The following is a 56578-nucleotide window of genomic DNA, read 5'->3' on the forward strand; positions in this document are numbered from 1 at the left end:
TCCGCCTTGCTCTCGGGGCGCTCGCGACGGCTTCTTCAAGGGTTTCGATAATGCAGAGCTGGAACGCCACCTGGCGTGAAACCGCGCTGCCGGAACTGGCGGCGCGCGACTGGGACCTGATCGTGGTCGGCGGCGGCATCACCGGCGCCGGCATACTGCGCGAGGCGGCCCGGCGTGGCTGGAGCTGCCTGCTGCTGGAGCAGCGCGACTTCGCCTGGGGCACCTCCAGTCGCTCGTCGAAGATGGTCCATGGCGGCCTGCGCTACATCGCCAAGGGCCAATTGGGCCTGACCCGTGATTCGGTGCGCGAGCGCCAGCGTCTGCTCGGCGAGGCGCCGGGTCTGGTCGATCCGTTGCCATTCCTGTTCCCGCATTATCGTGGTCGCTTCCCCGGCCCCAAGGTGTTTGGTGGTCTGCTCGGCGTGTACGACGCCCTGGCCGGTCAGCGCCTGCATCGTTATCACCCGTTGGCCGAGCTGCGCTATCTGGCGCCGGGCCTGCAGGAGCAGACGCTACTTGGCGCCACCCGCTTTACCGATGCGGTCACCGACGATGCGCGGCTGGTCATGCGGGTTCTGGGGGAGGCGCGCGCCGATGGCGGCGAGGCGCTCAATGGTGTGCGCGTGGTCGAGCTGAGCCGCGACAACGGCCGGGTGGTCGGGCTGATGGCCGAGGACGTGGAAAGTAACCAGCGCGTTGCCTTCCGTGCCCGCGCCGTGGCTCAGGCCACCGGTGCCTGGGCCGACGAGCTGCGGCAGAAGACCGGCCTGGAACATATCCGCCCGCTGCGCGGCAGCCATCTGCTGCTGCCGGCCTGGCGCCTGCCGGTAGCCCAGGCCATCAGCTTTATGCACGCGGAAGATGGCAGGCCCGTCTTTGTATTTCCCTGGGAAGGCGCCACGGTGGTCGGCACCACCGACCTGGATCACGACACGTCGCTGGGCCAGGACGCACGCATCACCGCCGAAGAAGTGGATTACCTGCTGGCCGCCTGCGCCAGCGTATTCCCGCATGCCGGTATTGGGCGTGGGGATGTGCTGTCCACCTGGGCCGGCGTGCGCCCGGTGGTCAGCGAAGGGGAGAGCGCCGGGCGCAAGCCCTCGGACGAGAAGCGCGAGCACGCGCTGTGGAGCGAGCCCGGCTGCGTGACCCTGGCCGGCGGCAAGCTGACCACCTTCCGCCTGCTGGCCCTGGAAGTGCTGCGCGCCTGTGCGCCCATGGTCGGCCGTGAGGTGACGGATGCCGGCCAGCAGGTGTTCCGTGGCGCCGCGCCGCAGGTGCTGCCTGGACTGGGTATGGCCCAACAGCGCCGCCTGGCCGGTCGTCACGGTGCGGCTTTGCCGCGTCTGGCGCGGCTGATCGACGAACTGGGCAACGCCTGCATCGGCGCCAGCAACACCCTGTGGGCCGAGTTGGCCCTGGCCTGCGACGAGGAGCTGGTGCTGCATCTGGACGACCTGCTGCTGCGCCGCACCCGCATCGCCCTGCTGCTGGCCGATGGTGCTGCGGCCGAGCTGCCACGCATCCGCGCGCTGTGCCAGCCGCGCCTGGGCTGGAGCGATGCGCGCTGGGACGAAGAACAACAACGCTATCTGGCGCTGTGGCATCGCTGCTACAGCCTGCCTTGAACTGCCTGGAAACCGACGTGACCGAACAACGCTACCTGCTGGCCATCGACAACGGTACCCAAAGCGTGCGCGCGCTGCTCTTCGACCTGGCCGGCAACCTGGTTGGCAAGGGCAAGGTGGAGCTCGAACCCTACTACTCCGAGCACCCCGGCTGGGCCGAGCAGGACCCGGAGTACTACTGGGCCAGCCTGGGCGAGGCCTGCCGCCGGCTGTGGGCCAGCGTCGAGATCGACAAACGCCAGATCGCCGGCGTCTCGGTCACCACCCAGCGCGGCACCCTGATCAATGTGGACGAGGCCGGCAAACCGCTGCGCCCGGCCATTCTCTGGCTGGACCAGCGCCGCGCCGAGGTGGAAGGCAGCATCACCGGGCCCTGGGGCTGGCTGTTCAAGCTGATCCGCGAAGAGGCGACTGTGGATTACTTCCGCGCCCAGGCCGAGGCCAACTGGGTCGCCCAGCAGCAGCCGGATATCTGGGCCCGTACCCACAAGTTCCTGCTGCTTTCGGGCTTCCTCACCCACCGCCTGAGCGGCCGCTTCGTCGACTCGGTGGGCAGTTGCGTGGCCTACCTGCCGTTCGACTACAAGCGCCTGTGCTGGGCCAAGCCCAGCGACTGGAAGTGGCAGGCCATCCCGGTGCGCCCGGACATGCTGCCGGAGCTGGTCAAGCCGGGCGAGCGCATCGGCAGCATCACCGCCGAGGCCAGCGCCCACACTGGCATCCCTGAAGGGCTGCCGCTGATTGCCGCGGCCTCGGACAAGGCCTGCGAAGTGATCGGCGCCGGTGGCGTGGAGCCGAGCACGGCGTGCCTGTCCTATGGCACCACGGCGACCATCAATACCACCCGTGCCAAGTACCTGGAGACCATTCCGCTGATCCCGCCGTACCCGGCGGCGATTCCCGATCACTTCAATACCGAGGTCATGATCTTCCGTGGCTTCTGGATGGTCAGTTGGTTCAAGGAACAGTTCGGCCATGCCGAACGCCAGCGCGGTCTGGAGCTGGGCGTGGAGGCCGAAACCCTGTTCGACGAGCTGGTCAACGCCGTGCCGCCGGGCTCCATGGGCCTGACTCTGCAGCCGTTCTGGTCGCCGGGTATCCGCGAGCCGGGGCTGGAGGCCAAGGGCTCGATCATCGGCTTCGGCGACGTGCACACCCGCGCGCACCTGTACCGGGCGATCCTCGAAGGCCTGGCCTACGCCCTGCGCCAGGGCCGCGAGCGCATCGAGAAGCGCTCCGGCACCCGTATCGAGCGCCTGCGCATCTCCGGTGGCGGCTCGCAGAGCGATGCGGCCATGCAGCTGACCGCCGATATCTTCAACCTGCCGGCCGAGCGCCCGCACCTGTACGAGACCTCCGGCCTGGGCGCGGCCATCGACTGCGCCGTCGGTCTTGGCCTGCACCCGGACTTCCCCACGGCCATCGCCGCCATGACCCGCGTCGGCAAGGTGTTCCAGCCCAACCCGCAGGCGGTGGCGGTGTACGAGCGCCTGTACCGCGAGGTCTACCTGCGCATGTACAAGCAGCTCAAGCCGCTGTACGGCAGCATTCGCGAGATCACCGGGTATCCCGCCTAGCCCTTTCCAAGCGCAGCGGTAGTCGGCACTTTCCCGTCTACGCCGAGGTCTGCTGTACTCGGATAAACCACAAGGGAGGGGGCATGGCATGGGTGAGCGCAAGGCGCTGCTGATCCTGCATGGCAAGCAGGCGCAGAACGAGGAAGTGCGGGCCGCGGTGATGGCGCTGCGAGAGAACGGCTGGGAGCTGGCCGTGCGCCTGACCTGGGAAGGCGGCGATGCGGCGCGTCTGGTGGACAGGGCGCTGGCCGCCGGCTATCCAACCCTGATCGCCGGGGGCGGCGATGGCACCCTGCGCGAGGTGGCCGAGGCCATGGCGCTGGCGGGCAGCGACGCTTCCCTGGCCTTGCTGCCACTGGGCACCGCCAATGACTTCTGCCGCGCCGCCGGCATTCCGCTGCCGCCGGCGGAAGCCTTGTCCCTGCTGGAGTTCGAGCCGCGCTCGATCGACCTGGGCGAGGTGGACGGCCAGTTGTTCCTCAATATGGCCACCGGGGGCTTCGGCTCCAAGGTCACCGCCAATACCTCGGAAGAGCTGAAGAAGATGCTCGGCGGCGCCGCCTATTTCCTCACCGGGCTGACCCGCTTTCCCGAAGTGCATTCCGCGTTTGGCCGTTTCAGTGGGCCGGGCTTCACCTGGGAGGGGGATTTCCTAGCCCTTGGCATCGGCAACGGGCGCCAGGCCGGCGGTGGTCATGTGATGTGCCCGCAGGCGCAGATCAATGATGGTTTGCTGGATATCTGTATCGTGCCGGCGCCCCAGGACGTGGTCGGTACCCTGGGCACGCTGCTGTCCGGCGGCATCCTCGGCCTGGAGGCGGTGTCGATCAGCGCGCGTCTGCCGTGGCTGGAAGTGGAGGCGCCGGAAGGGCTGGACATCAACCTGGACGGTGAGCCTATGGAAGGCCAGCGTCTGCGCTTCGCCGCGCGTCCCGGGGCGCTGCGCCTGCACCTGCCGAACATCTCGCCGCTGCTCGGCTGAGGCATGCTGGCGCCGACCCGTGCCCTGCGGCATGATGGCGTCAGGCCATATCCTGCAGTTCCCGTGCAATCGGCCGATAGAAGCTAGACTCGATTCAAGCACCTGAGGAACATCACATGGCCGGCATTCTCGATACAGTGGATCAACGCACCCAGCTGGTGGGCGAGAACCGTCTGGAAATCCTCATGTTCCGCCTGGCCGGGCGCCAATTGTTCGCGATCAACGTGTTCAAGGTGCAGGAAGTCCTGCAACTGCCCAAGCTGACCCTGATGCCGCACCGCCATCCCTATGTCTGCGGGGTGGTCAACCTGCGCGGCCAGACCCTGCCGGTGATCGACCTGTCCCAGGCCATCGGCATGCGCCCGCTGACCCCGAGCGAGAACAGCACCATCATCGTCACCGAGTACAACCGCTCGGTGCAGGCCTTCCTGGTCGGTGGCGTGGACCGCATCCTCAACCTCAACTGGGAATCCATCCTGCCGCCGCCGGGCGGGGCGGGGCGCCAGCACTACCTGACCGCGATCACCAAGGTGGACGACCAGATCGTCGAGATCATCGACGTGGAGAAGGTGCTGGCCGAAATCGCGCCGATGAGCACCAAGGTCTCCGACGAGAAGCTTGCCGATCCGCTGCTGGCCAAGGCCGTCGGCCGCGAGGTGCTGCTGGTGGATGACTCCACGGTGGCACTCAACCAGCTGCGCGAGACCATGTCGCAGCTGGGCTTGCGTACGCACTCGGCCAGCGACGGCCTCAAGGCTCTGCAGCTGCTGAAGAAGTGGGCGGATACCGGCGAGGTGATGACCGACAAGCTGCTGATGATCTTCACCGACGCCGAAATGCCGGAGATGGATGGCTACCGCCTGACCACCGAGATCCGCAACGACCCGCGCCTCAAGGACCTTTACGTGGTGCTGCACACCTCGTTGTCCGGCAGCTTCAACGAGGCGATGGTGAAGAAGGTCGGCTGCGACAACTTCCTCTCCAAGTTCCAGCCCGACAAGCTGGTCGACGTGATCCGTCAGCGTCTGGAACTCGACACCTGACTCGCTCCGGCAGGGCGCGCCCGGCGCCCTGGCCGCCTCTTACACGCCAATCGCCGCCGGCAACACGCCCGCGCTCATGGTGCCCCAGCGGCGCCCGCCGACCATGAGGGGCACGTACATCACGAAGATCACCGTCGTGGTGCCCGGCAGCACGAAGGTTCCCATGCTCACATGGCTGCACTTGCGCATGTTCTCGTGCTCCACCGCCGAGCCGAAGAAGCGCAGGTGCGTGCTCTTCGCCGCGTCGATGGCCGGATCGCCGCAGGGTTCCTGCGACGCCGCGCTGCGGGCGGCTGCCAGGTAGCCACGGTCGTTGACCGGGGCGACGTAAAGCACGCCGTCCTTGCCGCCGGTATCCCACTGGTCCAGCAGAGGCTGGATCTGCCGGCGATAGGGCTCCGCCCAGCTCACGTTGTGCTTGGGCGGGTTGCTGTTGGCGATGGCCTGGTAGTTGTGATCGAACAGGTCGATGCCGGAGGCCTGCAGGGCGTCCAGCCGAGTCTCGATATCGGCGCGCCTCAGCATGAGCATGTCGATGATCGCCTCCAGGCGACCGTGGCCCAGGCGGAAGCCACTGAGGTCCTGCAGCAGCAGGTTGGCGCTGTCGCGGGTGCGGTCGGCCTGGGTGAAGCTCTGCTGCATGCAGGCGCTGATGGTCAGGCTGAAGTCGCGAATGCGGCTGCTGTGCTGGTGCGTCTCGGCATTGGTCGCGGTCAGCTCCTCGAGGGCACTGCTGACCATCAGCAGGTCGTCGTTGGCGCGCTGGAAGTCCTCGACCATGGTGGCGAACTGGTCGGCGGCAACGCCTACCGCCGCGCCTGCCGTGGTGCTCTGTTCGTGCATGTCCCGGGTCTGACGTTCGGCGCCGGACATGGCGCTGGCCATCTGTTCCATCAGCTGCCCGATCTGCTGCGCCGCGCTGCCGACCTTGAGCGAGAGATTGCGTACCTCGTCGGCGACCACGGCGAAGCCACGGCCCTGCTCGCCGGCCCGCGCTGCCTCGATGGCGGCGTTGAGGGCGAGCATGTTGGTCTGCGCGGAAAAGTCCTGCACCGTGGTGAGGATCTCCCGCACCCGCGCGGAGGTACTCTCCAACGCCGCGATATTGTGCTGGAAGCCGTCCATGGTCTGGCTGATCGCCTGCATGTGCCGGCAGGCGTCGCCGAGCTGGCTTTGTGACTGACGCGCCAGGTCCAGATTGCGGCTGTTCATTTCGGTGATGCCGCCGGTGCGCGCGGAAATGTCCTGCAGGGCGCCGGTGGTTTGCTCGCTGGCCTGGAAGATCAGTTCGGAGAGATTCTGCTGCTGAAGCGCGTCCTGCGCCGCGCGTTCCGATTGCAGGCGGCTGCCGGCCGAGGTGGCGGCGACCTGCAGGCTGTTCTGCTGCAGGCGCGCGATGTTGTCGCGCAGGCGTGCGGTCAGGCTCTGCAGGACCTGTGTGCTGCCATCCGGCGAATCCGTGGCGGCAGGCCCGGTGAGGTCGACCAGGCTGCCATTGATTGCAGCAAGGCGCTCGCTCAGTATGTTCACTCGTTGCGCCTTGTGCAGGCGCCAGCCGAGGATGAAGATCGGCAGCGCCATGGCCAGCGCGACCAGGCGCAGGCCGTTGTCCGCCTGGGTCAGCACCGCGGCGATCAGGAACAGCTGGCAGAACACCAGCAGCGGGTAGGCACCGGGAAGGGTTGAGCGGGCCGGCTCGGCCGGGACGGCAGCAATCTGATGGGCGGGCATGAGTACACCTGCAGCACTGTTATTGGTTTTATGTGGCTTGAACTCGCGCGGGCATGGTTACAAATAGTGTGACGCCGAGCACATCGCTCCTTCGGTTGAACGAGCGATTAATCCTTTTTTCCTACGCGAGGCTTTCATGCAGCTGTCCGCCCTGTATCGCTATCCCCTCAAGTCCGCCCGCGGCGAAAGTCTGAGCAGTTCGCCGCTGGAGGTGCTTGGCCTGCGCGGCGACCGCCGCTGGATGCTGGTGGAGCCGGAGAGCGGGCGCTTCCTCACCCAGCGCCTGTTGCCGCAGATGAGCCAACTGAGCGCGCTGTACAACGCCGAGGGCGGCCTGAGCCTGAGTGCGCCGGGCTTTGACGGCATCGAGGTGGCGCTGCCCGACCCGGAAGCCGATCTGCGTGGCGTCACCGTGTGGCGCGACAGCCTGCGCGTGCCGGATGCAGGCGATGCGGCGGCCGAATGGCTGAGCGCCTTTATCGGCCGGCCCTGCCGACTGGTGCAGGTGCCCGAGGCGCGGGCGCGGCAGGTCGACACCGGCTACGCCCAGCCCGGTGACAGGGTGGCGTTTTCCGACGGTTTCCCGTTGCTGCTGATCGGCCAGGCGTCCCTGGATGATCTGTCCGCGCGGGTCGGGCGGCCGCTGGAGATGCTGCGTTTCCGTCCCAATCTGGTGATCGAGGGCAGTGCGCCCTACGCCGAAGACAGCTGGAAGCGCATCCGCATCGGCGAGCTGGAGTTCGAGGTGGCCAAGGGCTGCAGCCGCTGCATCCTCACCACCATCGACCCGCAGACCGGTGAGCGCAACGCCGACCGCGAGCCGCTGACCACCCTGAAGACCTACCGCGAGCGTAACGGCGAGGTGTACTTCGGGCAGAACCTACTGCCGCGTGGGGTGGGTGAGCTGCGCGTGGGCATGCCGGTGGCAGTGCTGGAGTAGCTGGCGTAGCCCGGAGGTAATCCGGGAAGTCGTGAGGAGATTATTCCCGGATTGCATCCGGGCTACAGCAAACGGGCGCCCGAGGCGCCCGTTTGCATTTTCACTGGTCGTCGAAGAAACGTTCGTGCCAGTCCACCAGCGGCTGCGGCGCGCCGAGCTTCTGGCCGTAGATCACCGAGTAGGACAGCACGTTCTGCACGTACTGGCGGGTCTCGTCGAACGGGATGTTCTCCACCCATACGTCGAAGGCCAGGTGGTCGGCACCTTTCAGCCACTGGCGCACGCGACCGGGGCCGGCGTTGTAAGCGGCGGAGGCGAGCACCCGGTTGCCGTTGAACTGGCCGTGCACCTGGCTCAGGTAGGCGGCGCCGAGCTGGATGTTCTTCTCTGGCACCAGGGCCTGCTGCGGGTTGGCCAGGGGGATGCCGAACTTGCGCGCGGTTTCCTTGGCGGTGCCCGGCATCAGCTGCATCAGGCCCATGGCGCCGACCGGCGAGCGGGCGTCGGCCATGAATGCGCTCTCCTGGCGGGTGATGGCGAACACCCAGCTGGAGTGCAGGCCGCGCAGCTTGGCCTGCTGGGTCAGGCTGCTCTTGTGCGCCATGGGGAAGCGGATATCCAGGTCGTCCCAGTACTTGGCCTGGCTGATGGTGCGAATGGCCGGGAAGTACCACTGCTTGTCGTAGGCCAGCTTGGCCTGGGCCACCAGCTCCTCGCGGCTGAACAGGCGGCTGACGTGGTACCACTCGCGGCGGCCGTCGACGATCTGGCCGCGGTCGTGGAATTCCAGGGCGCGACGGATGCCGGCGGTGTTGCGCACCTTCTGCACCAGTTGCGGATCGAGGGCCATCGGCTTGTTGTTCAGGCTGTAGGGTGCCTGGATGCGGTCGGCGGCGAGGAAGCCGTAGAAATCGCGCTCCTTGGCCAGCGGCTGGTACAGGGCGAGGGCCTGTTGGTCCTGGGGCTGGGCCAGTTGCAGGCTGCGCGCGTGCCAGTAGCGCCAGCGGCTGGTGGTGGCCAGGTCCGCCGGCAGGCGGCTGGTCAACTGGTAGGCCTCGTCCCAGCGGCCATGGCGCAGCAGCAGGCGGGCGCGCCATTCGGACACGGTGTTGTCGCGCAGTTCCGGATCGTACTGGGCCATGATCTGCAGGGCGCGCACGTCGAAACGCTTGGCCAGGGTCAGGCCGATCTCGCGGGCGATGGCGACCTTCTCTTCGGCGGAGAACGGCAGCTTGCCGGCGTAGACCTCGAGCAGGCTCAGGGCCTTCTCCGGATCCTGGCGGGCCAGGCGGCGCAGGCCGAGGCCGGCGGCGTCGGCCATGTGGCGGTCGGCGGGGGCGAAGCGGGCGGTCTGGCTCATCATCTGCGGCTTCTGCGCCGCTTCGATCATCAGCTGGCCCTGCTTACCGTAGGTCGGCAGGCCCTTCACCAGATAGCTGGCCAGGCCATAGTTACGAGCCTCGGCGGCCAGCTTGGCGCGCTTCCAGCGATTCTCCTCGGTGAGCTGGCCATCGGCGCGCCACAGGCTGAACAGGGTGTCGCAGGCCTCGGGCTGGGACTTGCCCATCAGCCACAGCTTTTCCGCGGCGGCGCGCGCCTCGGCCTTCATGCCCTGCTTGTACAGGTACTGGCCGTACAGGCAGTCCAGTTCGGTGAAGTTGAGCTTGGGGTCGTAGTAGTTGGCGAAGGTCTGCCACTCGCCGCGCTCGGTCAGCCAGCGCAGCCAGCGCAGTTTCATCCAGCCGGCCTGGGGCAGGTCGCCATGCTCGGTGAGGAAGGCTTCGATCTCGTCGTTGCTGGCCCACTTCAGGCGAGCGGTCAGCTCGTCATAGGCCAGGTAGGGCGTCAGCGGATAGTCGCGCAGGGCATTGGCATAGCGCAGGTATGGTCCCTTGTCGCCCTTGGCCAGGGCGCGCTTGGCCTCGTCGTACATCTGCCGCTGCTGGGCCAGGCTGGCGGCCTGGACGCTGGACAGGCCGAGGGCGCAGGAAAGGATCGTGGAAAGCAGGCAGAACAGAGGGCGGCGCATGACACATCCGGGCAGAAGTAACGAGATGGAGCGGGGTGCTTCCAAAAATGCGCCTAGCTTAGCTTGTTGCGCGTGGCACGAGAATGCCGCGGGCGCGTGCGACAAATGCGCCGGCATTGGGCCAGCGCAACTCGGTTAGAATGCGCGCCTGTTTTCCAAGGTGGTAGCCATGACCCTGCTCAAGTTTTCCGACGTTTCCCTGGCCTACGGCGCCATGCCCCTGCTGGACAAGGTGTCCTGGCAGATCGCCCGGGGGGAGCGGGTGTGCATCATCGGCCGCAACGGCACCGGCAAGTCGAGCATGCTGCGCCTGGTCAAGGGCGACCAGATGCCCGACGACGGCGAGATTTGGCGCGCCCCGGCGCTGAAGATCGGTGAACTGCCGCAGGAGCTGCCGCGTGCCGACGAACGGACCGTGTTCGACGTGGTCGCCGAGGGTCTGGCCGGCGTCGGCGAGCTGCTCGCGCGCTATCACCACCTGAGCCAGAACATCCACAACGACGAAGACCTCAACCAGCTGATGCATGTGCAGCAGGAGCTGGAGGCGAAGGATGGCTGGCGCCTGCAGCAGCTGGTGGACAGCACCCTGAGCCGCCTGCAGCTGCCGGCGGACAAGACCCTGGCCGAGCTGTCCGGTGGCTGGCGTCGTCGCGTGCTGCTGGCCCAGGCCCTGGTCTCCGAGCCGGACCTGCTGCTGCTGGACGAGCCGACCAACCACCTGGACATCGGCGCCATCGCCTGGCTGGAAGAGGCGCTGAAGGACTTCGGCGGCGCCGTGCTGTTCATCACCCACGACCGTTCCTTCCTGCAGAACCTGGCCACGCGCATCCTCGAACTGGACCGCGGCGGGCTGATCGACTGGAACGGCGACTACGCCAGCTTCCTGGTGCACAAGGAGCAGCAGCTGGCCGCCGAGGAAACCGCCAACGCGCTGTTCGACAAGCGTCTGGCCCAGGAGGAAGTGTGGATTCGCCAGGGCATCAAGGCCCGGCGTACCCGCAACGAAGGTCGCGTGCGTGCGCTCAAGGCCATGCGCATGGAGCGCAGCGAGCGGCGCGAGCGCCAGGGCAAGGCCAACATCCAGCTGGAGTCGGCGGAGAAGTCCGGCAAGCAGGTGATAGTGGCGGAAAATGTCAGTTTTGCGCACGCAGGGGGACCTGCGCTGATCAGCGACTGCTCGCTGGTGCTGCAGCGCGGCGACCGCATCGGCCTGCTCGGGGCCAATGGCACCGGCAAGACCACCCTGCTCAAACTGCTGCTTGGCGACCTGCAGCCAAATAGTGGCACGATAGTGGCAGGTACCAAGTTGGAAGTGGCGTATTTCGATCAGCTGCGCCATCAGCTGGAACCGGAAAAGACGGTGATCGACAACGTCGCAGAGGGGCGCGACTTCATCATTATCGATGGCCAGAGTCGCCACGTGCTGAGCTATCTCGGGGATTTCCTGTTCAGTCCGCAGCGTGCACGCACGCCGGTCAAGGCATTGTCCGGAGGGGAGAGGGCGCGCCTGTTGCTGGCTAAGCTGTTCAGCAAGCCGGCCAACCTGCTGGTGCTGGACGAACCGACCAACGATCTGGACGTGGAAACCCTTGAGCTGCTCGAAGAGGTCCTGCTGAATTTCCCCGGCACCGTGCTGATGGTCAGCCACGACCGGGCCTTCCTCGACAACGTGGTGACCAGCACGCTGGTCTTCGAAGGCGCGGGCAGGGTGCGTGAGTACGTGGGCGGCTACCAGGACTGGTTGCGCCAGGGCGGCTCGCCACGCCTGCTGGGTGTTGGCGAGAGCAAATCGGGTAAAGCGGAACTGAGCGCAGTGGCACCCGCTGCGCCGGTGAAGGAAACAGTGAAAGAGGCGGCTCCGGCCGCCGCGAAGAAGCTCAGCTACAAGCTGCAGCGTGAGCTGGAGGCCATCCCCGGGCAGATCGACGCCCTGGAGGTCCAGCTGGCACAACTGCAGGCGCAGATCGCCGATCCGGCCTTCTACCAGCAGGCCCCGGCCATCACCGGCGCCGCCCTGGAACGCCTGCAGCGCCTACAAGAAGAACTGGACCAACTGCTGGAGCGTTGGGCCGAATTGGAAGCCTGAAAAGCCTGTCGGAGACATGCATGGCGATTGAGTACCGCATCACCCTGGATGACAACCATCAGTTCAGCTACAGGATCGAGCTGGACCGTCAGTACGACCCCCAGGGTGCCGAGGCGACGCCGAAGTGGACGCGCCTGGAACACAATCAGTGCAGCAACTGCCCACTGAAGAAAGACGAGTTCAGCCGCTGCCCGGCGGCGGTCGACCTGCATAGGGTGATCGAGGACTTCCACGGCCTGCCGGCGATCAAGAAGGCCCAGGTCTGGGTGCGCACCCCGGAGCGTGAGTACAACAAGCAGGTCGGCCTGGAAGAGGGCTTGCGCTCGCTGCTCGGCGTGATCATGGCCACCAGCGCCTGCCCGGTGCTGGGCAAGCTCAAGCCGATGGCGCAGAACCACCTGCCGTTCGCCAGCAGCCAGGAATTCATCCTGCGCACCATCTCGCTGTACCTGACCCGGCAGTACTTCAACTACCGAGAGGGGCGTCGCGCGGATTGGGACCTGAAGGGCCTGGTCAAGCAGTTCCAGCAGCTGCAGCTGGTCAACCAGGCGTTCTGGCAGCGCATTCACGATGTCTGTGAAGGCGACTCCAACCTCAAGGCGTTCCTCACCTTCTTCTCCATGTCGTCGAGCATGACGGTGTCGCTGGAGACTCAGCTGCAGAAGATTCGCCCGCTGGTGATGAGCGCGGGCGACGTTCAGGAATAAGTGACGGAGGCCCGTTGCCGGGCCTCGGTTTACTCCTTGGGTTTTTTCAGGCGCACCGCCAGTACGTCGCACGGCGCACCGTGCAGTACATCGTTGGCGGTGGAGCCGAGGAGCAGGGCCAGGCCATGGCGGCCATGGCTACCGACCACGATCAGATCGCAACCCTGTTCCTCGGCCAGGCGGTGAATCTCCTGGCGTGGCTGGCCATAGGTCAGGTGGCGCTGTTCTTCACCCAGTTGCGGATAGCGGCCGGCGAAGCCCTCCAGGCGCTCGCGGGCCTGATCGAACTGCTGCTGTTGAAGCATCGACAGATCCATCGGCACGTCGCCACCGAAGGCCATGGCCATCGGCTCGACGACATGGACCAGCGAGGCCCTGGCACCGCCGCTGGCGGCGATGGCCAAGGCTCGCTCGGCTACCGGATGGCATTCCTCGGTCAGATCGACGGCGATCAGGATGTGCTGGTAGGGCATCTGAGTCTCCTCCACTGAGTGGTCATGCTTGCAGTATGGCTTTGCTCACTTCATAACACAGGCTTTCCCTGCAAGTGATAGATATGACCTGGTGGATAGTGCTTTTACTCGTGGCCGCGGCGCTCAGTCCGCTGGTGTGGCTGCGTCCTTCACCGCGCCAGCGCGGGCAGATGGAGCTGCGCCTGGCCGCGCGGCGCCTGGGTTTGGGTATGCAGCTCAGCCAGCAGGAGTGGCCGCACTGGCTGACCGGGTCACCGCCGGGCAGCTGTGCGCAATATCACCGAGCTCGCCGTGCCGGCCGCGCTGACAGCTGGCTGTACTGGCAGGTCGCACCGGGGCAGTGGTGCAACCAGTGGCGCGAGCCCTGCACCGATGCGGTCATGCTCGAGCGTCTGCAAGGCTTGCCGGCCGATGTCTACAAGGTCGAGGCCGGGCCGCAGATGGTGGCGTTGTACTGGGGGGAGCGCGGTGGCGAAGAGGAGCTGCGGCGGGTTGCCGAGCTACTGGCGGCGGTGGCCTGACTGCATCGTCCGCGGGCCTGCACCAACCGCTCTGGCGCCTGGGCTCAGGCGGCTTTTCTGAGCAATGCACCCATCTTCGGTCATTCTGTGACGTTGCACCCATTCGGGGCGCCTGCGACGGGCAATTGACAATTGCCGGGTTTTCACTGAATGTACGCCCACCCAAATCAAACGGGCGTATGAATTGAGCGCTCTGCCCCTGGTGGCAGCGCCTTTACAGCCCGATTATCGCGTTGGTGGGTGTGCTGCACCGATTGGGACTATGCTCGACGGCCTGTGCCGCGGGTGCCCCAGGCAGGTTAGCTCCGACGTGTACAGTTCAGCTTCCATACCGTGGAGATCAGTTGATGATTTACGAAGGTAAAGCCATCACGGTTAAGGCTCTTGAGGGCGGCATCGTCGAATTGAATTTCGACCTCAAGGGTGAGTCCGTTAACAAGTTCAACCGTCTGACCCTGAGCGAGCTGCGCCAGTCGGTCGACGCCATCAAGGCCGACGGTTCGATCAAGGGCGTAATCGTCACCAGCGGCAAAGACGTGTTCATCGTCGGCGCCGACATCACCGAATTCGTCGACAACTTCAAGCTGCCCGACGAAGAGCTGGTTGCCGGCAACCTCGAAGCCAACAAGATCTTCAGTGATTTCGAAGACCTGGCCGTTCCGACCGTCATCGCCATCAACGGCATCGCCCTGGGCGGCGGTTTCGAAATGTGCCTGGCCGGTGACTACCGCGTCGCCTCCGAGAGCGCCAAGATCGGCCTGCCGGAAGTCAAACTGGGTATCTACCCGGGCTTCGGTGGCACCGTGCGCCTGCCGCGCGTGATCGGTACCGACAACGCCATCGAGTGGATCGCCTCCGGTAAGGAAAGCAAGGCCGCCGACGCCCTGAAAGTAGGTGCGGTCGACGCCGTCGTCGCTCCCGCCAAGCTCAAGGACGCCGCTCTGGACCTGGTAAAGCGCGCCATCTCCGGCGAGCTGGACTACAAGGCCAAGCGTCAGCCCAAGCTGGAAAAGATCAAGCTCAACGCCATCGAGCAGATGATGGCCTTCGAAACCGCCAAAGGTTTCGTGGCTGGTCAGGCTGGCCCGAACTACCCGGCGCCGGTCGAAGCCATCAAGACCATCCAGAAAGCCGCCAACTTCGGTCGCGACAAGGCCCTGGAAGTGGAAGCCGCCGGCTTCGTCAAGCTGGCCAAGACCTCGGTTGCCGAGAGCCTGGTCGGTCTGTTCCTGAATGATCAGGAGCTGAAGAAGAAGGCCAAGCAGCACGACGAGATCGCTCGCGACGTGAAACTGGCTGCCGTACTCGGCGCCGGCATCATGGGCGGCGGCATCGCCTACCAGTCGGCTTCCAAAGGCACTCCGATCCTGATGAAGGATATCCGCGAAGAGGGTATCCAGATGGGTCTGAACGAGGCCTCCAAGCTGCTCGGCAAGCGCGTTGAGAAAGGCCGCATGACTCCGGCCAAGATGGCTGAAGCCCTCAACGCCATTCGCCCGACCATGTCCTACGGCGACTTCGGTGCCGTCGACATCGTCGTCGAAGCCGTGGTCGAGAACCCGAAGGTCAAGCAGATCGTTCTGGCCGAAGTTGAAGGCGTGGTGAAGGACGATGCGATCCTCGCATCCAACACCTCCACCATCTCCATCAACCTGCTGGCCAAAGCCCTGAAGCGTCCGGAAAACTTCGTCGGCATGCACTTCTTCAACCCGGTGCACATGATGCCGCTGGTGGAAGTGATCCGTGGCGAGAAGTCCAGCGACGTGGCCGTTGCCACCACCGTGGCCTACGCCAAGAAGATGGGCAAGAACCCGATCGTGGTCAACGACTGCCCGGGCTTCCTGGTCAACCGCGTACTGTTCCCGTACTTCGGCGGCTTCTCCAAGCTGCTGGGCTTCGGTGTGGACTTCGTGCGCATCGACAAGGTCATGGAGAAATTCGGCTGGCCCATGGGCCCGGCTTACCTCTCCGACGTAGTCGGCATCGACACTGGCCACCACGGCCGTGACGTGATGGCCGAAGGCTTCCCGGATCGTATGGCCGTTGAGGGCAAGACCGCCGTCGACGTGATGTACGAAGCCGATCGCCTGGGCCAGAAGAACGGCAAGGGCTTCTACGCCTACGAGACCGACAAGCGCGGCAAGCCGAAAAAAGTCTCCGACCCGGTCGCCTACGAGCTGCTGAAGTCCATCGTCGTAGAGCAGCGCGAGCTGAGCGACGAAGACATCATCAACTTCATGATGATCCCGCTGTGCCTGGAAACCGTTCGTTGCCTGGAAGACGGCATTGTCGAAACCGCAGCTGAGGCCGATATGGGCCTGATCTACGGCATCGGCTTCCCTCCCTTCCGCGGCGGTGCACTGCGTTACATCGATTCCGTCGGTGTAGCCGAATTCGTTGCCCTGGCGGACAAGTACGCCGAACTGGGCGCGCTGTACCAGCCGACCGCCAAACTTCGCGAAATGGCCAAAAACGGCCAGAAGTTTTTCGGTTAATCGCGCAACGATCAGAGCGAGAGTAGAGATATGAGCCTGAATCCGAGAGACGCAGTCATTGTCGACTTCGGCCGTACGCCGATGGGTCGTTCCAAGGGCGGCATGCACCGCAACACCCGTGCCGAGACCATGTCGGCACACCTGATCAGCGGCGTCCTGGCGCGTAACGCCAAGCTGGACCCTGCTGAAGTAGAAGACGTGATCTGGGGCTGCGTGAACCAGACCCTGGAGCAGGGCTGGAACATCGCGCGCATGGCGTCGCTGATGACCCAGATCCCGCACACCTCTGCCGGCCAGACCGTCAGCCGCCTGTGTGGTTCCTCCATGAGCGCCCTGCACACTGCCGTGCAGGCGATCCAGACCGGCAACGGCGACGTGTTCGTCGTCGGCGGTGTGGAGCACATGGGCCACGTCGGCATGATGCACGGCGTCGATCCGAACCCGCACCTGTCCCTGTACGCCGCCAAGGCCTCGGGCATGATGGGCCTGACCGCCGAGATGCTGGGCAAGATGCACGGCATCAGCCGTGAGCAGCAGGACGCCTTCGGTGAGCGTTCGCACCGTCTGGCGCACAAGGCCACCGTCGAAGGCAAGTTCAAGGATGAAATCATCCCGATGCAAGGCTACGACGAGAACGGCTTCCTCAAGGTGTTCGACTTCGACGAAACCATTCGTCCCGAGACCACCATCGAGAGCCTGGCTGCCCTGAAGCCGGCGTTCAACCCGAAAGGCGGCACCGTGACTGCGGGTACTTCCTCGCAGATCACCGACGGCGCCTCCTGCATGATCGTCATGAGCGCCCAGCGCGCCCAGGACCTCGGTATCCAGCCGATGGCCGTGGTTCGCGCCATGGCTGTTGCCGGTGTCGATCCGGCGATCATGGGCTACGGCCCGGTTCCGTCCACTCAGAAGGCACTCAAGCGTGCGGGCCTGAGCATGGACGACATCGACTTCGTCGAGCTGAACGAAGCCTTCGCCGCCCAGGCTCTGCCGGTGCTGAAGGACCTGAAACTCCTCGACAAGATGGAGCAGAAGGTCAACCTGCACGGCGGCGCCATCGCCCTGGGTCACCCGTTCGGTTGCTCCGGTGCGCGTATCTCCGGCACCCTGCTGAACGTGATGAAGCAGAACGGCGGTACTCTGGGTGTGTCCACCATGTGCGTGGGTCTCGGCCAGGGCATCACCACCATCTTCGAACGCGTCTAAGCGCTCGACGATGCGAAGACCGGGGCCCTGTGCCCCGGTTTTTGTTTTTCAGGAGAACGACATGCAGCTGCAACCAGGGCTCTATCGCCACTACAAGGGGCCGCAGTACCGTGTGTTCGGCACCGCGCGGCACTCGGAAACCGAGGAATGGGTGGTGGTCTACCAGGCGCTCTACGGTGAGTTCGGCCTGTGGGTGCGCCCGCTGGAGATGTTCTGCGGTACGGTCGAACTGGACGGCGAGACGGTCCCGCGCTTTGCTCTGATCGAGGCCGAACCGGCGCTGATCGGGCAGGAGGCGGCAGGGGATCGCGCTTGACCGCGACTCGACAGCCACTATATATAGCGGTGCCTTTATAGGCTCCTGCCTTTTATTCTTTCTTTTTCGTATTCAGGAATTCTCCAGTCCATGGGCAAATCGCTGGTCATCGTGGAATCCCCGGCCAAGGCCAAGACCATCAACAAGTACCTGGGCAACCAGTACGTTGTGAAGTCGAGCATCGGCCATATTCGTGACCTGCCCACCAGCGGTTCCGCCAGCGCCAGCAAGGAGCCGTTCAAGCGCGGCAAGGCCGCTGCCGCCGAAGCGCCGGCCCTGTCGCCCAAGGAGAAGGCCAAGCGTCAGCTGTTCGCGCGCATGGGCGTCGATCCCGAGCATGGCTGGAAGGCCAAGTACGAGATCCTGCCCGGCAAGGAAAAGGTGATCGAGGAATTGCGTCGCTTGGCCAAGGATGCCGACACCATCTATCTCGCAACCGACTTGGATCGCGAAGGGGAGGCCATCGCCTGGCACCTGCGCGAGGCCATCGGTGGCGACGACAGCCGCTACAAGCGCGTGGTGTTCAACGAGATCACCAAGAAGGCCATCCAGGAGGCCTTCTCCCAGCCCGGCGAGCTGGATATCAACCGCGTCAACGCGCAGCAGGCGCGCCGCTTCCTCGATCGCGTGGTGGGCTACATGGTCTCGCCGCTGCTGTGGGCCAAGATCGCCCGCGGCCTGTCCGCCGGTCGCGTGCAGTCGGTGGCGGTAAAGCTGGTGGTGGAGCGCGAGAAGGAAATCCGCGCCTTCGTGCCGGAAGAGTACTGGGAAGTCCATGCCGATCTGGGCACCGCCAAGAGCGACAAGGTGCGTTTCGAAGTAGTCCGCGAGAATGGCGAGGCCTTCAAGCCGCTCAACGAGGCTCAGGCCATGGCCGCTCTGGCCAAGCTCAAGGACTCCAGCTACAGCGTGGTCAAGCGCGAGGACAAGCCAACCTCGAGCAAGCCGACCGCTCCCTTCATTACCTCTACCCTGCAGCAGGCGGCGAGCAACCGCCTCGGCTTCGGCGTGAAGAAGACCATGATGATGGCCCAGCGTCTCTACGAGGCCGGCTACATCACCTATATGCGTACCGACTCGACCAACCTGTCGAACGACGCCATCGACATGGTGCGCGGTTTCATCGACAGCGAGTTCGGCAAGAAGTACCTGCCGGCCAAGCCGAACTTCTATTCGAGCAAGGAAGGCGCCCAGGAGGCGCACGAGGCGATCCGCCCGTCTGACGTCAACCTGCGTCCGACCCAGCTGTCCGGCATGGAGCGCGACGCCGAACGCCTTTACGAGCTGATCTGGCGCCAGTTCGTGGCCTGCCAGATGCCGCCGGCCGAATACCTGTCCACCAGCGTCAGCGTGGCCGCCAGTGGCTTCGAGCTGCGCGCCAAGGGTCGCATCCTCAAGTTCGACGGTTACACCAAGGTGTTGCCGCAGCAGGGCAAGCCGGGCGATGACGACGTGCTACCGGAGATGAAGGAGGGCGAGGCGCTCAAGCTGCTCAAGCTCGACCCCAGCCAGCACTTCACCAAGCCGCCGGCACGTTTCTCCGAAGCCAGCCTGGTCAAGGAACTGGAGAAGCGTGGTATCGGTCGTCCGTCCACCTACGCGGCGATCATCTCGACCATCCAGGAGCGTGGCTATGTGGCGGTGCAGAACCGCCGCTTCTACGCGGAGAAGATGGGTGACATCGTCACCGAGCGCCTCGACGAGAGCTTCGCCAACCTGATGGATTATGGCTTCACCGCCGCCATGGAAGAGCATCTGGACGATGTGGCCCAGGGCGAGCGCGACTGGAAGCACCTTCTGGACGAGTTCTACGGCGACTTCAAGAAGAAGCTGGAAGTGGCCGGCGAGGCTGACAAGGGCATGCGTGCCAATCAGCCGACCCCCACCGATATCGCCTGCCGTGATTGCGGACGGCCGATGATGATCCGTACCGCCTCCACAGGCGTGTTCCTCGGTTGCTCCGGCTACGCGCTGCCGCCGAAAGAGCGCTGCAAGGCCACCATCAACCTGATCCCGGGCGACGAGATCGCCGCGGACGATGAGGGCGAGTCCGAGTCGCGTGTGTTGCTGAACAAGCATCGCTGCCCGATCTGCGCCACCGCCATGGATGCCTACCTGCTGGACGAGACCCGCAAGCTGCATATCTGCGGCAACAACCCGGATTGCATCGGCTATGAGATCGAGCAGGGCCAGTACCGTATCAAAGGCTACGAAGGTCCGAGCCTGGAGTGCGACAAGTGCGGCAGCGAGATGCAGCTGAAGACCGGTCGCTTCGGCAAGTTCTTCGGTTGCACCAACGCCAGCTGCAAGAACACCCGCAAGCTGCTGAAGAGCGGCGAGGCGGCGCCGCCGAAGATGGATGCTGTGAAGATGCCCGAACTCAAGTGCGAGAAGGTCGACGACACCTACGTGCTGCGTGACGGCGCCTCCGGCCTGTTCCTCGCCGCCAGCGGCTTCCCCAAGAACCGCGAAACCCGCGCGCCGCTGGTGCTGGAGTTGATCCCGCACAAGGATGAGATTGATCCCAAGTACCACTTCCTTCTGGAGGCGCCGAAGAAGGACCCGGAAGGCCGCCCGGCGGTGATCCGCTACAGCCGCAAGACCAAGGAGCAGTATGTGCAGAGCGAGGTGGACGGCAAGCCCACCGGCTGGCGCGCCTTCTTCGATGGCGGCAAGTGGAAGGTGGAAGACAAGCGCTGATCGCGTTCCAGTCGCGCACTCTGGTGGGTGCGCCGGCTGCCCAATCTCCGAGTATCAGCAAGACGGCTTGCGAGGCATTGTCATGGCCCACGAACTCTATACCCGCACCAATCAGAAGATCTTCTTCGCCGGTCTGGCTCTGGAGAGCCTGCGCAAGGCGGAGGCCGGCGAGGCGGCGAATGCCCAGGCGCTGGTTCATGCCGAGCGCGAGGCTGCGCTATTCCACCTGTATGGAGCGGTGCTTGGCCTGTGCCATGAGGTTGCCGGCTACTACAAGCTGGCCGAGGCCAATGCACCGCGTGTGGAGCTACTGTTGAACCAGGCGGTGCTGCAGTCCTCTCCGACTCCCGAACTGGCGGAAATGGTGGAGGTTGCCCAGCAGCCGGAAAGTTGGCTCGCCCGCCTGCTGGCCGCTCATGCCGAACTGTTTCAGCCACCCCAGGCACCGAAAACCGCCAAGGTCGATCCGACCCTGCCATTGATCACAGCAGTCAGTGTCGAGGAAGAGGCCGCTCCCCTGAGTCGTGACGAGCTGGAGAGCTGGCGTCAGCAGCTCAAGCAGTTGGTGCTGCGTTATCGCGAGTCGCTCAGCGAGTGCTGAGAACCTACTTACGATCTGCTGTACGTCGGCGATACGGCGTTAAAAACAGCTTCAGAATGCTCATTTACTATTCGTAAACTGCGCTTCTTCAACTGTTTTTGCCTTGTCTCGCTCTAGCTCGCGAGATCGTAAATAGCTTCTACGGCCGTCGCTGGACTAGGGCCGGCAAGCCAGGGCTGTTACACTGGCAGCCCGCTAGGAGATCGATGTTATGCCCACTTCCTTCCTCGAAATTGTCGAATTGCCCGACGGCCGCATCATTCTGCGCCGTGCCGAGGATGAGGAAGTGCTGGTGACCCTGGATTTCTCGGCGGACGCCAAGGCCTTCCTGCAAGGCCATCATGTCGAAGTAGCCAAGGCCATGCTCAATGTGGGTGTGCAGATGGCCGGCCGATTGGCCGAAGGTGAAAGCGAGCAGGACGAGCAGCCGCGCGTGCTGCATTGATTACCGAACGCCCGCAAGGGCGCTCGATTCGAAGGCGCTATCCGATGCGCCTTCCGCAACCCTTAATCCAGACGAATATTCAGACTCTGTGCGCTGCCCAGGCGTGCAGCACTGGTCAGGCTCGCCCGCTGACTGGGCTGCAGGCTGATCCAGCTCACCACGGTGTGGCTACGGCCCAGGCGCAGAGCTTCACGAGCTAGGTCCAGCGCTTCCTGGCCGGTGCTGGGTTGCAGTACCAGCAGGCGATCCAGATTGAGGCCGACACTGCGCAGCCAGGCCGTGGTGATGGAAGCGGGCGGGGCGATCAGGGTCAGCCAGCGAGCATCCTGATTCAGGCTGAGCTCGCGCAACACCGGTCCCAGCAGATGGCGGCAGTTGCCGAGCGAACCGGACAGGCGCAGCTCGCTGAACGGCTCGGGTTCGTCGAGCCAGGGGTTTTCCACGACATCGTCGAGGAGCGGCGTCAGTGCATTGCCGAGAAAGGCTTCAAACAGCGGAAGTTGCGAACGATTCAGCGACTGCGGGAACTGCATGAAGCTCTCCTAATTCTCAGCGGCGAATCACGCCGACACTCAAACCTTCGATCACCAGGTCCTGCTCTTCCAGGTTCACCTCGATCGGGGCGAATTCAGGGTTCTCGGCGATCAGCAGGACCTTGCTGCCATTGCGCTGGAAGCGCTTGACGGTCACCTCGTCATCGATGCGCGCCACCACGATCTGGCCGTTGCGGGCTTCGCGGGTGGTGTGCACGGCCAGCAGGTCGCCGTCGAGGATGCCGATGTCCTTCATGCTCATGCCGCGCACGCGCAGCAGATAGTCGGCCTTGGGATGGAAGAACTCCGGATTGATCTTGCAGGAGTCCTCCACATTCTGCTGGGCTAGGATCGGCGCGCCGGCGGCGACTCGGCCGATCACCGGCAGGCCTTCTTCTTCGGCAGCGGCCGGCTCGAAGCCGGGGATGCGGATGCCGCGGGAGGCGCCGGGAGTCATCTCGATCGCGCCCTTGCGCGCAAGGGCCTTGAGATGTTCCTCGGCGGCATTGGGCGACTTGAAGCCAAGCTCTTGGGCGATCTCCGCGCGAGTCGGTGGATAGCCGTTGTCTTCCAGGCAGCGTTTGATGAAGGCGAGGATTTCGGATTGGCGCGGCGTCAGTTTGAGCATGCTGGCGGTCTGTCTGTTTATACAGTTGCTGTGATTATATACAGTGATTCGATGCTGGCAACCCCTGTTTCGTTTGGAGCGTGGAATGGCCATTTCTGCCGTCCAGCGGAGCGGTTGGGGCTTTTCCTTATTTCACCTATGGTTAAATGCGTGACCGAGCAGCCATGAAAGGTCTTGTCAGACTTGACAGGGCGCCAGCCTGAAACGTATGTTTCAAACAAGTGTTTGTCAGGTGAGGGTGTCATGGCTCAATCAGAAACTGTTGAGCGCATCTTGGATGCAGCTGAGCAGCTGTTCGCGGAAAAGGGCTTCGCCGAGACTTCTCTGCGCCTGATTACCAGCAAGGCCGGGGTCAACCTGGCGGCGGTCAACTATCACTTCGGTTCCAAGAAGGCGCTGATCCAGGCAGTGTTCTCGCGCTTCCTCGGGCCATTCTGCATCAGCCTCGAGCGTGAGCTGGATCGTCGCCTGGCCAAGCCGGACGCCAAGGCCAGCCTCGAAGAGCTACTGGAGATGCTGGTGGAGCAGGCCCTGGCGGTGAAGCCGCGCAGTGGTAACGACCTGTCCATCTTCATGCGCCTGCTTGGCCTGGCCTTCAGCCAGAGCCAGGGTCACCTGCGCAAGTATCTGGAAGAGGTGTACGGCAAGGTCTTCCGCCGCTACATGCTGCTGCTTAACGAAGTGGCGCCCAAGCTGCCGCCGTTGGAGATCTTCTGGCGCGTGCACTTCATGCTCGGCGCCGCGGCGTTCAGCATGTCCGGCATCAAGGCCCTGCGTGCCATCGCCGAGAACGACTTCGGCGTGGACACCTCGATCGAGCAGGTGATGCGTCTGATGGTGCCGTTCCTCGCCGCCGGCATGCGTGCCGAAAGCGGGCTGAACGACGAGGCGCTGGCCACCGCCCAGTTCAAGCCGCGCAGCAAGTCGCAGGTAGCCGCCAAGGCCGTCTGATGCTGTGCCCGAGCGGGGCGATGGGCTAAGCTAGCGGCCCATGCGCCCGCTCGATTTCCTGCATATCTCCATTGCCGACCAGTGCCTGTACGGCTTCGCCGACGGGCAGCTGTGCCTGCGCCTGCCGGTTTCCACCGCGCGCAACGGCGCCGGCGAGCAAAGCGGCTCCAACTGCACGCCGCGTGGGCGCCATCAGGTGCGGGCGAAGATCGGCGATGGCCTGCCGCTCGGAGCGGTACTGCGTGGGCGGCGCTGGACCGGCGAGGTCTGGTCCGAGGCGCTGGATGCGCAGTTCCCCGGTCGCGACTGGATCCTCACCCGCATCCTCTGGCTCAGCGGCTGCGAGCCGGGCATCAACCGTCTGGGCAAGGTCGACACCTTTCGTCGCTACGTTTATCTGCACGGCACGCCGGACAATCAGCCCATGGGCGTGCCGCTGTCCCACGGTTGCGTGCGCCTGCGCAACGCCGACCTGCTGGACCTGTTTCCCCGTGTACCGCCGCACTGTGCGGTGCTGATCGACGAGGCGCCACGCCCCGAGTGGGCGACCGCCGAACTCTGTTAAGGACTCTTCGTGACTACACCTCTCTACGGCTCCCTGATGCTGGACATCCAGGGCACCTGGCTGACCGCCGAAGACCGCCGCATCCTGCGTCAGCCGGAAGTTGGCGGCCTTATCCTGTTCGCCCGCAATATCGAAGACCCGCGCCAGGTGCGCGAGCTGTGCGCCTCCATCCGCGCCGTGCGCCCGGATTTGTTGCTGGCGGTGGATCAGGAGGGCGGCCGCGTGCAGCGTCTGCGCAACGGCTTCGTGCGCCTGCCGGCCATGCGCGCCCTGGCTGACAATGACGACGCCGAGCAACTGGCGGAACACTGCGGCTGGCTGATGGCCGCCGAGGTGCTGGCCGTGGGGCTGGACTTGAGCTTTGCCCCGGTGCTGGACCTGGACCACCAGCGCAGCGCCGTAGTTGGCAGCCGCAGCTTCGAGGGTGACGCCGAGCTGGCCGCGCGCCTGGCCGGCGCCTTTATCCGCGGCATGGACGCAGCAGGCATGGCCGCCACCGGCAAGCACTTCCCCGGCCACGGCTGGGCCGAGGCCGACTCGCACGTGGCCATCCCGGTGGATGAGCGCAGTCTGGACGAGATCCGCGCCAGGGACCTGATCCCGTTCCAGCGCCTGAGCCAGCAGCTGGCGGCGGTGATGCCGGCCCACGTCATCTATCCGCAGGTGGACGCCGGCCCGGCCGGTTTCTCGCGGCGCTGGCTGCAGGACATCCTACGCGGCGAGCTGGGCTTCGAGGGGGTGATCTTCAGCGATGACCTGTCCATGGCCGGCGCCCATGTGGTCGGCGACTCCGCCAGCCGTATAGAGGCGGCGCTGAATGCCGGCTGCGACATGGGCCTGGTGTGCAACGACCGCGCCTCCGCCGAGCTGGCCCTCGGCGCCCTGCAGCGCCTCAAGGTGCAGCCGCCCCTGGGGCTGGCGCGCATGCGTGGGCGCGGCTTCGCCCGTACCGACTACCGCGAGCAGCCACGCTGGCTGCAGGCCGTCGCCGCCCTGCGCGCGGCGCAGCTGATCGACTGATTAAGGAAACATCGCATGACCACCTACGCCATCATCGGCGGCACCGGCCTGACCCAGCTGGAAGGCCTGACCCTCAAGCAGGCGCAGAACATCGACACACCCTACGGCGCACCTTCAGCGGCTGTGCTGAGCGGCGAGTACGCTGGCCATGAGGTGCTGTTCCTTGCCCGTCATGGCCACCCGCATCGCATTCCGCCGCATCAGGTGAACTACCGCGCCAACCTGTGGGCGCTGAAACAGGCTGGTGCCGAGGCGATTCTGGCGGTCAACGCCGTGGGTGGCATCCATTCGGCAATGGGCAGCGGTCACCTGTGCGTGGCGCACCAGATCATCGATTACACCTGGGGCAGAGCGCACACCTTCTTCGAGGGCGAGATCGACCACGTCACCCATATCGACTTCAGCTACCCCTACGACGAGGAACTGCGTGGCCGGCTGATCGCCGCGCTGCAGGAGTGCGGTTACCCGCACAGCAGCCACGGTGTGTACGGCGCCACCCAGGGTCCACGCCTGGAAACGGTGGCGGAGATCGCCCGCATGGAGCGCGATGGCTGCGACATCGTCGGCATGACCGGCATGCCCGAGGCAGCCCTGGCGCGTGAGCTGGAGCTGCCCTACGCCTGCCTGGCGCTGGTGGTGAACCCGGCGGCCGGCAAGTCCAGCGGCATCATCACCATGGCCGAGATCGAGGCGGAGCTGGCGCGCGGCATCGACAAGGTGCGCGCGGTACTGGGGCGGGTGCTAAGCGCCTGAGCCTGCCGACCACAAACAAAAAAGCCCCGCATCGCGGGGCTTTTTCATTCATGCAGTAACGATCAGGGCTGGGTGACTTTCACCAGTACGCCCAGGCTGCCGTTGTCCAGGTAGGTCAGCTCGCCCAGCTTGAGGCGGGTCTTCTGCCGTACGCGCTCGCTGCCGCTGAGCAGGCCGTCGGTGTCGAAGCGGTTGATCCAGAAATCCGCCTCCAGGTCGATCAGGCGCTGCTGTTCGCTCAAGGACACTACGCCCTCTACCGGGAAGTGGCCGAACTGCTCGTTGCCGGTGCTCAGTGCGGACTTGGTCGGCACGGCTGCCAGGTTCTGCGCCCAGGCCTTGTGCAGCAGCACTTCGTAGCCGTTGCCCGGGTTGAGCTTGGCGGCCTCGTCGTTCAGCGCGGTGCCGCGCTCATTGCCGGCAATGGGCGCTGCACCCACGGCCCAGTCATCCGGCGCCGGCTGGCTGGAGGAGAGGGCTTCGCCGCCCTGGCGGAAGACCAGCACTTCGATCTGGAACAGGCTGTCGGCGAAGGCCTGGGGGGCCAGCAGGCAGAGCAGCAGGGTGAGGTGGCGAAACGCGCGCATTTGGGTCAGTCCTTTCAGGCGGATTGCGGGGCGAGGCGCTCCAGCAGCGCCTCCAGGGTATTGAAACGTTCTTCCGGGCGCTCCATCGGTACCTGGAATTTGAACTGGGTGGCACCCTCGAACTTGTAGCGGTTCGGGGCACTCTGGATCAGCTTGATCAGTACCAGTGGATCGACACTGGTGTCGCCGGCGAACTCGATGCGCCCGCCTTGCGGGCCGGCGTCGATCTTCTTGATGCCGAGCTTTTCCGCCTGCAGCTTGAGCAGGGTCAGGCGCATCAGGTTCTTGGTCGCCTCCGGCAGCAGGCCGAAGCGGTCGATCATCTCCACCTGCAGCTCCTTCAGGCCGTCCTCGTCGGCGGCCGAGGCGATGCGTTTGTAGAGGATCAGGCGACTGTGCACATCCGGCAGGTAATCGTCCGGAATCAGTGCCGGCACCCGCAGGTTGACCTCCGGACCACCGCCCAGCGGCTGCTCCAGGTTCGGTTGCTCACCCTTGCGGATGGCTTTCACCGCGCGCTCAAGCATTTCCATGTAGAGGGTGAAGCCGACCGCCTGGATCTGCCCGCTCTGGCCGTCGCCGAGCAGCTCGCCGGCGCCGCGGATTTCCAGGTCGTGGGTGGCCAGGACAAAGCCGGCCCCCAGATCCTGGGCATTGGCGATAGCCTCCAGGCGCTTCTGCGCGTCCTCGGTCATGCCCTTGCGTGGCGGGGTGAGCAGGTAGGCGTAAGCCTGGTGGTGACTACGGCCGACTCGGCCGCGCAACTGGTGCAACTGGGCCAGGCCGAACTTGTCGGCGCGCTCGATGAGGATGGTGTTGGCGCTCGGCACGTCGATGCCGGTCTCGATAATGGTCGAGGCCACCAGCACGTTGAAGCGCTTGTGGTAGAAGTCGCTCATCACCCGTTCCAGATCGCGCTCGTGCATCTGCCCGTGGCCGATGCCGATGCGTGCCTCGGGCACCAGGGCGGCCAGGTCGGCGGCGCACTTCTCGATGGTCTTCACGTCGTTGTGCAGGTAGTACACCTGGCCGCCGCGCAGCAGTTCGCGCAGCAGCGCTTCCTTGATCACCGAATCGTGCTGCTCCATGACGAAGGTACGCACCGACAGCCGGCGTGCCGGCGGGGTGGCGATGATCGACAGGTCGCGCATGCCCGACACCGCCATATTCAGCGTGCGCGGGATCGGCGTGGCGGTGAGTGTGAGGATATCGACTTCGCTGCGCAGGGCCTTGAGCTGCTCCTTCTGGCGCACGCCGAAGCGATGTTCCTCGTCGATGATGCACAGGCCCAGGTCCTTGAAGCGCACATCGTCCTGCAGCAGCTTGTGGGTGCCGATGACGATATCGATCTTGCCCTCAGCCAGCTTGGCCACTGCTTCGCTGACTTCCTTGGCCGACTTGAAGCGGCTCATCACCTCGACCGTTACCGGCCAGTCGGCGAAGCGGTCGCGGAAGCTGTTGTAGTGCTGCTGGGCGAGCAGGGTGGTCGGCACCAGCACCGCCACCTGGCGGCCGCTGTGCACGGCGATAAAGGCCGCGCGCATGGCCACCTCGGTCTTGCCGAAGCCGACGTCGCCGCAGACCAGGCGGTCCATCGGCTTGGCTGCCAGCATGTCCTCGCGCACCGCGTCGATGGCGTTCTGCTGGTCCGGGGTTTCCTCGAAGGGGAAGCCGGCGCTGAAGGTGGCGTAGTCGGCGGCCGGGTCCTTGAACGCATAGCCCTCGCGGGCGGCGCGGCGGGCGTAGATGTCGAGCAGCTCGGCGGCGACATCGCGCACCTGCTCGGCAGCCTTGCGCTTGGCCTTCTGCCAGGTCTCGGAACCCAGGCGGTGCAACGGCGCCAGGGCATCGTCGCTGCCGGTGTAGCGGGCGATCAGGTGCAGGCTGGCCACCGGCACGTAGAGTTTGGCTTCCTCGGCGTACATCAGGGCGAGGAATTCGGCGGCCTGGCCGTCGAACTCCATGGTCACCAGGCCCAGGTAGCGGCCGACGCCATGGTCGATATGCACCACCGGCGCGCCTTCGCGCAGCTCGGTGAGGTTCTTGATCACGTTGTCGCCACCATCGCGGGATTTCTCGCGGCGGCGGCGCTGCATCACGCGTTGGCCGAACAGCGGGCTCTCGGCGACCAGGGCGATCTTGTCGAGCAGCAGGCCCTCGTCCAGCGGGGCGATGCAGATGGCCAGGCGCTCGCGGCTGTCAGTGAACTCCGTCCAGCCGGCCACTTCGATGGGCTTGAGTTTGAGCCGCGCCAGCAGTTCCAGCAGCACTTCACGGCGACCGGCGGACTCGGCGCTGAACAGCACGCGGCCCGGGTATTCCTCGATAAAGCGGCGCAGCGCCGCCAGCGGCTCGCTGGCCTTGGCCTGGATTGCCAGATCGGGCAGGGCACGGGCGTCGAAACGCTCACGGCCGACGCCGACTTCCACGTCTTCCTGGCTGACCACCACGCGCGGCCAGTGCTTCAGACGGGCGAAGCAGTCCTCCACCGGCAGGAAGATGTCGGCCGGCGGCAGCAGCGGCCGCTCGGGGTCGACGCGGCGATCCTCGTAGCGGTTGCGTGCGTCGGTCCAGAACTGTTCGGCGGCCTGCTCGATGCCCGGCAGGGAGAACACCTGGGTGTCGCCCGGCAGGTAGTCGAACAGGGTGCCGGTTTCCTCGAAGAACAGCGGCAGGTAGTACTCGATGCCGGCCGGGGTGATGCCGGAGGCGAGGTCCTGATAGATCGGACAGCGGCGGAAGTCGACGTCGAAGCGCTCGCGGAAGCGCCCGCGGAAGTCGGTGACGGCCTTCTTCTCCAGCGGGAACTCGCGGGCTGGCAGCAGGCGGATCGACTCCACCTTGTCCACCGAGCGCTGGGTCTCCGGGTCGAAGGTGCGCAGGGTCTCGATCTCGTCGTCGAACAGGTCGATGCGGTAGGGCGTGTCGCTGCCCATGGGGAACAGATCGATCAGCGCGCCGCGCACGGCGAACTCGCCATGTTCGTAGACGGTATCCACGCAGCGGTAGCCGGCGGCTTCCAGGCGTGCGCGCATCTCCTCCACGTCGAGCTTCTGGCCGATGTCCAGCACCAGGCTTGAGCCGAGCAGGAAGCGGGTCGGCGCCAGGCGGTGCAGGGCAGTAGCGATTGGCACTACCAGCACGCCGTGCTTGATCTCCGGCAGGCGATAGAGCGTGGCGATACGCTGGGAAATGATGTCCTGGTGCGGCGAAAACACATCGTACGGGAGGGTTTCCCAGTCCGGGAAGTGCAGCACCGGCAGGTCAGGGGCGAAGAACGCCAGCTCTTCCTGCAGGCGCTCGGCGCTCTGGCTGTCGGCGGTCAGCAGCAGGGTGAAGCGCTTGGCGGCGCTGGCGGCCTCGGCCACGGCCAGGCTCAGCGCGGCCCCGGGCAGGTTGCCCCAGTGCTGTTTGCCGGCGGCGCCCGGCAGTTTCGGCAAGTGCAGTACGGACACGGGTGTCACGGCCCCAGGCGAAAAGAAGGGGGCGATTGTAACGAGCGGAGGTATCTACTGTCAGTTACGACGGGCGCACATTGCTCAGTGCAGTGGGCGCCGTCATAATGTAGCCCCTTTTTTCAGCCCCTACATGTGGAAGGTAATTGCCCGTGACCCAGAAGCCCGACCAGTGTCTCGGTGAGTGGATTGATCGTGAAGCCCTCGCAGAAGCGATGATTCCTATGATCGGTCAGCTCTACCGCAACAACAGCGTGGTGACCTCGATCTACGGCCGTGGTCTGATCAACCGTTCGGTGATCGACATTCTCAAAGCCCATCGCTTCGCCCGTCACCGCCTGGCTGACGAAGGCAGCGAGCTGTCGGTGCACGATACCTTCCCCATCCTCAAGGCCATGAGCGAGCTCAAGCTGGGCGCCGCCTCCGTGGACTTGGGCAAGATGGCCAGCAAGTTCAAGACCGAAGGCAACGGCCGCGCCGTCGAGCAGTTCGTCAAGGAAGAACTGGCCGACGTGGTCGGCAAGCAGAACGGCGCCGCCCGCGAAGGCACCGACGTGGTCCTGTACGGCTTCGGTCGCATCGGCCGCCTGCTGGCGCGCATCCTGATCGAGAAAACCGGTGGCGGCGACGGCCTGCGCCTGCGTGCCATCGTCGTGCGCAAAGGCTCCAGCAATGACCTGGTCAAGCGCGCCAGCCTGCTGCGCCGCGACTCGGTACACGGCAAGTTCGATGGCACCATCACCATCGACGAAGAGAACAACACCCTGACCGCCAACGGCAACCTGATCCAGGTGATCTACGCCAAGTCGCCGAGCGAAGTCGACTATACCCAGTACGGCATCAAGAACGCCCTGCTGGTCGACAACACCGGCGTATGGCGCGATGCCGATGGCCTGGGCCAGCACCTGGCCTGCCCGGGTGTCGACCGCGTGGTTCTGACCGCACCGGGCAAGGGCGCGCTGAAGAACATCGTGCACGGCATCAACCACAGCGAAATCACCGCTGACGACAAGATCATCTCCGCCGCTTCCTGCACCACCAACGCCATCGTGCCGGTGCTGAAGGCCGTGAATGACCAGTACGGCATCGTCAACGGCCACGTCGAAACCGTTCACTCGTACACCAACGACCAGAACCTGATCGACAACTTCCACAAGGGCGATCGCCGTGGCCGCAGTGCGCCGCTGAACATGGTGATCACCGAGACCGGTGCCGCCACTGCAGCCGCCAAGGCCCTGCCGGTGCTGAAAGGCAAGCTGACCGGCAACGCCATTCGCGTACCGACGCCGAACGTCTCCATGGCCATCCTCAACCTGAATTTGGAGAAGGCCACCACCCGCGAAGAGATCAACGAGTACCTGCGCCAGATGGCCATGCACTCGGACCTGCAGAAGCAGATCGACTTCGTCCAGTCCCAGGAAGTGGTGTCCACCGACTTCGTCGGCTCGCGCCACGCCGGTGTGGTCGATGCCGAAGCCACCATCTGCAACGACAACCGTGTCGTGCTGTACGTGTGGTACGACAACGAGTTCGGTTACAGCTGCCAGGTGGTGCGCGTGATGGAAGACATGGCTGGGGTCAACCCGCCGGCCTTCCCGCGCTAAGCGTCAGGGCAATACGCAAAACGGGAGCTTCGGCTCCCGTTTTGTTTTTCTGCCGACTGTACTTTGTCGCGCCGTATTGCGACCAGATGGTCCGAATTAGTTCTCGCGGTGTGCGCTTCCGGGTTATGTCCTTATAATCCCAGCCTTTTTCACCCAGCTGACCTGAGATTCTTATCCTGTGGCCGCCGTTGGGCTGCTCTGGTGCGGGGTATTCGCTGGGTGATCGAGTAGCGGTTTATGCAGATGGACCATTCGATGATCAAGATAAAACGCGGGTTGGATCTGCCCATTGCCGGTGCGCCGCAACAGCGCATTGAACCGGCCAGGGCGGTACGCAGCGTGGCCGTGCTCGGTTGCGACTATCACGGCATGAAGCCAACCATGGCGGTGCAGGTCGGTGACCGGGTCAGCCTTGGTCAGGTGCTGTTCTCCGACAAGAAGAACCTGGGCGTGCACTTCACCGCGCCCGGTGCCGGCGTGGTGGCGGCGATCCATCGCGGCGAGCAGCGCGTGCTGCAGTCGGTGGTCATCGATCTGGATGGCGATGAAGCCGTGGCGTTCGACCATTACGAGGTCGGACAACTGGCGAGTCTGCCAGGCGAGGCGGTGCGCGATAACCTGCAGCGCTCCGGACTGTGGGCCGCATTGCGGACCCGCCCGTACAGCAAGGTGCCGGCGATCGACGCGGTGCCCAGCTCGATCTTCGTCACCGCCATCGATACCCATCCGCTGGCCGCCGACCCTGCGCTGGTCATTGCCGAGCGGGCCGATGACTTCGCCAATGGCCTGACCGTGCTGGCGCGCCTGGGCAAGGTGTTCCTGTGCAAGGCGGCCGATGTGGCGCTGCCGGGCGAGGCCCAGGCCGGTGTGCAGGCGGCGGCGTTCTCCGGCGTTCACCCGGCGGGGCTGCCGGGCACCCATATTCATTTCCTCGACCCGGTCTCGGCCGGCAAGAGCGTCTGGCAGATCGGTTACCAGGATGTGCTGGCCGTCGGCGCGCTGTTCACCAGCGGTCGCCTGAACGTCGAGCGCGTGGTCGCCCTGGCCGGGCCGGTGGTCGAGCAGCCGCGTCTGCTGCGTACCCGTCTGGGGGCCAGCCTGGAGGAGTTGACCGCCGGTGAGCTGCAGCCGGGTAGCAATCGCACCATTTCCGGCTCGGTGCTGGGTGGGCGTACCTCGCGTGGCGCCTTCGCCTTCCTCGGTCGCTATCACGTGCAGGTCTCCTGTCTGCACGAGGGCCATGAGCGTGAGCTGCTGCACTACCTGCGCGCCGGGGTGAACAAGCACTCGGTACTGAACATCTTCGTCTCCAAGCTGCTTGGCGGCAAAAAGCTGGCCATGGACACCAGTACCAACGGTAGCCCGCGCGCCATGGTGCCGGTGGGCAACTACGAGGCGGTGATGCCGCTGGATATCCTCGCCACCCAGCTGCTGCGCTACCTGATCGTCGGTGACACCGAGATGGCGCAGAAGCTCGGCTGCCTGGAGCTGGATGAGGAAGACCTGGCGTTGTGCAGCTATGTCTGCGCCGGCAAGTATGAATACGGCCCGATCCTGCGGGACAACCTGACTCGCATCGAGATGGAGGGCTGACATGGGCCTGCGCAAATTCCTCGACAAGATCGAGCACAACTTCGAGAAGGGCGGCAAGCACGAGAAGTGGTACGCCCTGTACGAGGCGGTGGACACCTTCTTCTATCGCCCGGGCAGCGTGACCAAGAGCACCGCCCACGTGCGTGACGGCATCGATCTCAAACGCATGATGATCACCGTCTGGCTGTGCACCTTCCCGGCGATGTTCTTCGGCATGTGGAACATCGGCTACCAGGCCAACAGCATCTTCGCCGGCAATGCCGAGCTGCTGGCCGCCCAGGAAGGCTGGCGCTTCGGCCTGATCGGCGCGCTGGCGGGCTTCGACCCGAACAGCCTGTGGGACAACTTCATCCAGGGCGCGGCGTACTTCCTGCCGGTGTACCTGACCACTTTCATCGTCGGTGGCTTCTGGGAAGTGCTGTTCGCCTCCATTCGCCGCCACGAGGTCAACGAGGGTTTCTTCGTCACCTCCGTGCTGTTCGCCCTGACCCTGCCGCCGGACATTCCGCTGTGGCAGGTGGCCCTGGGTATCAGCTTCGGCGTGGTGATCGGCAAGGAGGTGTTCGGCGGCACCGGCAAGAACTTCCTCAACCCGGCGTTGGTCGGCCGTGCCTTCCTGTTCTTCGCCTATCCGGCGCAGATGTCCGGCGACATGGTGTGGACCTCGGTGGACGGCTATGCCGGCGCCACCGCGCTGTCCGTGGCCGCCGCCAGCGGCATGGATCAGCTCGCTGCCAACGGCCTGTCCTGGTGGAATGCCTTCGTCGGCCTGGAGCAGGGCTCCATGGGTGAGACCAGCGTGCTGGCCATCTTCATCGGTGGCGCCTTCCTGCTGCTGACCAAGATCGCCTCGTGGCGCATCGTCGCCGGCGTGATGCTGGGCATGGTCGCCATGAGCTACCTGTTCAATGCCATCGGCTCGGCAACCAACCCGATGTTCGCCATGCCCTGGTACTGGCATCTGGTGGTCGGCGGCTTCGCCTTCGGCATGATCTTCATGGCCACCGACCCGGTATCGGCGTCGATGACCAACACCGGCAAGTGGATCTTCGGCGCGCTGATCGGCGTCATGGTGGTGCTGATACGCGTGGTCAACCCGGCCTTCCCGGAAGGCATGATGCTGGCGATCCTGTTCGCCAACCTCTGTGCACCGCTGATCGACCATTTCGTGGTGCAGGCCAACATCAAGCGGAGGATCGCCCGTGGCTAACAAGGAATCCACCGTTCGCACCCTGACCGTGGCGGTGCTGGTGTGCCTGGTCTGCTCGGTGTTCGTCGCCGGCGCCGCCGTGGCGCTCAAGCCGACCCAGATGGAGAACCGCCAGCTGGACAAACAGCGCAGCATCCTGGCCATTGCCGGCCTTGGCGAGGCGGGCATGTCCGGCAAGCAGGTGAAGGAACTGTTCGCCGAGCGCATCCAGGCCCGCGTGGTCGATCTGGACAGCGGCACCTTCAGCGATGCCCAGGACGCCGCGACCTACGACCCGCTCAAGGCGGCCAAGGACCCGCAGCTGTCCAAGCCGCTCGATGGCGCCAAGGACATCGCCTCGATCAAGCGCCGCGAGCACCACTCCACCGTGTACATGGTGGAGAGCGATGGCGAATTGCAGACCCTGATCCTGCCGGTGCGCGGCTACGGCCTGTGGTCGACCCTGCACGGCTTCATCGCGGTGAAGGGCGACCTCAACACCGTGGTCGGTTTCGGCTTCTACCAGCACGGCGAGACCCCTGGCCTCGGCGGTGAGGTGGACAATCCGAAGTGGAAGGGTCTGTGGACCGGCAAGACCCTGTTCGACGACGACGGCGACCTGGCGGTCGAGATCATCAAGGGCAGCGTCGACCCGCAGTCGGCCAAGGCCACGCACCAGATCGACGGCCTCGCCGGCGCCACCCTGACCAGCAAGGGCGTCAACAACCTGCTGCATTTCTGGCTCGGCGAGAATGGCTTCGGCCCGCTGCTGGTCAACCTGAAGAAAGGGGAGGCATGAGCATGTCGCAACCCACGATCAAGAGCGTGCTGCTCGATCCGATCTTCCATAACAACCCCATCGGCCTGCAGATCCTTGGCATCTGCTCGGCCCTGGCGGTCACCTCCAACCTGAAGACCGCCCTGGTGATGTCGATTGCCCTGACCCTGGTAACCGGCTTCTCCAACCTGTTCATCTCCATGATCCGCAGTCAGATCCCCAGCAGCATCCGCATGATCGTGCAGATGGTGATCATTGCCTCGCTGGTGATCGTGGTGGATCAGGTCCTCAGGGCCTTCGCCTTCAGCCTGGCCAAGCAGCTGTCGGTGTTCGTCGGCCTGATCATCACCAACTGCATCGTGATGGGCCGTGCCGAGGCCTTCGCCATGCAGAATCCGCCCGTGCTGTCGTTCTTCGATGGCATCGGCAACGGCCTGGGCTACAGCGCCATGCTCATCGTCCTCGGCGTGATCCGTGAGCTGTTCGGCTCGGGCAAGCTGCTTGGCTACACCATCCTGCCGACCGTCAACGACGGCGGCTGGTACCAGCCCAACGGCATGCTGCTGCTGCCGCCCTCGGCCTTCTTCCTGATCGGCCTGATCATCTGGGCGCTGCGCAGCTGGAAGCCGGAGCAGAAAGAGGCGCCGACCTTCCGTATGGCCCCGCAGGTTTCGGATAAGGAGGCCTACTGATGGAGCATTACCTCAGCCTGTTCGTGAAGGCGGTGTTCATCGAGAACATGGCGCTGGCCTTCTTCCTCGGCATGTGCACCTTCATCGCCATCTCCAAGAAGGTCGAGACTGCTATCGGTCTGGGCATCGCGGTGGTCGTGGTGCAGGCCATCACCGTGCCGGCCAACAACCTGCTGTACACCTACCTGCTCAAGGAGGGCGCGCTGGCCTGGGCCGGCCTGCCGGACGTCGACCTGTCGTTCCTCGGTCTGCTCAGCTACATCGGGGTGATCGCCGCCATCGTGCAGATCCTCGAGATGCTGCTGGATAAGTACGTGCCGTCCCTCTACAACGCCCTCGGCGTGTTCCTGCCGCTGATCACGGTGAACTGCGCCATCATGGCCGGCTCGCTGTTCATGGTGGAGCGCGACTACAACCTGGGCGAGAGCGTGACCTACGGCCTCGGCTCCGGTTTCTCCTGGGCCCTGGCCATCGCGCTGCTGGCCGGCATCCGCGAGAAGCTCAAGTACAGCGACGTGCCCGAGGGCTTGCAGGGCCTGGGTATTACCTTCATCACCATCGGTCTGATGTCGCTCGGCTTCATGTCGTTCGGCGGCATCCAGCTGTAAGGAGTACCTGATGGGTTTTGAAATCGTATTGGCCATCGGCATGTTCACCGCCATCGTGCTGGCGCTGGTGGTGATCATCCTCGCGGCGCGCGCCAAGCTGGTCTCCAGCGGCGACGTGAACATCGTCATCAACGGCGAGCGAACGCTCACCGTGCCGGCCGGCGGCAAGCTGCTGCAGACGCTGGCGGCGAACAACGTGTTCCTGTCCTCGGCCTGCGGTGGCGGCGGTACCTGCGCCCAGTGCAAGTGCGTGGTCGAGAGCGGCGGCGGCGAGATGCTGCCGACCGAGGAGTCGCACTTCACCAAGCGCGAGGCCAAGGCCGGCTGGCGCCTGTCCTGCCAGACCCCGGTCAAGCAGGACATGCACATCGAAGTCGACGAAGAAGTCTTCGGCGTGAAGAGGTGGGAATGCACGGTGGAGTCCAACCCCAACGTCGCCACCTTCATCAAGGAACTGACCCTGCGCCTGCCGGAAGGCGAGAGCGTGGACTTCCGTGCCGGCGGTTACGTGCAGCTGGAGTGCCCGCCGCACGAGGTGCACTACAAGGACTTCGACATCCAGCCCGAGTATCGCGGCGACTGGGACAAGTTCAACCAGTGGAAGTACGTGTCCAAGGTCGACGAGACGGTGATCCGTGCCTACTCCATGGCCAACTACCCGGACGAGAAGGGCATCGTCAAATTCAACATCCGCATCGCCTCGCCGCCGCCGGGCAAAGACCAGTTGCCGCCGGGGCAGATGTCGTCCTGGGTGTTCAACCTCAAGCCGGGCGACAAGGTCACCGTGTACGGTCCGTTCGGCGAGTTCTTCGCCAAGGACACCGATGCCGAGATGATCTTCATCGGCGGTGGCGCCGGCATGGCGCCGATGCGCTCGCATATCTTCGACCAGCTCAAGCGCCTCGGCTCCAAGCGCAAGATCAGCTTCTGGTACGGCGCCCGCTCGCTGCGCGAGGCCTTCTACACCGAGGAGTACGACGCGCTCGCCGCGGAGAATCCCAACTTCGAGTGGCACCTGGCGCTGTCCGATCCGCAGCCGGAAGACAATTGGCAGGGGCTGAAAGGCTTTATCCACAACGTGCTGTTCGAGCAGTACCTCAAGGACCATCCGGCGCCCGAGGACTGCGAGTTCTACATGTGCGGCCCGCCCATGATGAACGCCGCCGTGATCAAGATGCTGCTGGACCTCGGGGTAGAGCGCGAGAATATCCTGCTGGATGACTTCGGTGGCTAAAACTCGGCCTGATTGGCTACTGCGCTTGCGTCTTGTGCCACAGGCAGTGCTCGGAATCCGCTGCTCGTACATCGCGGTTCCTGCGCGCTGGCTGCAGCCCAATACGCTGCGCTCGCTACGCCACTCAAGCCAAGTTTGCCCTGCGGTATGCCTGCTGCTGGCCAGCGCTCTGCTGGCCGGCTGCGGCGCCAAGATCGAGGAGTTCGGCGGCCCGACCATGGGCAGCCACTACTCGTTGAAGTACGTGGCGGGCGAGGGCACTCCCGAACCCGTGGCGCTCAAGGCCGAGGTCGATGGCCTGCTGGCCGAGGTGGATGCGCAGATGTCCAACTGGCGCGCCGATTCCGATCTTGCCGAATTCAATAGCCTGCCCGCCGGCAGCTGCCGTGCCATGCCTGCCGCGGTGTTGCAGCTGGTGCGTTTCGGCGAGGGCCTGTCGGCCGACAGCCAGGGCGCCTTCGACCTGACCCTCGAACCCTTGCTCGACCTCTGGGGCTTCGGCCCGCAGGCGCGGGGCGAGAAGGTGCCCAGCGCCGAAGAGATCGCCGCGGCCCGCGCCAGCGTCGGTCATCAGCACCTGCGCATCGACGGCGAGCAGCTGTGCAAGGACGCCGCGACCCAGCTCGACCTCAACAGCATCGCCGCCGGCTTCGCGGTCGACCACATCGCCGCGCGCCTGGAAGCGCTCGGCGTGCACAGCTACCTGCTCGACGTCACCGGCGAGCTCAAGGCCGCCGGGCGCAAGCCGGATGGCAGCGCCTGGCGCATCGCCATCGAGGCGCCGCGCGACGACCGCCAGGTGGCGCAGAAAGTGCTGCAGCTGGACGGCCTCGGCGTTTCCACCTCGGGTGACTACCGCAACTATTTCGAGCAGGACGGCCGTCGCTATTCGCACACCCTCGACCCGCAGACCGGCGCGCCCATCGAGCACCGCCTGGCCTCGGTGACGGTGGTCGATCCGCTGACCTTGCGCGCCGACGGGCTGTCTACGCTATTGATGGTGCTGGGGCCGGAGCGCGGCTACGCCTTCGCCGAGCGCGAGGCCATCGCGGCGTTCTTCGTCACCCGCACCGACAAGGGCTTCGCCAGCCGCGCGACGCCCGAATTCATCCGCCGTTTCGGCGAAGGAGAAAGCCCATGACCTGGGTTCTGGTATTCGGCCTGATGCTGCTGGTAGTGCTGGGCATGGCCGTCGGCGTGATCTTCGGGCGCAAGCCCATCGCCGGTTCCTGCGGCGGTATCGCCAATCTCGGCATCGAGAAGGAGTGTTCGATCTGCGGTGGCAGTCGCGAGAAGTGCGAAGAGGTCAATCGCGGGAAGAATGGCGATGTAGTGGACGCAACGCTCGCCTACGCCGCGACCAAGCGCTAATGTGCCGGGCAAAATCGCACGGCTAAGCTGTGTGAAGAGTTTCGAGAGCCGCGGCCATGGGGGCGCGGTCGACCCGGGCGCCGCCAGAGCGCCCGGCGCGCGATGAGGAGTAAGCATGGCGGTCTACAACTACGACGTGGTGGTGCTGGGTTCCGGTCCGGCGGGCGAGGGCGCGGCGATGAACGCGGCCAAGGCCGGGCGCAAGGTGGCGGTGGTCGACAACCGCCCGCTGGTCGGCGGTAACTGCACCCACCTCGGCACCATCCCGTCCAAGGCGCTGCGCCACTCGGTGCGGCAGATCATGCAGTACAACACCAACCCGCTGTTCCGCCAGATCGGCGAGCCGCGCTGGTTCTCCTTCCCCGACGTGCTGAAGAGCGCCGAGCGGGTGATCTCCAAGCAGGTCGCCTCGCGCACCGGCTACTACGCGCGCAACCGCATCGACGTGTTCTTCGGCACCGCCAGCTTCGCCGACGAGCAGACCGTGGAAGTGGTGTGCACCAGCGGCGTGGTCGAGAAACTGGTGGCCAAGCAGATCGTCATCGCCACCGGCTCGCGCCCCTATCGCCCGGCGGACGTGGACTTCCACCACCCGCGCATCTACGACAGCGACACCATCCTCAGCCTGACCCACACCCCGCGCCGCATCATCATCTACGGCGCCGGCGTGATCGGCTCCGAGTACGCCTCGATCTTCAGCGGCCTGGGCGTGCTGGTCGACCTGATCGACAACCGCGACCAGTTGCTCAGCTTCCTCGACGACGAGATTTCCGACGCGCTCAGCTACCACCTGCGCACCAACAACGTGCTGATTCGCCACAACGAAGAGTACGAGCGCATCGAGGGCCTGGAGAACGGCGTGATCCTGCACCTCAAGTCGGGCAAGAAGATCAAGGCCGACTGCCTGCTGTGGTGCAACGGCCGTACCGGCAACACCGACAGGCTGGGCCTGGAGAACATCGGCATCAAGGTCAACAGCCGTGGCCAGATCGACGTCGACCAGCAGTATCGCACCTCGGTGTCGAACATCTTCGCTGCCGGCGACGTCATCGGCTGGCCGAGCCTAGCCAGTGCCGCCTACGACCAGGGCCGCTCGGCCGCCGGCAGCGCGGTGGAGAATGACAGCTGGCGCTTCGTCGACGACGTGCCGACCGGCATCTACACCATTCCGGAGATCAGCTCGATCGGCAAGAACGAGAAGGAGCTGACCCAGGCCAAGATTCCCTACGAGGTCGGCAAGGCCTTCTTCAAGGGCATGGCGCGGGCGCAGATCTCCCACGAGCCGGTGGGCATGCTGAAGATCCTGTTCCACCGCGAGACCCTGGAAATTCTTGGCGTGCACTGCTTCGGCTACCAGGCTTCGGAGATCGTGCACATCGGCCAGGCGATCATGAACCAGAAGGGTGAGGCGAACAGCATCAAGTACTTCGTCAACACCACCTTCAACTACCCGACCATGGCCGAGGCCTATCGGGTGGCGGCGTTCGACGGTCTCAACCGGCTTTTCTGAGTGGCTCCGACCGGTGGCCTGAGCCGGTCGGGGATCCCCTCGGCGACTCCCGCACCTGGCGCTGGCCGAATCGGGAGAGCTTCTGACAGGCGCGCTGCTGCAAAAAACAAACCGGCCCAAGGGTCGGTTTTTTATTTTTCCTCCCCTCGCTTTTGTGGAGAGGAGGGGCGGCCCGCGCAGGGTGAGGGCGTAACAGGCGGCTCAGAGCTGCCTGGGTGCCCCTCACCCTAACCCTCTCCCGCAGGGAGAGGGGACTAGGGCTAGCGTTTGAGCGTGTCGACGGCCAGCCCGGGGAAGTCGGTGATGATGCTGTCCACGCCGAAGTCGGCCAGGCGGCGCATCAGGGCCGGCTCGTTGACCGTCCATACCGACACATGCAGGCCGGCCTTCTGCGCCTTGAGCATCCGCTCCGGGGTGCACAGGGTCCAGTTCAGCGCGAGCATCGAGCACTCGTGGTGGGCGGCGACCTTGAGCGGGTCGAGCCAGTTGTACTCGGCGACCAGGCCGCGCGACAGTTCCGGGGTCAGGCGGCGCAGGGCGCGCAGTACTTCGCGTGAGCTGCTGGTGACGGTGACCTTGTCCTTGATGCCGAAACGTTCGGCCAGCGCCTGGATGGCCAGCACGGTGCGTGCGGCGCGCACCCGCGAGGCGCTTTTGACTTCCAGCTGCCAGTGCTCGAAGGGGCATTGCTCGAACAGGGTTTCCAGCTTGGGGATGGGGCAGGGCATTTTCCAGCCGGGGCCGCCCAGGCGTGCGTCGAGCTGCATCAGTTCCTCGGCATCATGCTCGACCACCTTGCCGCGGCGGCCGGTGGTGCGCTTGAGGGTCGGGTCGTGGATCACCATCAGCTCGCCATCGCGCGACAGGTGCAGATCCAGCTCGCAGCGAGTGACGCCGTGCTCGAGGCATTGCTGGAAACTGGCGAGGGTGTTTTCCGGTGCTTCGCCCTTGGCGCCGCGGTGGCCGTAGATGAGGGTCACTGTTGTTCCTTGGTGGGATGGCGGGGCTGGTGGTGGAGCACGCTGTTGACCACGTGGTCGTACTCGAAATAGACGCTGAAGGTGCGGTAGTCCCAGCGGGTGATCGGTGGCTGGCCCACCGGCGGATGTTCCTCGTCGGCCAGGCCGAAGCGCGCCAGCACCGAGCTTCTGGATTCGCCCAGCTTGGGCAGGCCGGCGACTGCATCGCCCTGTTGGCCGACGGGAATCTCGATGGTTTCCGCCAGCGCCGGCAATGGCAGCAGCAGGACGAGCAGCAGTGGCAGGGCGCGCATCAGTCCTGCCCCCGCGCCTGGCGGCGCTCCAGTGCCTGCTTCTGCAGGATGTGGCGCGCCAGCAACTGGCGCTGAGCGTCGGTCAGTGCCTCGAACTCGGTGCCGATCTCGAACTGGCCGTCCTGGCGCGCCTGGCAATGCACGACCTTGGCCCGCAGCAGCAACCCCAGGGCCTGGGGCATCAGCACCATCTTGATCGCCAGATGGCTGCCGGCGGATATCGCCTGGCCGTGATTGAAGCTGATGCCGCCCTCGGAGATGGACACCTGGCGCGGCGCGCCGATGTCGCGCAGCAGGCTCTGCGCCACGGCCTGGCCGAGCAGGTCGATACGCTTGTTCATCACCTTCAGGTAATTGGCCAGGGTGCGGTCGCGCTCGCTGATGTGGCGCAGCAGGTGCTGCGACTCGAAGTCCATCAGGTGCAGTTCGCTGAGCAAATTGAACAGCGGGGAATTATCGTGCAGCGGGTCACTGGCGTGAGCTTCGGCTCTGGAGAGCAGGCTGAAATCCAGTGCGATCGTATCCTCGATACGGTAGTATTCGCGGCGATCATCGGCGTCTTGATTAGACATGGCGAACCCATGGCAGCAGTGGTGGTCTGAGTGTAAAGCCGCGCGCCAAGCCCCGCCACAAGGACGTTTCTCTCTTTCCGCCAGCGAACCCTTCACTCATGTTCAGACCCCTGCCGTTCTTTATCGGCGTGCGTTATACGCAGGCCCGGCGCCGCAGCCTGTTTGTCTCCTTCATCTCCCTCACCTCCATCATCGGCCTGGCCCTTGGCGTGCTGGTGATGATCGTCGTGCTGTCGGTCATGAACGGTTTCGACCGCGAGATGCGCGACCGCGTTCTGGGCATGGTGCCCCACGCGACGCTCGACAGCCCCACGCCGATCAAGGACTGGCGCACCATAGGCGAAGGCCTGCTGCGCCACCCGCAGGTGGCCGCTATCGCCCCTTTCACCCAGATGCAGGGCCTGCTGACCAATAACGGCCAGGTGCAGAAGGTGCTGGTCAACGCCATCGACCCGCTCGAAGAGGGCAAGGTGTCGATCATCGGCGACTACTTCCTCAAGGATCAGGGCTCCCTGGATTCGCTCAAGGCCGGTGGCTTCGGCATCGTCATCGGTGACCTGGCAGCGAAGAAGCTCGGTCTGGCCATCGGCGACAAGGTCACCTTCGTCGCCCCCGAGGTGGCGGTGACGCCCGCCGGTATGTTCCCGCGCATGAAGCGCTTCACCGTGGTCGGCATCTTCCATGTCGGCGCCGGCGAGATCGACGGCCATGTGGTGATGACCCATGTGCAGGACGCCGGCCGCCTGCTGCGCCTCAAGCCGGGCGAGGTGCAGGGCATTCGCCTGAAATTGCATGACCTGTTCCAGGCGCCCCAGGTGGCCTGGGAGCTGGCCACCCTGCTGCGTGAGCAGGACTTCTACGCCCGCGACTGGACCCGCACCCACGGCAATCTGTACCAGGCCATCCGCATGGAGAAGACCATGATCGGTCTGCTGCTGCTGCTGATCGTTGCGGTGGCCGCCTTCAACATCATCTCCACCCTGGTGATGGTGGTGACCGACAAGAAGTCCGACATCGCCATCCTGCGCACCCTCGGCGCTACGCCGCGGCAGATCATGCTGACCTTCATGGTCCAGGGCTCGGTGATCGGCATCGTCGGCACCCTGGTCGGCGGTGTGCTCGGCGTGCTCGCCGCGCTCAACGTCAGCGCGGCGATCAAGGGCCTGGAGAATCTGCTCGGCATCCAGTTCCTCAATGCCGAGGTGTACTTCATCGATTACCTGCCGTCGCAAGTGCAGGGCTCGGATGTGGCGCTGGTCTGCGGCGCCGCCCTGGTCCTGAGTTTCCTTGCCACCCTTTACCCGGCCTGGCGTGCGGCGCGCACCCAGCCAGCGGAGGCTTTGCGTTATGAGTGACAAGTCCGTCCTGAGTTGCCGCAACCTGGGCAAGAGCTACGAGGAAGGCCCGCAGACGGTCGAGGTGCTGGCCAATGTCGAGCTGGAGCTGTTGCCCGGCGAGCGCGTGGCCATCGTCGGTTCCTCCGGCTCGGGCAAGAGCACTCTACTGAACATGCTCGGCGGCCTGGATACGCCGAGCAAGGGCAGCGTCTGGCTGGCCGGCGAGGAACTCTCGGCGCTCAACGAAAAGGCTCGCGGCCTGCTGCGCAACCGTGCGCTGGGCTTCGTCTACCAGTTCCACCACCTGCTGCCGGAGTTCACCGCGCTGGAGAACGTGTGCATGCCGCTGCTGATCGGCAAGACGCCGATTCCGGAGGCACGCCAGCGTGCCACCCAGCTGCTGGAGCGGGTCGGTCTCGCTCATCGCCTGTCGCACAAGCCGGCCGAGCTGTCCGGTGGCGAGCGTCAGCGCGTGGCCATCGCCCGCGCCCTGGTCAACCAGCCGGCGTTGGTGCTGCTCGACGAGCCCACCGGCAACCTCGACCAGCACACCGCCCAAGGCATCCAGGAGCTGATGCACGAACTCAGTCGCGACTCGCGCACCGCCTTCCTGGTGGTAACCCATGACCCGCAGCTGGCTGGCCAGATGGATCGCGTGCTGCGCCTGGAAGACGGCAAGCTGGTGGCCGCCTGATATGTTCCGGCCACTCGCGATCTTCGTCGGCGCCCGCTACACCCGGGCCAAGCGGCGCAACCACTACATCTCCTTCATTTCGCTGACCTCGATGATCGGCCTGGCGCTCGGCGTGCTGGCGATGATCGTGGTGCTGTCGGTGATGAATGGTTTCCAGAAGGAAATGAGCTCGCGCATCCTCGGCATGGTTCCGCATGCCACTCTGTCCGCCGAGCAACCGCTGGATGACTGGCAGGCGGTGGCCGCCACCGCCATGAAGCACAAGCAGGTGACCGGCGCCGCGCCCTTCGCCGAGCTGGAGGGCATGTTCTCCTACAAGGGCACCATGCAGCCGATCCAGATCAACGGCATCGATCCGGCCGAAGAGCAGAAGGTCTCGATCATCGGCCAGCACATGGTTCAGGGCCGCCTGGAAGACCTCAAGCCGGGCGAGTTCGGCGTGGTGCTCGGCGAGATCAGCGCGCGGCGCTTCCGTCTCAGCGTCGGCGACAAGCTGACCCTGATCGTGCCGGAGCTGAGCAACGCCGCCGGCGGCATTACCCCGCGCATGCTACGTCTGTCGGTGGTCGGCGTATTCAAGGTAGGTGCCGAGCTGGATGGCAGCCTGGCGCTGATCAATATCACCGATGCTTCCAGCATCCAGCGCATGCAGGACGGCCAGGTGCAGAGCGTGCGCATCGCCCTCAAGGACCTGTACCAGGCGCCGCAGGTGTCCGCCACCATCGCCAAGGAGCTGGGCGCCGGCTACAAGTCGCTCGACTGGACCCGTACCCAGGGCAGCCTGTTCAGCGCCATGCAGATGGAGAAGACCATGATCGGCCTGCTCCTGCTGCTGATCATCGCGGTGGCCGCCTTCAATATCATCGCCACGCTGATCATGGTGGTCGCCGACAAGCGCGCCGACATCGCCATCCTGCGTACCCTGGGCGCCACGCAGGGGCAGATCATGGCCACCTTCATGGTCCAGGGCACGGTGATCGGCAGCGTCGGCACCCTGATCGGTGGCGTGCTGGGCGTGATCGTCGCGCTCAACGTCAGCAGCTGGGTGGCCTGGCTGGAGCGGGTCAGCGGCGCGCATATCTTCAGTTCGGACGTGTACTTCATCAGCAGCCTGCCGTCCGACCTGCGCGGCCTGGATGTGCTGCTGATCTGCGGTGCGGCCCTGAGCATGAGCTTTCTCGCCACGCTGTATCCGTCCTGGCGTGCGTCGCGTACCCAGCCGGCCGAGGCGCTGCGCTACGAGTGAAGACAAAAACGCCGCGATCATCGCGGCGTTTTCTTTTCTACTCGGCCGCCCGGCGACGGCGCTCGGCGCGCTTGCGCCAGCTGTGCGCCACCCACCAGCGCCAGTAAAGCATGGTCACGCCATAACCCAGCGCGCCGAGCAGCGCACCAGTGACCACCGAACCGAGCAGGAAGGGCTTCCAGACGATGGCCAGCTCGCCGCTGATCCATTCCCAGGTCAGCTCGTTCGGCAGTTCCATCGGCGGAATGCCGAGCAGCCAGCTGCCCATCTTGTAGGTGCAGTAGAAGATCGGCGGCATGGTGAAGGGGTTGGTCAGCCAAACCAGGCCCACCGAGATCGGCAGGTTGGCGCGGATGGGAATCGCCAGGCAGGCGGCGAGCAGCATCTGCGCGGGCGCCGGGATAAAGGCGGCGAACAGGCCGGCGGCCATGGCGCGCGCCACCGAATGGCGGTTCAGGTGCCAGAGGTTGGGGTCGTGCAGCAAGGCGCCGAGGAAGCGCAGTGACTTGTGTTCCCGGATCGTCTCCGGATTGGGCATGTAGCGTTTGAACAGACGACGAGGCATGAGCGGTCTCGGCAAAAACGAGCGGCTATTATGCACCGATGGTCGCGGGCGGGCTTGGCCGCATTGTGACAACCGATAACCCAGGATGGGGAAACGATGCGCCTAGGGATGCTTGCGCTGGGTACAGGCTTGGCCTGCCTGCCTCTATTGCCGGAACTGCCGCCGATCTGGCTGCTGTTGGCTCTGTTGCCCGTGGCGTTGATGTTGCTGCCCTGGCGCAGCTATCCCGTCGCCTTCTTTCTGTTCGGTTTCGTCTGGGCCTGCTTCAGCGCCCAGACGGCGTTGGATGATCGCCTGCTTCCCGAGTTGGATGGCCGCACCCTGTGGCTGGAGGGGCGGGTGAGCGGCCTGCCGAAGGTTGGTGATGGTGTGGTGCGCTTTCAGCTGGAGGAAGCTACAGCGCGTGCGCACCGACTGCCGGCACGTCTGCGCCTGTCCTGGTACGACGGCCCGCCGGTGCTGGCCGGTGAGCGTTGGCGCCTGGCGGTCAAGCTCAAGCGTCCACGTGGCCTGGTCAATCCGCAGGGCTTCGATTATGAGGCCTGGCTGCTGGCTCAGCGCATCGGCGCTACCGGCACCATCAAGCAGGGCGAGCGGTTGGGCACGGCCTCGGGGCCGGCGGCCTGGCGCGACGAGTTGCGCCAGCGCCTGCTGAGTGTGGAGGCCCACGGCCGCTCCGGTGGGCTGGCCGCCCTGGTGCTCGGTGATGATTCCGGGCTGAGCCGCGCCGACTGGAAGGTGCTGCAAGACACCGGCACCGTGCACCTGCTGGTGATCTCCGGCCAGCACGTGGCGCTGCTGGCGGCTGTGCTCTATGGGCTGGTTGCCGGGCTGGCTCGGCTCGGTCTCTGGCCGCGTCTACTGCCTTGGCTGCCCTGGGCCTGTGGTTTGGCCTTTGCCGGTGCGTTGGGCTATGGCCTGCTGGCCGGTTTCGAAGTGCCGGTACGGCGAGCCTGCGTGATGGTGGCGCTGGTGCTGCTCTGGCGCCTGCGCTTTCGCCATCTCGGCCTGTGGTGGCCGCTGGTGCTGGCATTCATTCTGGTGCTGCTGGTCGAGCCTCTGGCCAGCCCGCAGGCGGGCTTCTGGTTGTCGTTCGGCGCGGTGGCGGTATTGGTCTGGGTGTTTGGCGGGCGGCTCGGCGCCTGGTCCTGGTGGCGCGTCTGGTGGCGGGCGCAGTGGACGTTGGCTTTGGGCCTATTGCCACTGTTCTTCGCCCTCGGCTTGCCGCTGAGCCTGAGTGGTCCGCTGGCCAATCTGGTCGCGGTGCCCTGGGTCAGTTTGCTGGTGGTGCCGTTGGCGCTACTCGGCACCCTGCTGCTGCCGGTGCCCTGGTTAGGGGAGGGGCTGCTGTGGCTGGCCGGCGGTCTGCTGGAAATTCTGTTGCAGCTGCTGGCCTGGATTGCGGCGCTGCTGCCAGCCTGGCTGCCCACCGCGCTGCCACTCTGGTGCTGGCTGCTCGGCAGCCTGGGCGTGCTGTTGTGCCTGGCACCGGCCGGTGTGCCGCTGCGCGCGCTGGGCTTGGTGATGCTGCTGGCGTTTGTTGCACCGCCGAGGGAGCGGATTGCTCCGGGGCAGGCGGAAATCTGGCAGCTGGATGTCGGCCAGGGCCTGGCCGTGTTGGTGCGTACCCGCGAGCATGCACTGCTGTACGACGCCGGGCCGCGTTTCGGCGACTTCGACCTGGGCGAGCGGGTGGTGCTGCCGTCGCTGCGCCAGCTGGGTGTGTCCCGCCTCGACCTGATGCTGCTCAGCCACGCCGACAGCGACCATGCCGGCGGCGCCGAGGCGCTGGCGCGTGTTCTGCCGATCGACCGCGTGCTGAGTGGCGAGGCGATTGCGTTGCCGGCGAGCCTGGCGGCGCAGCCTTGTATCGATGGGGCGAGCTGGCGCTGGGATGGCGTGCGCTTCACCACCTGGCGCTGGGCTGGGGCGGGAGAGGGCAACCCGGCGTCCTGCCTGCTCAAGGTCGAGGCCGCAGGCGAGCGGCTGCTGCTCACTGGCGATATAGATGAAGCGACGGAGACGGCGCTGCTGGCGAGCGGTCGCGATCTGCGTGCCGAGTGGCTACAGGTACCGCACCATGGCAGTCGCAGCTCTTCGTCGGCGGCATTTCTCGATGCGGTGGCGCCGCGCGCTGCCTTGCTGTCGCGGGGCTGGCACAACCCCTTCGGCCATCCGCACCCGCGTGTGCTGGCGCGTTATCGCGAGCGCGACATCAGCCTGTATGACAGCGCCGAACGCGGCGCCGTGCGCCTGCTGCTGGGCGAGGACGAAGGCGTCTCCAGCTGGCGCGAGCGTCCGCGTTTCTGGCGGGAAAAATGAGAACCGGGGTGGTCTGCGCCGACTCGACCCTATGCTAGAGTGGCGCCACTTTTCCGAGTGGGGATGCACTGCCGTGTGGGAGCTGGTCAAATCTGGTGGCTGGATGATGCTGCCGATCATTCTGAGTTCTATCGTCGCCGCCGGCATCACTGCCGAACGTCTCTGGACCCTGCGCGCCAGCCGTATCGCACCGCCCCATCTGCTGGGTCAGGTGTGGCTGTGGATCAAGGAAAAGAAGCTGACCAACGACAAGCTCAAGGAGCTGCGCGCCAACTCGCCGCTGGGGCAGATCCTCGCCGCCGGCCTGGCCAACTCCAAGCATGGTCGCGAGATCATGAAGGAGTGCATCGAGGAAGCCGCCGCTCGCGTCATCCATGACCTCGAGCGCTACCTCAACACCCTCGGCACCATCGCCGGTGTTGCGCCGCTGCTGGGCCTGCTGGGTACCGTGCTGGGCATGATCGACATCTTCAGCGCCTTCACCGGTTCCAACATGGCCAATGCCTCGGTACTGGCCGGTGGTATCGCCAAGGCCCTGATCACCACCGCCGCCGGCCTGTTCGTGGCCATCCCGGCGCTGTTCTTCCACCGTTTCCTGGTGCGCCGCGTGGACGAGCTGGTGGTCGGCATGGAGCAGGAGGCGATCAAGCTGGTGGAAGTGGTGCAGGGCGACCGTGATGTCGACCTGGGCAACGGTAGCGCCCCGGCACCGAAAGAAGCCCGCAAAGAGAGCAAGAAGGCGTGAAGTTCCGGCGCAAACAGCGGGAGAACAATGTCGAGATCAACCTGGCGTCGCTGATCGACGTGGTGTTCATCCTGCTGTTGTTCTTCGTGGTCACCACCACCTTCACCCGCGAGACCCAGCTCAAGGTCGATCTGCCGGAAGCCGCCAGCGGCACGCCGCCGGAAGATACCGCGCTGAAGCAGATGGAAGTACTGATCAGTGCCGAGGGCAGTTACTCGCTGAACGGCCAGGCGCTGCTCAAGAGCGATCTGGACGGCCTGATGGCGGCGCTGGGCAAGGAGTCCGGCGGCGACAACAGCCTGCCGCTGTCCATCAGCGCCGACGCCAAGACCCCGCACCAGGCGGTGATCACCGCCATGGACGCCGCCGGCAAGATGGGCTTCTCCCATCTGCGCATCACCACGGTCGAGGCCGAGGCCAAGCCTTGAGCCTGGCCGACCGGCTCACCGCCGCCTGGTACCACGGCCATCCGGCCCTGACCCTGCTGCGCCCGCTGGAGTGGTTGTACCGGCGGGTGGTGCAGGGCAAGCGCCGCGCCTTCCTGGCCGGCGAGGGCGACATCTATCGCGCGCCCGTGCCGGTGCTGGTGGTCGGTAACGTCACCGTTGGCGGCACCGGTAAGACCCCCATGATTCTCTGGCTGATCGAGCATTGCCGCGCCCGTGGTTTGCGTGTCGGCGTGGTCAGTCGTGGCTATGGTGCCACGCCGCCGCAGTTGCCCTGGCGCGTGCGGGCCGACGATCCGGCCAGTCACGCCGGCGACGAGCCGCTGCTGATCGTGCAGCGCAGTGGCGTGCCGCTGGTGATCGACCCGCAGCGCGCTCGCGCCGTTCAGGCCTTGCTAGAGCAGGAGCCGCTGGACCTGATCCTCAGCGACGACGGCCTGCAGCATTATCGCCTGGCCCGCGATATCGAACTGGTGCTGATCGATGCCGCGCGTGGCCTGGGCAATCGTCGCTGCCTGCCGGCCGGTCCCCTGCGTGAGCCGGCCGAGCGCCTGGCCGAAGTCGATGCCGTGCTGCGCAATGGCGCGGCCGAGGATGGCGAGGAGGGCTACGCCCTGCAACTGCGGCCGACCGCCCTGGTCAATCTGCTCAGCGGCCAGCGCGTCGGCCTAGAGCATTTCGCGCCGGGCCAGCAGGTCCATGCGGTAGCCGGCATCGGCAACCCGCAGCGTTTCTTCAACACCCTCGAAGCGCTAAACTGGCGGCCGATCGCGCATCCCTTCGCCGACCACGCCAGCTACAGCCCCGAGGCCCTGCAATTCAGCCCGGCGCTGCCGCTGCTGATGACCGAGAAGGATGCGGTGAAATGCCGGGCCTTCGCCGCCGCCGACTGGTGGTACCTGGCGGTGGATGCGGCGCCGTCGCCGGCCTTCGTCGCCTGGTTCGATGCGCGCCTGGATCGCCTGCTGTCCGCCCGGCCCTGAGTTTTCGCATTTTCCCACCTCTCCGAGGATTCCCCCATGGACCCCAAACTGCTCGACATCCTGGCCTGCCCGGTGTGCAAGGGCCCGCTGCAGCTCTCCGAAGACAAGTCCGAGCTGATCAGCAAGGGCGCCGGCCTGGCCTATCCGATTCGCGACGGCATCCCGGTGATGCTGGAGAGCGAAGCGCGCACCCTGACCACCGATGAGCGCCTGGACAAGTAGATGACCGCCTTCACCGTTGTCATTCCCGCCCGCTACGCCTCCAGCCGCCTGCCCGGCAAGCCGCTGCAGGACATCGTCGGCAAGCCCATGGTCCAGCACGTCTGGGAGCAGGCCAAGAAGAGCAGCGCTACCCGTGTGGTGGTGGCTACCGACGATCCGCGCATCCTCGAAGCCTGCCAGGGCTTCGGCGCCGAAGTGCTGATGACCCGCGTCGACCACAATTCCGGCACCGACCGCCTGGCCGAAGTGGCCACGCAGCTGGGCCTGCCCAACGACGCCATCGTGGTCAACGTGCAGGGCGACGAGCCGCTGATTCCGCCGAGCATCATCGACCAGGTGGCCGCCAACCTGGCCGCCAACTCGCAGGCGGGTATCGCCACCCTGGCCGAGCCGATCGAGGACGTCACCGCGCTGTTCAATCCCAATGTGGTCAAGGTGGTGACGGACAAGACCGGTCTGGCCCTGACCTTCAGCCGCGCGCCGCTGGCCTGGGCCCGCGATGCCTTCGCCAAGAGTCGCGATGCGCTGCCCGAAGGCGTGCCTTACCGTCGCCACATCGGCATTTATGCGTACCGCGCCGGCTTCCTGCACGACTTCGTATCCTGGGGCCCGTGCTGGCTGGAAGACACCGAGTGTCTGGAACAGCTGCGTGCCCTGTGGCATGGCGTGCGTATCCATGTGGCCGATGCCCTGGAAGCGCCGGCCGCCGGCGTCGATACGCCGGAAGACCTGGAGCGGGTGCGCCGCCTGCTAGGTGCCTGATGCGCGTCCTGTTCGTCTGCATGGGCAATATCTGCCGCTCGCCGACGGCCGAGGGCGTGTTCCGCCATCGCCTGCAGCAGGCTGGGTTGCATGAACGGGTGACGGTGGACTCCGCCGGCACCGGCGACTGGCATGTTGGCAAGGCCCCGGACGGTCGCTCCAGCCAAGCGGCGCTGAACCGCGGCTACGACCTGTCGAGCCTGCGCGCGCGCCAGGTGCTGCGTGACGACTTCCAGCGTTTCGATCTGATCCTGGCCATGGATCACGACAACCTGGCTCGCTTGCAGGCCCTGCGGCCTGCCGCTGGCGGCGCCGAGCTGGACCTGCTGCTGCGCCGCTATCAGCTGGCGTTGGACGAGGTACCCGATCCCTATTACGGCGGCGCCGACGGTTTCGAGCAGGTTCTGGACCTGATCGAGCAGGCCAGCGATGCGCTGCTCGCCGAGATCAGGGGGCGCCTGTGAGCCTGCGCTTGCAAGAAGCGGTTTCCCTCAAGCCTTTCAATACCTTCGGTGTCGATGTGACGGCTCGGCTGTTCGCCGAGGCGAACAACGACGCCGAAGTGCGCGAGGCCTTGGCTCTGGCCGAGCAGCGTGGCCTGCCGCTGCTGCCGGTTGGCGGTGGCAGCAATTTGCTGCTGACTGGCGATATCGATGCCCTGGTGCTGCGCATGGCCAGCCGTGGCCTGCGCATTGTCGAAGACGATGGCGCGCGTGTGCTGGTCGAGGCCGAGGCAGGTGAGCCCTGGCATCCCTTCGTGCTCTGGAGCCTGGAGCAGGGCCTGGCCGGGCTGGAGAATCTCAGCCTGATCCCGGGCACCGTCGGCGCCGCGCCGATGCAGAACATCGGCGCCTACGGCGTGGAGATCAAGGATGTGTTCGCCGGGCTCACGGCGCTGGATCGCCAGACCGGCGAGCTGCGCGAGTTCGGCCTGGAAGAGTGCGCCTTCGCCTACCGCGACAGCCTGTTCAAGCAGCAACCGAGCCGCTGGCTGATCCTGCGTGTGCGTTTCGCCTTGAGTCGCCAGGCGAGCCTGCACCTGGACTACGGCCCGGTGCGTCAGCGCTTGCAGGCCGAAGGTATCGAGGCGCCAACGCCCAGTGATGTCAGTCGCGCCATCTGTGCCATCCGCAGCGAGAAACTGCCGGACCCTGCGCAGCTGGGCAATGCCGGTAGCTTCTTCAAGAATCCACTGGTGCCGGTTGCGCTGGCCGAGCGCATTCGTGCCGAGCATGCCGACCTGGTCAGTTATCCGGCGGGCGAGGGACTGGCCAAGCTGGCGGCTGGCTGGCTGATCGAGCGGGCGGGGTGGAAGGGCTTTCGCGAGGGCGATGCCGGCGTGCATCGTCTGCAGGCACTGGTGCTGGTCAACTATGGCGCGGCGAGCGGCGCCCAGTTGCTGGAGCTGGCCCGGCGCATTCAGCGGGATATCCTGCAGCGCTTCGGTGTGGCGCTGGAGATAGAGCCCAACGTGCTCTGAGCGCAGTTAGAAATAGTTGTGGCTGATAGCGGGCCGAAACGAAAAAAGGGGATGCCGAAGCATCCCCTTTTTCTTGGACCGCAGATCTTAGATCTGCGGTTTTACCTCTTCTTCCTTATTCGCCGGTTCGGCGGCAGGCTCGGCGTCGGTGGCAACAACCACCGGCTCCTCGCTCGGCGCTTCGGCTACCACTTCGGCCGGGGCGACTTCGCTTGACGCTTCCACCGCTGGAGCGGGTTCTACGACCTCGGCAGCCTGTTCGACTACCGGAGCGGCCTCAACCGGAGCAGCCTCGACCACAGCAGGGGCTTCGACCGGAGCGGCTTGCACTTGCGGCGCGGCAGCGGCTTCGGCGGCCAGGCGCTCGGCCTCGCGCTGACGGCGGCGCACTTCACGTGGATCGTTCGGAGCGCGACCGCCCGTGCTCTGCGGAGCGGCTGCCGGGGCGGCCTCCACGGGAGCAGCTTCGGCAACCACGGCCGGAGCCTCGACCACCGGCGCGACCGGAGCAGCTTCCACTGCCGGTTCGGCAACGATGGCCGGGGCAGGGGCGGGCTCTTCGGTCGCGGTGGTGATCTCGGCTGGTGCTTGCTCGGCTACCGGAGCCTGTTCCGGCTGGGCCAGAGCTTCCTCGGCGGCCACGGTCACGGCAGCGGCGACAGCCACGGCAGCGCTTTCGGCGGCGGTGGTGGTAGCGCCTTCGCTGCCGGCCTCGACAGCTTCTGCGGCTTCCTCGGCGTCGTCGGCAATCGGGTTGCCGTCGGCATCACGCAGGCGCTCGCGGCGGTTGCTGCGGCGACGCTGACCGCGGGAGCGACGACGTGGGCGATCGCCGCCTTCACCGCCGTCCTGGTCGTCGTCGGCCTGCTCGCCGTTCAGCAGCACTTCTTCTTCGCTGACTGCTTCGGCCTGCTCGGCGCGCGGTTGACGCTCTTCACGCGGCGGACGCGGCTGGCGCTCTTCGCGCGGCTTGCGCTCGGCACGCTGCTCCTGCTGCTCTTCACCGCCGGTGGCGGCTACGGCGTCCAGCGGTTCGCGCAGTTCGCGACGGCGCTCTTCGCGCGGCTCGCGGGCTTCACGCGGCTGGCGCTCGCGGCGGTTTTCCTGGCCTTCACGCGGCTCGCGCGGCTCACGAGCCTCGCGTGGTTGACGCTCCTCGCGGGGCTGGCGTTCTTCACGGGCCTCACGCGGTTGGCGCTCTTCGCGCGGCTCGCGGGCTTCGCGAGGCTGGCGTTCTTCACGCGGCTTGCGCTCTTCGCGTTCGCCACGCTCGCTGCGCTCACCACGTTCACCGCGCTCGCGGCTGCCACGGCCGTCGCGACGGTTCTGCTGGCGGCCGTTGCGGCGCTCGTCGCCACGCGGCTTGCGCTCGGCGGGCTTGGCTTCGACGACCGGCTGCTGCTCTTCTTCCTTGCCGGCGAACAGGCTGACCAGACCCTTGACCAGGCCCTTGAACAGGCTCGGCTGCGGAGTCGGGGCGACCGGTGCCAGCGGGGCGGCCGGAGTCGGTGCGGCGGGGCGCGGCGGGGTGGTCTTCAGCGCGGCCTCCTGGCGGACCAGGGTGCGGGTGGCGCTGACCGGCTGGGCGTCTTCGACTTCTGCGGCAGCCATCTCGTAGCTGGATTGGCCGCTCATCACTTCCGGGCTGTCGTCGCGCAGGCGCTGGACTTCGAAGTGCGGGGTTTCCAGATGGTCGTTCGGCAGGATCACGATGCGCGCACGGGTACGCAGCTCGATCTTGGTGATGCTGTTGCGCTTCTCGTTGAGCAGGAAGGCGGCAACCGGGATCGGCACCTGGGCGCGAACCTCGGCGGTGCGGTCCTTCAGGGCCTCTTCCTCGATCAGGCGCAGGATGGCCAGCGACAGGGACTCGACGTCGCGGATGATGCCCTGGCCGTTGCAGCGCGGGCAGACGATACCGCTGGTCTCACCCAGGGACGGACGCAGGCGCTGACGGGACATTTCCAGCAGGCCGAAGCGCGAGATGCGGCCGACCTGAACGCGGGCGCGGTCGGCTTCCAGGCACTCGCGTACGCGGTCTTCGACGGCGCGCTGGTTCTTGGCTGGGGTCATGTCGATGAAGTCGATGACGATCAGGCCGCCGATGTCGCGCAGGCGCAGCTGGCGGGCGATTTCCTCGGCCGCTTCCAGGTTGGTCTGCAGGGCGGTTTCTTCGATGTCGCCGCCTTTGGTCGCGCGTGCCGAGTTGATGTCGATGGACACCAGGGCTTCGGTCGGGTCGATGACGATGGAGCCGCCGGACGGCAGCTTCACTTCGCGCTGGAAGGCGGTTTCGATCTGGCTTTCGATCTGGAAGCGGTTGAACAGCGGCACGCTGTCTTCGTACAGCTTGATCTTGCTGGCGTACTGCGGCATGACCTGCTGGATGAAGGCGAGGGCTTCTTCCTGGGCTTCGATGCTGTCCACCAGCACTTCGCCGATGTCCTGGCGCAGGTAGTCGCGGATGGCGCGGATGATGACGTTGGATTCCTGGTAGATCAGGAACGGTGCGGCGCGACCCTGGGAGGCGTCCTTGATGGCGGTCCACAGCTGGATCAGGTAGTCCAGGTCGAGCTGCAGTTCTTCGCTGGAGCGGCCCAGGCCGGCGGTGCGCACGATCAGGCCCATGTCGCCCGGAGCGTTGAGGCCGTTCAGGGCTTCACGCAGTTCGTTGCGCTCCTCGCCTTCGATGCGGCGGGAGATGCCGCCGGCACGCGGGTTGTTCGGCATCAGCACCAGATAACGGCCGGCGAGGCTGATGAAGGTGGTCAGGGCGGCGCCCTTGTTGCCACGCTCTTCCTTCTCGACCTGGACGATGACTTCCTGGCCTTCCTTCAGTACTTCCTTGATGTTGACGCGGCCGCCTTCAGGCGACTTGCTGAAGTACTCGCGGGAGATTTCCTTGAGGGGCAGGAAGCCGTGGCGCTCGGCGCCGAAGTCGACGAAAGCCGCTTCGAGGCTGGGCTCGACGCGGGTGATGCGGCCCTTGTAGATGTTGGCCTTCTTCTGCTCACGGGCGCCGGATTCGATATCCAGGTCGTAGAGCTTCTGGCCATCTACCAGAGCGACACGCAACTCTTCGGGCTGAGTTGCGTTGATCAGCATTCTTTTCATGTTGTACCAATGGTTTCCGGGGCTGCCGGAAACGGCGTTTGGCACACACGACTCTCACGGTCGGTGTCAGGGTGCGTCGCCGGTGTGGTCGTAAATCACTCCGGTGTCCAGCGGTCAGGCCAACGGGGCCGGGCCGCGACAACGCTCCTGTTTGCTGTGGTGACAGAAGCACTCAGTCAGGGGAGGAATCAACCGGTCGGTGCGGACGAATCTGAAGCGTCTTGGTAATGCCTGTAGCTACGCTGTCCGACGGTTGTGCATCTCCA

At 65.4% G+C, this 56578-nt stretch carries 51 protein-coding genes; 39 read left to right on the forward strand and 12 right to left on the reverse strand.

Annotation, left to right across the window (positions count from 1 at the left end):
* The first annotated feature begins 50 nt into the window (after positions 1-50).
* From N7607_RS09550 to N7607_RS09565, 4 genes are all read left to right on the forward strand, one after another.
* The gene (locus N7607_RS09550; protein ID WP_279866433.1) at positions 51-1628 is read left to right on the forward strand and encodes a glycerol-3-phosphate dehydrogenase/oxidase; all 1578 of its coding nucleotides are present in this window, start codon (positions 51-53) and stop codon (positions 1626-1628) included.
* Between the two features lie 17 nt (positions 1629-1645).
* Entirely contained in the window at positions 1646-3205 is a 1560-nt protein-coding gene (locus N7607_RS09555; protein WP_279866432.1) for an FGGY-family carbohydrate kinase, read from the forward strand.
* 88 nt (positions 3206-3293) lie between these two features.
* Positions 3294-4187 carry a lipid kinase YegS gene (gene yegS, locus N7607_RS09560; protein WP_279866431.1) on the forward strand — a complete coding sequence of 298 codons (894 nt, stop codon included), beginning with the start codon at positions 3294-3296 and terminating at the stop codon, positions 4185-4187.
* Between the two features lie 116 nt (positions 4188-4303).
* Positions 4304-5230 carry a chemotaxis protein CheV gene (locus N7607_RS09565; RefSeq protein WP_279866429.1) on the forward strand — a complete coding sequence of 309 codons (927 nt, stop codon included), beginning with the start codon at positions 4304-4306 and terminating at the stop codon, positions 5228-5230.
* Positions 5231-5269: 39 nt separating this feature from the next.
* Here N7607_RS09565 and N7607_RS09570 read toward each other — a convergent pair whose 3' ends face one another.
* Positions 5270-6961: a methyl-accepting chemotaxis protein gene (locus N7607_RS09570; protein WP_279866428.1), complete on the reverse strand. Its 1692-nt coding sequence runs from the start codon at positions 6959-6961 to the stop codon at positions 5270-5272.
* 136 nt (positions 6962-7097) lie between these two features.
* Between N7607_RS09570 and N7607_RS09575 the strand changes: the two genes are divergently transcribed.
* A complete protein-coding gene (locus tag N7607_RS09575) occupies positions 7098-7901 on the forward strand; it encodes an MOSC domain-containing protein (RefSeq protein WP_279866427.1) in 804 nt (267 codons plus the stop codon).
* A 100-nt stretch (positions 7902-8001) separates the two neighbouring features.
* On the opposite strand, the gene N7607_RS09580 is transcribed toward N7607_RS09575, so the two are convergent.
* On the reverse strand, positions 8002-9930 hold the full coding sequence (locus N7607_RS09580; RefSeq protein ID WP_279866426.1) for a transglycosylase SLT domain-containing protein: 1929 nt from the start codon (positions 9928-9930) through the stop codon (positions 8002-8004).
* 169 nt (positions 9931-10099) lie between these two features.
* On the opposite strand from N7607_RS09580, the gene N7607_RS09585 reads away from it, so the two are divergent.
* Both N7607_RS09585 and N7607_RS09590 read left to right on the forward strand, forming a co-directional pair.
* On the forward strand, positions 10100-12016 hold the full coding sequence (locus tag N7607_RS09585; protein WP_279866425.1) for an ATP-binding cassette domain-containing protein: 1917 nt from the start codon (positions 10100-10102) through the stop codon (positions 12014-12016).
* A 20-nt stretch (positions 12017-12036) separates the two neighbouring features.
* Positions 12037-12723 (forward strand): hypothetical protein, encoded by a 687-nt coding sequence (locus tag N7607_RS09590; RefSeq protein WP_279866424.1) that lies wholly within the window; start codon positions 12037-12039, stop codon positions 12721-12723.
* A gap of 29 nt (positions 12724-12752) precedes the next feature.
* Here the strand turns inward: N7607_RS09590 and N7607_RS09595 are convergent, their stop codons facing one another.
* Positions 12753-13196 carry a universal stress protein gene (locus tag N7607_RS09595; protein ID WP_279866423.1) on the reverse strand — a complete coding sequence of 148 codons (444 nt, stop codon included), beginning with the start codon at positions 13194-13196 and terminating at the stop codon, positions 12753-12755.
* A gap of 83 nt (positions 13197-13279) precedes the next feature.
* Here N7607_RS09595 and N7607_RS09600 point away from each other — a divergent pair, with 83 nt between their 5' ends.
* The 7 genes from N7607_RS09600 (at position 13280) to N7607_RS09630 (ending at position 21480) form a co-directional block, all read left to right on the forward strand.
* Positions 13280-13717 (forward strand): hypothetical protein, encoded by a 438-nt coding sequence (locus N7607_RS09600; RefSeq protein ID WP_279866422.1) that lies wholly within the window; start codon positions 13280-13282, stop codon positions 13715-13717.
* A gap of 347 nt (positions 13718-14064) precedes the next feature.
* The gene (gene fadB / locus N7607_RS09605) at positions 14065-16212 is read left to right on the forward strand and encodes a fatty acid oxidation complex subunit alpha FadB (protein ID WP_279866420.1); all 2148 of its coding nucleotides are present in this window, start codon (positions 14065-14067) and stop codon (positions 16210-16212) included.
* Between the two features lie 30 nt (positions 16213-16242).
* Positions 16243-17418, forward strand: a complete 1176-nt coding sequence (gene fadA / locus N7607_RS09610) for an acetyl-CoA C-acyltransferase FadA (RefSeq protein WP_279866419.1) — start codon at positions 16243-16245, stop codon at positions 17416-17418.
* Positions 17419-17479: 61 nt separating this feature from the next.
* On the forward strand, positions 17480-17734 hold the full coding sequence (locus N7607_RS09615) for a DUF1653 domain-containing protein (protein WP_279866417.1): 255 nt from the start codon (positions 17480-17482) through the stop codon (positions 17732-17734).
* Between the two features lie 90 nt (positions 17735-17824).
* A complete protein-coding gene (gene topA, locus N7607_RS09620; protein ID WP_279866416.1) occupies positions 17825-20434 on the forward strand; it encodes a type I DNA topoisomerase in 2610 nt (869 codons plus the stop codon).
* Positions 20435-20516: 82 nt separating this feature from the next.
* On the forward strand, positions 20517-21035 hold the full coding sequence (locus N7607_RS09625) for a DUF6586 family protein (RefSeq protein WP_279866415.1): 519 nt from the start codon (positions 20517-20519) through the stop codon (positions 21033-21035).
* Between the two features lie 211 nt (positions 21036-21246).
* Positions 21247-21480, forward strand: a complete 234-nt coding sequence (locus tag N7607_RS09630) for a hypothetical protein (protein ID WP_279866414.1) — start codon at positions 21247-21249, stop codon at positions 21478-21480.
* 62 nt (positions 21481-21542) lie between these two features.
* On the opposite strand, the gene sulA is transcribed toward N7607_RS09630, so the two are convergent.
* Positions 21543-22013 (reverse strand): SOS-induced cell division inhibitor SulA, encoded by a 471-nt coding sequence (sulA, locus tag N7607_RS09635; protein ID WP_279866413.1) that lies wholly within the window; start codon positions 22011-22013, stop codon positions 21543-21545.
* A gap of 16 nt (positions 22014-22029) precedes the next feature.
* Positions 22030-22641, reverse strand: a complete 612-nt coding sequence (gene lexA, locus N7607_RS09640) for a transcriptional repressor LexA (protein ID WP_137971789.1) — start codon at positions 22639-22641, stop codon at positions 22030-22032.
* Between the two features lie 243 nt (positions 22642-22884).
* Here lexA and N7607_RS09645 point away from each other — a divergent pair, with 243 nt between their 5' ends.
* From N7607_RS09645 to N7607_RS09660, 4 genes are read left to right on the forward strand one after another with little or no spacing between them, the layout of a single operon-like run.
* On the forward strand, positions 22885-23592 hold the full coding sequence (locus N7607_RS09645; RefSeq protein ID WP_279866412.1) for a TetR/AcrR family transcriptional regulator: 708 nt from the start codon (positions 22885-22887) through the stop codon (positions 23590-23592).
* A 40-nt stretch (positions 23593-23632) separates the two neighbouring features.
* Positions 23633-24157, forward strand: coding sequence for a L,D-transpeptidase (locus N7607_RS09650; RefSeq protein ID WP_279866411.1), 525 nt, complete (start codon positions 23633-23635; stop codon positions 24155-24157).
* Between the two features lie 36 nt (positions 24158-24193).
* Positions 24194-25177: a beta-N-acetylhexosaminidase gene (nagZ, locus tag N7607_RS09655; protein ID WP_279866481.1), complete on the forward strand. Its 984-nt coding sequence runs from the start codon at positions 24194-24196 to the stop codon at positions 25175-25177.
* A 15-nt stretch (positions 25178-25192) separates the two neighbouring features.
* Positions 25193-25930, forward strand: a complete 738-nt coding sequence (locus tag N7607_RS09660; RefSeq protein WP_279866410.1) for an S-methyl-5'-thioinosine phosphorylase — start codon at positions 25193-25195, stop codon at positions 25928-25930.
* A gap of 62 nt (positions 25931-25992) precedes the next feature.
* Here N7607_RS09660 and N7607_RS09665 read toward each other — a convergent pair whose 3' ends face one another.
* Both N7607_RS09665 and mfd read right to left on the reverse strand, forming a co-directional pair.
* Entirely contained in the window at positions 25993-26517 is a 525-nt protein-coding gene (locus N7607_RS09665) for a CsiV family protein (RefSeq protein ID WP_279866408.1), read from the reverse strand.
* Positions 26518-26531: 14 nt separating this feature from the next.
* Positions 26532-29972: a transcription-repair coupling factor gene (mfd, locus tag N7607_RS09670; protein ID WP_279866406.1), complete on the reverse strand. Its 3441-nt coding sequence runs from the start codon at positions 29970-29972 to the stop codon at positions 26532-26534.
* 152 nt (positions 29973-30124) lie between these two features.
* Here mfd and N7607_RS09675 point away from each other — a divergent pair, with 152 nt between their 5' ends.
* The 10 genes from N7607_RS09675 (at position 30125) to sthA (ending at position 40551) form a co-directional block, all read left to right on the forward strand.
* On the forward strand, positions 30125-31576 hold the full coding sequence (locus tag N7607_RS09675) for a glyceraldehyde-3-phosphate dehydrogenase (protein ID WP_279866405.1): 1452 nt from the start codon (positions 30125-30127) through the stop codon (positions 31574-31576).
* 255 nt (positions 31577-31831) lie between these two features.
* The gene (locus N7607_RS09680) at positions 31832-33169 is read left to right on the forward strand and encodes a Na(+)-translocating NADH-quinone reductase subunit A (RefSeq protein WP_279866404.1); all 1338 of its coding nucleotides are present in this window, start codon (positions 31832-31834) and stop codon (positions 33167-33169) included.
* A 1-nt stretch (position 33170) separates the two neighbouring features.
* Positions 33171-34379, forward strand: a complete 1209-nt coding sequence (locus tag N7607_RS09685; RefSeq protein ID WP_279866403.1) for an NADH:ubiquinone reductase (Na(+)-transporting) subunit B — start codon at positions 33171-33173, stop codon at positions 34377-34379.
* The gene (locus N7607_RS09690) at positions 34372-35157 is read left to right on the forward strand and encodes a Na(+)-translocating NADH-quinone reductase subunit C (protein ID WP_279866402.1); all 786 of its coding nucleotides are present in this window, start codon (positions 34372-34374) and stop codon (positions 35155-35157) included. The genes N7607_RS09685 and N7607_RS09690 overlap by 8 nt, the downstream gene beginning before the upstream one ends.
* Positions 35154-35828, forward strand: a complete 675-nt coding sequence (locus N7607_RS09695) for an NADH:ubiquinone reductase (Na(+)-transporting) subunit D (protein WP_279866401.1) — start codon at positions 35154-35156, stop codon at positions 35826-35828. Before N7607_RS09690 ends, N7607_RS09695 begins: the two co-directional genes overlap by 4 nt.
* A complete protein-coding gene (nqrE, locus tag N7607_RS09700) occupies positions 35828-36436 on the forward strand; it encodes an NADH:ubiquinone reductase (Na(+)-transporting) subunit E (RefSeq protein WP_279866400.1) in 609 nt (202 codons plus the stop codon). The genes N7607_RS09695 and nqrE overlap by 1 nt, the downstream gene beginning before the upstream one ends.
* Positions 36437-36443: 7 nt before the next feature.
* Positions 36444-37670 carry an NADH:ubiquinone reductase (Na(+)-transporting) subunit F gene (gene nqrF / locus N7607_RS09705; RefSeq protein WP_279866480.1) on the forward strand — a complete coding sequence of 409 codons (1227 nt, stop codon included), beginning with the start codon at positions 36444-36446 and terminating at the stop codon, positions 37668-37670.
* Between the two features lie 106 nt (positions 37671-37776).
* Positions 37777-38811: an FAD:protein FMN transferase gene (locus tag N7607_RS09710; RefSeq protein WP_279866479.1), complete on the forward strand. Its 1035-nt coding sequence runs from the start codon at positions 37777-37779 to the stop codon at positions 38809-38811.
* Entirely contained in the window at positions 38808-39041 is a 234-nt protein-coding gene (gene nqrM / locus N7607_RS09715; RefSeq protein WP_279866399.1) for a (Na+)-NQR maturation NqrM, read from the forward strand. The genes N7607_RS09710 and nqrM overlap by 4 nt, the downstream gene beginning before the upstream one ends.
* Positions 39042-39156: 115 nt before the next feature.
* Positions 39157-40551, forward strand: coding sequence for a Si-specific NAD(P)(+) transhydrogenase (sthA, locus tag N7607_RS09720; RefSeq protein ID WP_279866398.1), 1395 nt, complete (start codon positions 39157-39159; stop codon positions 40549-40551).
* Between the two features lie 260 nt (positions 40552-40811).
* On the opposite strand, the gene N7607_RS09725 is transcribed toward sthA, so the two are convergent.
* Genes N7607_RS09725 through N7607_RS09735 form a run of 3 tightly spaced genes read right to left on the reverse strand, consistent with a single transcriptional unit; the run spans position 40812 to position 42396 of the window.
* A complete protein-coding gene (locus N7607_RS09725) occupies positions 40812-41531 on the reverse strand; it encodes a glycerophosphodiester phosphodiesterase family protein (RefSeq protein ID WP_279866397.1) in 720 nt (239 codons plus the stop codon).
* Positions 41528-41824 (reverse strand): phosphodiesterase, encoded by a 297-nt coding sequence (locus N7607_RS09730; RefSeq protein ID WP_279866396.1) that lies wholly within the window; start codon positions 41822-41824, stop codon positions 41528-41530. Before N7607_RS09730 ends, N7607_RS09725 begins: the two co-directional genes overlap by 4 nt.
* Positions 41824-42396 carry a PilZ domain-containing protein gene (locus N7607_RS09735; RefSeq protein ID WP_279866395.1) on the reverse strand — a complete coding sequence of 191 codons (573 nt, stop codon included), beginning with the start codon at positions 42394-42396 and terminating at the stop codon, positions 41824-41826. The genes N7607_RS09730 and N7607_RS09735 overlap by 1 nt, the downstream gene beginning before the upstream one ends.
* Positions 42397-42494: 98 nt before the next feature.
* On the opposite strand from N7607_RS09735, the gene N7607_RS09740 reads away from it, so the two are divergent.
* From N7607_RS09740 to N7607_RS09750, 3 genes are read left to right on the forward strand one after another with little or no spacing between them, the layout of a single operon-like run.
* A complete protein-coding gene (locus tag N7607_RS09740; protein WP_279866394.1) occupies positions 42495-43751 on the forward strand; it encodes a lipoprotein-releasing ABC transporter permease subunit in 1257 nt (418 codons plus the stop codon).
* The gene (gene lolD, locus N7607_RS09745; protein WP_279866393.1) at positions 43744-44427 is read left to right on the forward strand and encodes a lipoprotein-releasing ABC transporter ATP-binding protein LolD; all 684 of its coding nucleotides are present in this window, start codon (positions 43744-43746) and stop codon (positions 44425-44427) included. The genes N7607_RS09740 and lolD overlap by 8 nt, the downstream gene beginning before the upstream one ends.
* Position 44428: 1 nt before the next feature.
* Positions 44429-45673, forward strand: coding sequence for a lipoprotein-releasing ABC transporter permease subunit (locus tag N7607_RS09750; protein ID WP_279866392.1), 1245 nt, complete (start codon positions 44429-44431; stop codon positions 45671-45673).
* A 37-nt stretch (positions 45674-45710) separates the two neighbouring features.
* Here the strand turns inward: N7607_RS09750 and N7607_RS09755 are convergent, their stop codons facing one another.
* Positions 45711-46238 carry a DUF2062 domain-containing protein gene (locus N7607_RS09755; protein ID WP_279866391.1) on the reverse strand — a complete coding sequence of 176 codons (528 nt, stop codon included), beginning with the start codon at positions 46236-46238 and terminating at the stop codon, positions 45711-45713.
* Positions 46239-46334: 96 nt separating this feature from the next.
* On the opposite strand from N7607_RS09755, the gene N7607_RS09760 reads away from it, so the two are divergent.
* From N7607_RS09760 to murB, 8 genes are all read left to right on the forward strand, one after another.
* Positions 46335-48560, forward strand: coding sequence for a DNA internalization-related competence protein ComEC/Rec2 (locus N7607_RS09760; RefSeq protein ID WP_279866390.1), 2226 nt, complete (start codon positions 46335-46337; stop codon positions 48558-48560).
* Between the two features lie 73 nt (positions 48561-48633).
* Positions 48634-49305: a MotA/TolQ/ExbB proton channel family protein gene (locus N7607_RS09765; protein WP_279866389.1), complete on the forward strand. Its 672-nt coding sequence runs from the start codon at positions 48634-48636 to the stop codon at positions 49303-49305.
* The gene (locus tag N7607_RS09770; protein ID WP_137971805.1) at positions 49302-49733 is read left to right on the forward strand and encodes a biopolymer transporter ExbD; all 432 of its coding nucleotides are present in this window, start codon (positions 49302-49304) and stop codon (positions 49731-49733) included. Before N7607_RS09765 ends, N7607_RS09770 begins: the two co-directional genes overlap by 4 nt.
* Positions 49730-50734 (forward strand): tetraacyldisaccharide 4'-kinase, encoded by a 1005-nt coding sequence (gene lpxK / locus N7607_RS09775; protein WP_279866388.1) that lies wholly within the window; start codon positions 49730-49732, stop codon positions 50732-50734. Before N7607_RS09770 ends, lpxK begins: the two co-directional genes overlap by 4 nt.
* 36 nt (positions 50735-50770) lie before the next feature.
* On the forward strand, positions 50771-50956 hold the full coding sequence (locus N7607_RS09780) for a Trm112 family protein (RefSeq protein ID WP_137971807.1): 186 nt from the start codon (positions 50771-50773) through the stop codon (positions 50954-50956).
* On the forward strand, positions 50957-51718 hold the full coding sequence (gene kdsB / locus N7607_RS09785; RefSeq protein WP_279866387.1) for a 3-deoxy-manno-octulosonate cytidylyltransferase: 762 nt from the start codon (positions 50957-50959) through the stop codon (positions 51716-51718).
* Positions 51718-52182, forward strand: coding sequence for a low molecular weight phosphotyrosine protein phosphatase (locus N7607_RS09790; protein ID WP_279866386.1), 465 nt, complete (start codon positions 51718-51720; stop codon positions 52180-52182). Before kdsB ends, N7607_RS09790 begins: the two co-directional genes overlap by 1 nt.
* Positions 52179-53198 carry a UDP-N-acetylmuramate dehydrogenase gene (gene murB / locus N7607_RS09795; protein ID WP_279866385.1) on the forward strand — a complete coding sequence of 340 codons (1020 nt, stop codon included), beginning with the start codon at positions 52179-52181 and terminating at the stop codon, positions 53196-53198. The genes N7607_RS09790 and murB overlap by 4 nt, the downstream gene beginning before the upstream one ends.
* Before the next feature lie 87 nt (positions 53199-53285).
* Here murB and rne read toward each other — a convergent pair whose 3' ends face one another.
* Entirely contained in the window at positions 53286-56312 is a 3027-nt protein-coding gene (rne, locus tag N7607_RS09800; protein WP_279866384.1) for a ribonuclease E, read from the reverse strand.
* Between the last annotated feature and the right edge of the window lie 266 nt (positions 56313-56578).

Source organism: Pseudomonas sp. GD04019 (genome assembly GCF_029837695.1).
Classification (GTDB): Bacteria; Pseudomonadota; Gammaproteobacteria; order Pseudomonadales; family Pseudomonadaceae; genus Aquipseudomonas.

Excerpts from the sequence above, each read along its gene's own strand:
- N7607_RS09550 (WP_279866433.1), top strand. The coding sequence starts at position 51 with ATGCAGAGCTGGAACGCCACCTGGCGTGAAACCGCGCTGCCGGAACTG.
- yegS (WP_279866431.1), top strand. The coding sequence starts at position 3,294 with ATGGGTGAGCGCAAGGCGCTGCTGATCCTGCATGGCAAGCAGGCGCAG.
- N7607_RS09565 (WP_279866429.1), top strand. The coding sequence starts at position 4,304 with ATGGCCGGCATTCTCGATACAGTGGATCAACGCACCCAGCTGGTGGGC.
- N7607_RS09570 (WP_279866428.1), bottom strand. The coding sequence starts at position 6,961 with ATGCCCGCCCATCAGATTGCTGCCGTCCCGGCCGAGCCGGCCCGCTCA.
- N7607_RS09575 (WP_279866427.1), top strand. The coding sequence starts at position 7,098 with ATGCAGCTGTCCGCCCTGTATCGCTATCCCCTCAAGTCCGCCCGCGGC.
- N7607_RS09580 (WP_279866426.1), bottom strand. The coding sequence starts at position 9,930 with ATGCGCCGCCCTCTGTTCTGCCTGCTTTCCACGATCCTTTCCTGCGCC.
- N7607_RS09585 (WP_279866425.1), top strand. The coding sequence starts at position 10,100 with ATGACCCTGCTCAAGTTTTCCGACGTTTCCCTGGCCTACGGCGCCATG.
- N7607_RS09590 (WP_279866424.1), top strand. The coding sequence starts at position 12,037 with ATGGCGATTGAGTACCGCATCACCCTGGATGACAACCATCAGTTCAGC.
- N7607_RS09595 (WP_279866423.1), bottom strand. The coding sequence starts at position 13,196 with ATGCCCTACCAGCACATCCTGATCGCCGTCGATCTGACCGAGGAATGC.
- N7607_RS09600 (WP_279866422.1), top strand. The coding sequence starts at position 13,280 with ATGACCTGGTGGATAGTGCTTTTACTCGTGGCCGCGGCGCTCAGTCCG.
- fadB (WP_279866420.1), top strand. The coding sequence starts at position 14,065 with ATGATTTACGAAGGTAAAGCCATCACGGTTAAGGCTCTTGAGGGCGGC.
- fadA (WP_279866419.1), top strand. The coding sequence starts at position 16,243 with ATGAGCCTGAATCCGAGAGACGCAGTCATTGTCGACTTCGGCCGTACG.
- N7607_RS09615 (WP_279866417.1), top strand. The coding sequence starts at position 17,480 with ATGCAGCTGCAACCAGGGCTCTATCGCCACTACAAGGGGCCGCAGTAC.
- topA (WP_279866416.1), top strand. The coding sequence starts at position 17,825 with ATGGGCAAATCGCTGGTCATCGTGGAATCCCCGGCCAAGGCCAAGACC.
- N7607_RS09625 (WP_279866415.1), top strand. The coding sequence starts at position 20,517 with ATGGCCCACGAACTCTATACCCGCACCAATCAGAAGATCTTCTTCGCC.
- N7607_RS09630 (WP_279866414.1), top strand. The coding sequence starts at position 21,247 with ATGCCCACTTCCTTCCTCGAAATTGTCGAATTGCCCGACGGCCGCATC.
- sulA (WP_279866413.1), bottom strand. The coding sequence starts at position 22,013 with ATGCAGTTCCCGCAGTCGCTGAATCGTTCGCAACTTCCGCTGTTTGAA.
- lexA (WP_137971789.1), bottom strand. The coding sequence starts at position 22,641 with ATGCTCAAACTGACGCCGCGCCAATCCGAAATCCTCGCCTTCATCAAA.
- N7607_RS09645 (WP_279866412.1), top strand. The coding sequence starts at position 22,885 with ATGGCTCAATCAGAAACTGTTGAGCGCATCTTGGATGCAGCTGAGCAG.
- N7607_RS09650 (WP_279866411.1), top strand. The coding sequence starts at position 23,633 with ATGCGCCCGCTCGATTTCCTGCATATCTCCATTGCCGACCAGTGCCTG.
- nagZ (WP_279866481.1), top strand. The coding sequence starts at position 24,194 with ATGCTGGACATCCAGGGCACCTGGCTGACCGCCGAAGACCGCCGCATC.
- N7607_RS09660 (WP_279866410.1), top strand. The coding sequence starts at position 25,193 with ATGACCACCTACGCCATCATCGGCGGCACCGGCCTGACCCAGCTGGAA.
- N7607_RS09665 (WP_279866408.1), bottom strand. The coding sequence starts at position 26,517 with ATGCGCGCGTTTCGCCACCTCACCCTGCTGCTCTGCCTGCTGGCCCCC.
- N7607_RS09680 (WP_279866404.1), top strand. The coding sequence starts at position 31,832 with ATGATCAAGATAAAACGCGGGTTGGATCTGCCCATTGCCGGTGCGCCG.
- N7607_RS09685 (WP_279866403.1), top strand. The coding sequence starts at position 33,171 with ATGGGCCTGCGCAAATTCCTCGACAAGATCGAGCACAACTTCGAGAAG.
- N7607_RS09695 (WP_279866401.1), top strand. The coding sequence starts at position 35,154 with ATGAGCATGTCGCAACCCACGATCAAGAGCGTGCTGCTCGATCCGATC.
- nqrE (WP_279866400.1), top strand. The coding sequence starts at position 35,828 with ATGGAGCATTACCTCAGCCTGTTCGTGAAGGCGGTGTTCATCGAGAAC.
- nqrM (WP_279866399.1), top strand. The coding sequence starts at position 38,808 with ATGACCTGGGTTCTGGTATTCGGCCTGATGCTGCTGGTAGTGCTGGGC.
- sthA (WP_279866398.1), top strand. The coding sequence starts at position 39,157 with ATGGCGGTCTACAACTACGACGTGGTGGTGCTGGGTTCCGGTCCGGCG.
- N7607_RS09730 (WP_279866396.1), bottom strand. The coding sequence starts at position 41,824 with ATGCGCGCCCTGCCACTGCTGCTCGTCCTGCTGCTGCCATTGCCGGCG.
- N7607_RS09735 (WP_279866395.1), bottom strand. The coding sequence starts at position 42,396 with ATGTCTAATCAAGACGCCGATGATCGCCGCGAATACTACCGTATCGAG.
- N7607_RS09740 (WP_279866394.1), top strand. The coding sequence starts at position 42,495 with ATGTTCAGACCCCTGCCGTTCTTTATCGGCGTGCGTTATACGCAGGCC.
- lolD (WP_279866393.1), top strand. The coding sequence starts at position 43,744 with ATGAGTGACAAGTCCGTCCTGAGTTGCCGCAACCTGGGCAAGAGCTAC.
- N7607_RS09750 (WP_279866392.1), top strand. The coding sequence starts at position 44,429 with ATGTTCCGGCCACTCGCGATCTTCGTCGGCGCCCGCTACACCCGGGCC.
- N7607_RS09755 (WP_279866391.1), bottom strand. The coding sequence starts at position 46,238 with ATGCCTCGTCGTCTGTTCAAACGCTACATGCCCAATCCGGAGACGATC.
- N7607_RS09760 (WP_279866390.1), top strand. The coding sequence starts at position 46,335 with ATGCGCCTAGGGATGCTTGCGCTGGGTACAGGCTTGGCCTGCCTGCCT.
- N7607_RS09780 (WP_137971807.1), top strand. The coding sequence starts at position 50,771 with ATGGACCCCAAACTGCTCGACATCCTGGCCTGCCCGGTGTGCAAGGGC.
- kdsB (WP_279866387.1), top strand. The coding sequence starts at position 50,957 with ATGACCGCCTTCACCGTTGTCATTCCCGCCCGCTACGCCTCCAGCCGC.
- N7607_RS09790 (WP_279866386.1), top strand. The coding sequence starts at position 51,718 with ATGCGCGTCCTGTTCGTCTGCATGGGCAATATCTGCCGCTCGCCGACG.
- rne (WP_279866384.1), bottom strand. The coding sequence starts at position 56,312 with ATGAAAAGAATGCTGATCAACGCAACTCAGCCCGAAGAGTTGCGTGTC.